Source organism: Paractinoplanes durhamensis, from assembly GCF_016862175.1.
Lineage (GTDB): Bacteria > Actinomycetota > Actinomycetes > Mycobacteriales > Micromonosporaceae > Actinoplanes > Actinoplanes durhamensis.
The window spans coordinates 57,672-114,307 of record NZ_BOML01000062.1 but is presented as its reverse complement, the minus strand read 5'-3'; the positions used below and the strand labels follow the sequence as shown (position 1 = coordinate 114,307).

Genomic DNA, 56,636 nt, shown 5'->3' with positions numbered 1-56,636 from the left:
CACCCGTTCCACCGGCGCCTGCACGCGGGCGAGTGCTCGCCGGCCGAGGTGCGCGGCTGGGTCGCCAACCGGTGGTACTACCAGAGCATCCTGGCCCGCAAGAACGCGGCGATCATCGCGAACTGCCCGGAGCCGGCCGTCCGCCGCCGCTGGCTCGACCGGGTCACCTTCCACGACGGTGCCCGCGACGGCGAGGGCGGCCAGGCCGACTGGCTGGTCCTCGCCGACGCGGTCGGGTTGGCCCGCGAGGAACTGCTCGACGAGCGGCACGTCGCCCGCGGCACCCGGTTCGCGGTCGACGGCTACCTGCACTTCTGCCTGCACCGGCCGTGGCTCGAGGCGGCGGCCGCCGCACTGACCGAGCTGTTCTCGCCGGAGCTGATGGCGGCCCGGGTGGTGGCCTGGCGCCGGCACTACGACTGGATCAAACCCGAGGGGTACGCCTACTTCGAGCACCGCATCCCGGTGGTGCGCGACGACGCCCGCTACACCCTCGACCTGGTGCTGACGCACTGCCGGACGGCCGACGAGCAGCAGGCCGCGCTGCGGGCGCTGGCGTTCAAGTGCGACGTGCTGAACGCGATGCTCGACGCCGTCGAACACCAGGGCGGCGTCGCGTGAGACCGGGGCTGGGCCGGGGCGTACGGCTGGTGCACGACCCGGTCCGGCAGGCCGACGCCCTGCTCTTCCCGGAGGGCAGCCTGATGCTGACCGGGCCGGCCCCGGACGTGGTGCGCGCCTGCGACGGGCACCGGGACGTCGACGACATCGTGGCGCTGCTGGCCCACACCTACGACGACGTCGACCGGGCCGACGTCGCCGAGCTGGTCGACGATCTGACCGCCCGGCGGTTGCTGGCCGACGGTGGACGCCCGGCCGTCGCGCAGACCTGCGCCGGTGCCCCGGGCGGGCCGGCGCCGCTACCGATCGGCCTGGTCGCGGAGCTGACCTACCGCTGCCCACTGCGCTGCGGCTACTGCTCCAACCCGGTGCAGATCGACCCGGTCCGCGACGAGCTGACCACGGGGGAGTGGCGGACCGTCCTCGACCAGGCCCGCGAACTCGGCGTCCTGCAGGTGCACTTCTCCGGCGGCGAGCCGGTCCTGCGCCCCGACCTCGCCGATCTCGTCGCGCACGCCCGCACGCTGGGCATGTACACCAACCTGATCACCAGCGGGGTCGGGCTGTCGCACGGCCGGCTCGACCGGCTCGGCGCGGCCGGCATCGACCACGTGCAGCTGTCCGTGCAGCACGCCGACACCCCGGCCGCGGACGCCATCGCCGGCCTGCGCGCCCACGAGCGGAAGATCGCGGCGGCCGGCCTGATCCGGCGGGCCGACCTGCCGCTGACCATCAACGTGGTGCTGCACGCCGCGAACGTGGACCGGCTCGCCGACATCGCCGCGTTCGCCGCCGATCTCGGCGCCGACCGGCTCGAGCTGGCGCACACCCAGTACTACGGCTGGGGCCTGCGCAACCGGGCCGCCCTGATGCCCACCGCCGATCAGGTGCGCCGGGCCGGCGTCGCCGCGGCCGGGGTGCACGAGCGGTACGGCCACGAGATGGAGATCGTCTACGTGGAGCCGGACCACTTCACCGGCCGCCCGAAGCCGTGCATGAACGGCTGGGGCGCCCGGCAGCTCGCGGTCACCCCGACCGGCGTCGTCCTGCCCTGCCTGGCCGCCCAGCAACTGCCCGGCCCGCCGGCCCCGACCGTGCGGCGGCAGCGGCTCGCCGACATCTGGTACCGCTCGGAACTGTTCGAGCGCTACCGCGGCACCGCCTGGATGCCGTCCCCGTGCCGCGATTGCGAGCTGCGCGAACTCGACTTCGGCGGCTGCCGCTGCCAGGCCTTCCAGCTGACCGGCGACGCCGCGGCCACCGACCCGGCCTGCTCGCTCTCGCCGCACCACGGGCTGCTCGAACCGGCCACCCGAACCCCGATGATCCCGCGGCGGTACGCGTGAGGGTCCGGGTGCTCGGCAGTGCCGCGGGCGGCGGAAGCCCACAGTGGAACTGCGCCTGCCCGGTCTGCCAGGACGCCCGCCGCACCGGCCGCCATCGGTCCCAGGACACCGTCGCGGTCAGCGGCGACGGCACGGCGTGGTACCTGCTCAACGCCGGCCCGGATATCCGCACCCAGATCCTCGGCACCCCGGAGCTGGCCCCCGGCCCGGGGTTGCGGGAGACCCCGCTACGCGGCGTACTGCTCACCACCGCCGAGCTCGACCACACGCTCGGCCTGCTCAGCCTGCGCGAGGCGGTCCGGCTGAGCGTCTACGCCACCCCGGCGGTGAGCGCGGCCCTCGAAACCGCCTTCCCCCTGCGCCCGATGCTCGCGTCCTACACCGAGCTGCACTGGAACGAGCTCACCGACCACCTCGTGCTGGACGGCGGCCTCGACGTCCGCCGGCTCACGGTCGGCGCGAAGCGGCCGCGCTACGCGGCCGGGGTCGCCGGCGACGACTGGGTGTCGGCGCTGCGTCTGACCGACACCCGGACCGGCGCGAGCTTCGTGCACGCCACCTGCCTGCCGGCGTGGACCGCGGCGTTCGACGGGTTCGTGGCCGGTGCCGGCGAGGTGCTGCTGGACGGCACCTTCGGCACCGACGACGAGCTGACCCGGACGACCGGCCGGCCGGGCAGCGCCCGCAGCATGGGCCATCTGCCCATCGTGGAGTCCCGGCCGCACACGGCCCGGCATCCCGGCACCCGATTCCGCTACGGGCACCTCAACAACACCAATCCGGCGGCGGGGGACGACGTGGTCGCCGATGGGTCGGAGCTCCTGGCCGACCGATAAAGGCCATGCATTGTCGTCCATCTCTTGACATCGCAGGTTTCGGTGCCGATAACTAACGTACTGGTTCGTACAAAGAACTGGAGGCCATCGTGGAACGCTGTCTGGTGGGCCTGATCGGCGCCGGCATCGGGACGTCGCTGAGTCCGGCGCTGCACGAGCGGGAGGCCGGCCGGCACGGCCTCCGCTACCTCTACCAGCTCGTCGACCTCGACCGGCTCGCCCCGGCCGCCCGCGACGTCGGCGACCTGGTCAGCGCGGCCCGGCGGCTCGGCTTCCGCGGCCTCAACATCACCCACCCGGTGAAGCAGGACGTGGTGCGGCACCTCGACGATCTCGCGCCGGAGGCGGCCGAGCTCGGCGCGGTCAACACCGTCGTCTTCGACCACGGCCGGGCGGTCGGGCACAACACCGACCGGTACGGCTTCGCGGCCGGCCTGGCCCGCCAGCTACCCGGCCTGCGCCTCGACCACGTGGTGCAGCTCGGCGCGGGCGGCGCGGGCCTGGCAGTGGCGTCCGCGCTGGCCGGCGCGGGCGCACGGCGGCTGTCGGTGGCCGACGTCGACCCCGGCCGGGCCGAGCGGCTGGCCCGCGCGATCGCCGGGCACCACCCGGTGACGGTCGAGGCGATCGCCCCGGAGGAGGTGCCGGCCCGGCTGGCCGACGCCGGCGGCCTGGTCAACGCGACCCCGATCGGGATGGAGGGCCATCCGGGCACCCCGATCGAGCCGGAGCACCTGCGGGCCGACCTCTGGGTCGCCGACGTGATCTACCGCCCGCTGGAGACGGCACTGATCCGGACCGCCCGGGCGCTGGGCTGCCGGGTGGCCGACGGCGGCGGGATGGTGGTCCACCAGGCCGCGGCGTCGTTCCAGCTCTTCACCGGATACGCGCCCGGCGAGGACCGGATGTACGCCGACTTCCTGGAGCTGGTCGGCGATGCCTAGCGTGTCAGTCGCCGGCCGGGACCGGGCTACGGGCCTCCCGCCAGCGCCGGAGCAGCTCGGGCACCTGGGCGTTGTGCTCGCCGAGCACGGGCGGCGGAGCGGGCGGGGTGAGCGGCTCGCCGTCGAAGAGCACCCCGCTCCCGCTCACCCGCAGCGTCCGGTCGCCGGCCGGGAACGGCACCTCGGCGATGAAACCCCGGCCGGCCACCTGGTCGATGTCGACGGCCTGAGCGACGGTCAGGATGCGGGCCGCCGGGACCCCGGCCGCGGACAGCATCCGCTCCCACTCCAGCGCCGGCCGCGCCCGCAGGGCCTCGGTCAGCTCCCGGTTGAGCTCCGGCCGGTGCGCCTTGCGCGCCTCCCGGTCGGCGAAGCGGGGATCGTCGATCAGCTCCGGGCGGCCGACCAGCCGGCACAGCGTCTCGTACTGCTCCTGGCGGTTCGCCGCGATGTTGAGCGGGCCGTCGGCGGTGTCGAAGGTGCCGGACGGGGCGGCGGTCGCGTTCTGGTCGCCCATCGGCTGCGGCTCGACCCCGCTCACCAGGTAGTTGGAGACCGCCCAGCCCATCGCCGACAGCGACGCCTCCAGCATGGACACGTCCAGGTAGCGGCCCTTGCCGTCGACCCGCCGGCCGGCCAGCGCGGCGGTGATCGCCAGCGCGGCGGACAGGCCGCCGACGGTGTCGGCGACCGGGAAGCCGACCCGCAGCGGCGCGGTCTCCGGGGTGCCGGTCACGCTCATCATCCCGGACAGGCCCTGGATGATCTGGTCGTAGGCGGGCGCCTGGCTCATCGGCCCGGTCTGGCCGAAACCGCTGATCGCGCAGTGCACGAGCCCGGGGTTGAGCCGGGCCAGCCGCTCGGCCGGGAAGCCGAGCCGGGCCAGCACGCCGGCCCGGTAGTTCTCGACCAGCACGTCGGCGTGCGTCGCGAGCTCCTCGAACGTGGCCCGGCCGTCGTCCGACTTCAGGTCCAGCTCGATCGACTTCTTGCCGGCGTTCTGGGCCAGGAAGGACGCGCCGAGCAACGACCGGTTCAGCTCCGGGTCCGGGCCCAGCCGCCGGGCGAGGTCGCCCCGGCCGGGCATCTCGATCTTGAGCACCTCGGCGCCGAGCAGCATCAGGTGATACGTGCAGTAGGGCCCGGCGAGGACGTTGGTGAGGTCGAGGACACGGATACCGTCGAGCGGCCGGTCGGGCATGCGCGGTTCTCCCTACGGGTGTGGTCAGAACGACGAGCCGAGCGGATGGTCGAAACCTCGCTCGTTCATCTGCGCCGCCGCGGTCAGCAGCGCCGCGGTGAACTCGGTGACGCGGTCGTCGGTGAACCGCACGGTCGGGCCGCTCAGCGTCAGCGCCGCGACCACGGTGCCGGAGCGGCCCAGGATCGGCACGGCCACCGCGGACAGGCCGGTCTCGCGCTCGCCGTGGCTCACCGCGTACCCCTGCTGGGTGGCCTCGTCGATCCACTCCCGGATGCGCCGCACGTGCCCCTCGCCCCACGGCGAGGAGCGGGCCACCCGCTCCAGCAGGCCGTCGGAGGCGTTGCGCAGCAACACCTTCGCCGAGGCGCCGGCCCACATCGGCAGCTCGTCGCCGACGTGCACGACGTGCCGCAGTGGTTGCGGGCTCTCCTGCTGGGCGATGCAGATCCGGACGATGTCGCGGGCCACGTAGACGTTGACCGTCTCCCGTTCGCGCGCGGCCAGCTCGCGCATCAGCCGCTGGGTCTCCGGCGGCAGCTCCCAGCCGCGCCGGGCGAGGTGCGCCCACCGCCAGAGCCCGGGCCCGGCCATGTAGCCGGAGTTGGTCGCCCACAGCAGGCCGCTCTGTTCGAGGGTCTGCACGATCCGGATGACCGTCGTCTTGGCCAGCCCGGTCGCCGCGACGATGTCCCGCACGGCGATCAACGGGCGGTCCTCGGTCAGCAGCGACAGGATGTCGAGCGCCCGCTGGATGCTGCGGACGCCCTGCCCCTCGGAGCTCTCGTCGCCGGCCGCCGGGTTACGCCTGGTCGCGGATGTCACCGTGGCTCACTTCCTCTGCAGTGCGGCCGAGATCGGCCATTGGTGTCTAGGACACCTGAATTCTGCCGCCCGCGCGATGACGTCATCGGCCCGTAACTTTTCGGCCCCGATCTATTGCCATCGGCTGATGGCCAACCGTACGTTACACCCGAGTCCGTACAGCGGTCCAGAAGACCAAATGTGGTCCACGTGACGGACTTTAGGAGGTGCAGATGCTCGCGGCCATCCTCAACACGCCACCGGGATCGGTGGTTTCGGCGCCCACCCTGCTCGGCGGCGTCTGGATCGGTGACGGGCCGTCGGACGACCGGGTCGGTCCGTTCACCCGCACGGTGGTCAGCCGGGCCCGGATCGCCGAGCCGGGCGACGCCCGGGCGGCGGCCGGGCATGCCACCGCGTTCGCCCGCACGGTCGCCCGCCTCGCGCCCGCCACCCGGGCCGCGATCCTCGACCGGGCCGCCGCGCTGGCCACCGAGCACCGCGACGCGATCGCCCGGCTGATCGCCCTCGAGCTGGGCAAACCCGTCAAGGACGGCCGCGGCGAGCTGGACCGGGTGGCCGACACGTTCGCGGTCTGCGCGGCCGAGGCCCGCCGGATCGGCGGCGACGTGCTCCCGGTCGCCGGCTGGGAACGCGGCATCGGCAACACCGCCCTCACCTACCGCGCGCCGGCCGGCGTCGCCCTCGCGATCACGCCGTTCAACGCCCCGGCCAACCTGCTCGCGCACAAGTTGGGCGCGTCGTTCGCGGCCGGCAACAGCACCATCGTGAAGGCACCCCCGCAGGCGCCCGCCGTCTCCGCCGCCGTGGTCGCGCTGCTGCTGGAAGCGGGCGCGCCGGTCGAGGCGGTGCAGCTGCTGCACGGCGGGGGCGAGGTCGGCGCCGAGCTCTGCGCGGCCCCCGAGGTCGCGGTCATCAGCTTCACCGGCAGCGCCGAGACCGGCGCCGCGGTGGCCCGGGCGGCCGGCGCCAAGCGGCTGGTCCTGGAGCTCGGCGGCAACGCCGCCACCATCGTCTGCGCCGACGCCGACCTCGCGGCCGCCGCCAAGGTGTGCGCCCGCACCGGCTATACCAACTCCGGGCAGAGCTGCATCTCGGTGCAGCGCGTCTACGTGCAGCGGGACAGCTTCGCGGCGTTCGTCGACCTGCTCACCGCCGAGGTGGCGGCGCTGCGGGTCGGTGACCCGCTCGACCCGGCCACCGACGTCGGCTCGATGGTCGACGACCGGGCCGCCGAGCGGGTGCTCGGCTGGGCCACCGAGGCGGCCGGCGCCGGCGCGCGGATCACCGTGGGCGGCGCGCGCGACGGCGCCACCCTCACCCCGACCGTGGTCGCCGACCCGCCCGCCGACGCCGCGGTGGTGACCAAGGAGGTCTTCGGGGCGCTGGTCAGCGTGCTGCCGTTCGACGACTTCGACACCGTCCTGGCGACCTGCAACGCGAGCCGGTTCGGCCTGCAGGCCGGGCTGTTCACCCGGGACATCGGCCGGATCCTGACCGCCTGGCGGGAGCTGGAGGTGGGCGGCCTGATCGTGAACGGCTCGTCCAACTTCCGGCTCGACCACGTGCCGTTCGGCGGGGTCAAGGACTCCGGGTTCGGCCGGGAGTCGCCGGCCCACATGATCGACGACTACACGGTCGTCAAGACGCTGATCCTGCGCGGAATGTCGATCTGGGGAGAGAACTGATGGCCACCGCCGCCGACGCGCTCGTCGCGCAGCTCACCGACTACGGCGTCGAATACGTCTTCGGCACCTGCGGGCACACCAACATCGCGCTGCTGGACGCCATCGGCCGCAGCGGCATCGAGTTCGTCATCGCCCGCCACGAGCAGACCGCCGCGCACGCCGCCGACGGTTACGCGCGGGCCACCGGCAAACCCGGCGTCCTGCTCATGCACGTCGGCCCGGGCATGATGAACGCGGTCACCGGGGTGGCCACCGCCGCGCTCGACTCGGTGCCGCTGGTCGCCATCGCCGGCGACATCCCGTCCTACCTGTACGGCCGGCACCCGCACCAAGAGGTCAACCTGCACGCCGACGCCGACCAGGCGGCCATCTACCGGCCGTTCGTGAAGCGGGCCTGGCAGGTGCAGCGGGTCGAGGATCTGCCCCGCTTCACCGAGCGGGCGTTCTGGACGGCGAGCTCGGGCCGGCCGGGCGCGGTGCTGCTCAACGTGCCGATGGACCTGTTCTCCCGGCCGCTGCCGGACGGCGTCCCGGCCTACCCGCTGCCGGCCGCCGTGACCCGTCCCGACCTGAGCGCCGCCGACGCCGACCGGATCGCGGCCGCGCTGGCCGGTGCCGAGCGGCCGCTGATCTACCTGGGCGGCGGACTCGGCGGCCCGGCCGGCCGGGCCGCGCTGCGCGAGCTGGCCGAGCACCTCGACATCCCGGTGGCGCACTCGCTGATGGCCAAGGGCGCGCTGCCCGACGACCACCCGCTGGTGCTCGGCATGACCGGGTTCTGGGGGCTGGAAGTCACCAACGCCTACGCCCGCGACGCCGACCTGGTGCTGGCCATCGGCACCCGGTTCGCCGAGACCGACGCGAGCTCGTGGAACCCCGACTACACCTGGCGTTTCCCGCCGTCGCGGCTGATCCAGATCGATATCGACCCGGCCGAGATCGGCCGCAACTACCCGGTCGAGCTCGGCGTGGTCGCCGACGCCGCGCTCGCGGTCACCGCGATCCGCGACCGGGTCCGCGGCCACGACCCGGTCGCCCGGCCCGAGCTGCGGGCCCGGATCGCCACCGCCCGCGGCGAGCTGTTCGCGGCCAGCGCCGAGCGGGGCCGCAGCGACCAGTTCCCGTTGCGGCCGGAGCGGATCCTGGCCGACGTGCGGGCCGGGCTGCCGCCGGACGCGGTGCTGGTCACCGACGTGGGCTGGAACAAGAACGGGGTGGCCCAGTGCTATCCGCTGCCCGCCGCGGGCCGGTTCATCACCCCCGGCGGCGCGTCCACCATGGGCTTCGGCCCGGCCGCCGCCCTCGGCGTGCAGCTCGCCCAGCCCGAGCGGGTGGTGGTGGCGCTGATCGGCGACGGCGGGATGAGCGCGCAGCTGCCGGCCGTGCCGATGGCGGTCGAGCGGGGTCTCCCGGTGATCTTCCTGGTGATGAACAACCGGGCCCACGGCACCATCTCCGACCTGCAGTCGACGTTCTTCGGCCGCAGCTACGGCTGCGACTTCACCGACCCGGACGGGCAGCCCTACAGCCCGGACTTCGCCGCCCTGGGCCGGGCCTGCGGTGCCGACGGATACCTGATCGGCGAACCGGGCGAGCTCACCGCCGCCCTCAAGACGGCCGTCGACCGCCGCCGCCCCGCGGTGATCGACGTTCCGATGGTCAACGAACCGGTGCCGACCCCCGGCCACTGGAACATCAAGGACATCTACCAGGGCGTCTTCGAGTAAGAGGCGCCGACTCAACCCTAGATCGAGGTGAGACGCACATGGTCCGACCCCGTGCCACCGCCATATCCGCCGTCGCCGTGCTCGCTCTGGTCGTCGCCGCCGGGTGCAGCGCACCCGGCGGCGACAAGAAGGAGTCCGGCTCGGACTCCGGGCCCATCAAGATCGCCCTGGTGGACGCGCAGAGCGGGCAGCTCAGCTCGCTCGGCGCGTGGGAACTCAAGGGCGCCAAGCTCGCCGTCACCGAGTGGAACGCGGCCGGCGGCATCAACGGCCGGCAGATCCAGCTGGACGTGTTCGACGACCAGGCCGACCCGACCACCGGCACCAACCTCGCGCGCAAGATCGACAGCGAGGGGTACATCGCGATGATCGGCACGGCCGAGAGCGCGGTGACCATCGCGATGGCGCCGACGCTGAAGACCGCCGAGATCCCCAACATCACGTCCGGGCAGTCCCCGGGCCTGGTCGCGGTCGGCAGCGAGTTCCTGTTCCTGAACGGCCCGACCAGCACCACCTACGACGAGACGCTGGCCAAATACATCGTCGACCAGCAGGGCATCAAGAGCATCGCGCTGATCACCAACAACGGCTCGTACGGCAAGGGCGAGCACGACGCCTTCACGAAGGCGCTCACCGCCCGTAGCGTCACGCCGGTCGCCGACCAGGTGGTCACCACCGACCAGAAGGACTTCAGTGCCGCGCTCACCTCGATCCGGCAGAAGAACCCGAAGCTGATCTTCCTGGGCGCCGAGGAGGTCGAGTCCGGACTGATCGTCAAGCAGGCCCGCGACCTCGGCATCACCGTCCCGTTCGCGGGTGCCGCGCCGCAGGGCACGCCGGTCTTCCTGGACACGGCCGGCGCCGCCGGCGCCGAGGGCACGATCGTCAGCTCGCCGTATCTGAGCAACGACATCAGCCCGGCGTCGAAGAAGTTCGCCGACGCCTACAAGGCCGCCTACAACGAGGACGCCGAGCTGCACGGGGCCAAGGCGTACGACGGCGCGCAGATCATGCTGACCGCGCTCAAGAACAGCAACGTGGCCACCGGCAAGCCGCTGGCCGACGCCATCCGCGCCACCAAGTACCAGGGCCTGCTCGGCGACTTCGCGTTCGACCAGACCGGCGTCGGGATCTTCGCCACCTCGATCGGCAAGATCCAGGGCGGCAAGCTCGTCGCGGCCGCAGGCTGATCCACCCGACCCCCGGTATCCCGGCGCCGCCACGGAGGCGCCGGGATACCGCCATCGAAGGAGAGGCCATGCAGGTCTTCTTTCAGACGATCATCGGCGGGATCAGTCTCGGTGCCGTCTACGCCCTGGTGGCGCTCGGTTTCTCGCTGGTCTACCGCACGATGGGCCTGGTCAACTTCGCGCACGGCAACGTCGTCACCGTCGGCGCCTACCTGGCCTCCACCTTCTACCTCACCACCAAGCTCCCGTTCGCGCTGGCCATGCTGGTGGCGATCGCGGTCACCGCGGCGATCGGCCTGGTCATCGAGCGGGTGCTCCGGCCGCTGGAGAACCGCGACTTCGACCTCATGCTGATCGGCACGATCGGCTTCGGCATCGTCCTCGACGCCCTGGTCATCATGATCTGGGGGGCCACCGGGCGGGCCGTCCCGTCGCCGGTGCCGGCCGCCCCGATCGAGCTGTTCGGGCTGCGGATCCGCACCTACGACCTGGTCGTGCTGGCCATCGCGGCGGTCGCCACGGTGCTGCTGGTGCTGTTCCTGTCGCGCACCAAACGCGGCGCGGCCATGCAGGCGGTGGCGATGGACCACGAGGCGGCCACCGCGGTCGGCATCCACGTCGGCCGCAGCAACGCGATCGCTTTCATGATCGGCGCGGGGCTGGCGGCGCTGGCCGGTGGGCTGGTCGGGCCGCTGCTCTACGTCAACCCGGCGCTCGGCGGGGCGCTCGGCATCAAGGGCTTCGCGGCGGCGATCCTCGGCGGGTTCGGCAGCATTCCCGGCGCGATCGTCGGCGGGCTGGCCATCGGGGTGCTCGACTCGTTCGCGGCCGGGCACTTCCAGGGTTACTCGGAGTTGGTCACCTTCCTGGTCTTCACCGTGATCATCATGATCCGGCCGACCGGGGTCTTCGGCGAGCGGACGGTGAATCGGGCATGAGATATCGCATCGCTACGCTCGCGATCATTGCGGTGGCGGCCTGGTTACTTCCGTACGGCCTTGATTCGTACGCAATCCATGTCGTGAATGTGATCTTGATCTTTGCGATCCTCGCCGTCGGCCTGGGCCTCTGCATGGGCGTGGGCGGGCAGGTCAACCTGGCCCAGGTGGCGTTCTTCGGCGTCGGCGCCTATGCCACCGCGATCCTCACCACCCGGGCCGGCTGGGGTTTCTGGGTCTCGGCGCTGCTCGCGATCGCCGCCACCATGGCGATCGGGCTGCTGGTCGGCACCCCGGCGCTGCGGGTGCAGTCGCACTACCTCGGCATCGTCACTCTCGGGCTGGCGCTGGCCTTCACCAACTGGGTCACCAACGCGCAGATCGCCGGCGGCGCCGAGGGCATCTCGGCGATCCCGGTGCCGACCCTGCCCGGCGTGGATCTGTCCAGTGAGTACCTCTACTACTACCTGGAGCTGATCGTCTTCGCGCTGGTCCTGGCGTTCGGCCTGTTCATCGTGCGGACCGCGCTCGGCCGGCGGATGCGGGCGATGCGCGACGACGCCCTCGCGGCCGGCGCCCTCGGGGCCGAGGTGCCGGTGCTGCGGATGACCGCGTTCCTGCTGGCCAGCGTGTACGGCGGGGTGGCCGGCGTGCTCTACGCGGGGCTGATCCGCTACGTGGCGCCGGAGTCGTTCTCGATCGCCAACATGTTCCTGCTGCTCGCCATGGTGATCATCGGCGGCCGGCAGAGCCTGATCGGCTGCGTGGTCGGCGCGGTCGGCCTCTACCTGGTCCGCGAGTGGCTGGTCGACCACCCCACGGTCGCCCAGCTCGCGTACGGCACGGTGGTCGTCCTGGTCGTGGTGTTCGCCCCGACCGGCCTGGCCGGGCTGCCCAAGCGGCTGCGCGCGGCGCTGGGCCGGGGCCGGGCCGGCAGCGCGGCCCGACTGCAGCCGTTCCGGCCGTACGAGACCCGTGCCGAGCCGGCCGGGCAGGGCGCGCCGATCCTCGAGGCCGACCGGATCAGCATGCACTTCCGCGGTCTCAAGGCCCTCGACGAGGTCTCGCTGTCGGTCACGGCCGGCGAGATCCGCGGCATCGTCGGCCCGAACGGCTCCGGCAAGACCACCCTGTTCAACGTGATCAGCGGGCTCTACCGGCCGACCCGGGGCCGGGTCCGGTTCCGCGGCCGGGACGCCACCGGGCTCGCGCCGTACCGGCTGGCCCGGGCCGGCATGTCGCGCACCTTCCAGAACCTCCGTCTCTTCGGCGACCTCACCGTCGAGGAGAACGTCCTGGTCGCGCTGGACCGCAGCGCCACTTGGCACAGCTGGCACTACCTGCTGCGACCGGTGCACGTCCTGCGCCGGGACCGCGACCTGCACCGGCGGGCCCGGGAATCGCTCGACCGGTACGGGCTCACCGAGTTCGCCGCCCTGCCGCCCAAATCCCTGCCCTACGGCATCCAGCGGCGGGTCGAGATCGCCCGGGCGATGGCCGCCGGCCCGGCCCTGCTGCTGCTCGACGAGCCGGCCGCCGGCCTCAACGGCGAGGAGGTCCGGCAGCTCAGCGAGATCGTCCGGTCCATCCGTGACAGCGGCGTCACGGTGATCGTGATCGAGCACAACATGGGTCTGGTGATGTCGCTGTGCGAACGGATCACCGTGCTGGCCGGCGGCCGGGTCATCGCCGAGGGGGAGCCGGCCGAGGTGGCCACGACCCCCGCGGTGATCGAGGCGTACCTCGGTGACTCGATGGAGGTGACTGGATGACCGCAATGTCCGAATCCGCGACCAAGACCGCGCAGGCACTCACCGTGGAGGGCCTGACCGTCCACTACGGCGGCGTCTGCGCGGTCCGCGACCTGAGCTTCGCCGTCCCGGCCGGCGAGGCGATCGGGGTGATCGGCGCCAACGGCGCCGGCAAGACGTCCACCCTCAAGGCGGTGATGGGGCTGGTCCCGCGCAAGGTCGGCACGCTGCGCTACGGCGACGTCGACCTGAGCCGCGTGCACGCCCGGGCCATGGTCCGGCACCGGATCGGCTACGTCCCGGAGGGCCGGCACGTCTTCGCCGGCCTGCCGGTGGAGAAGAACCTGCTGCTGGGCGCGTACGTCCGGAAGTGGAACGCGGAGACCCGGGCGACCCTGGCCGAGGTCTACGAGATGTTCCCGGTCCTCGGCGAGATGCGCGGCCGGCTGGCCGGGGCGCTCTCCGGCGGCCAGCAGCAGATGCTGGCGATCGGGCGGGCGCTGATGGCCCGCCCCCGCCTGTTGCTGCTGGACGAGCCGTCGATGGGGTTGTCGCCGAAGCTGGTCGAGGAGATCCTCGCGGTCCTGCTGCGGCTGCGCTCCGAAGGGCTCAGCCTGCTGCTGGTCGAGCAGAACGCCAAGCTGACCTTCGAGGCCACCAGCAGCTGCCTGGTGGTGGAGAACGGCGAGGTGGCGATGCGCGGCACGTCGGCCCAGCTCCGGCACGATCCGCAGGTGCGGCGCATCTACCTCGGGCTGTGACGTGCTGCTCGGCGAGCCGCTCCGGGTGGGCCGGCACGAGCTGCGCAACCGGGTGGTTAGCCCGCCGATGGAGCGCAACTACGGCACCGCCGACGGCCGGCTGACCGGCCTCTACACCGACTACCTGCGGGCCCGGGCAGCCGGCGGGGCGGCGCTGGTCTTCACCGAGGCGACCTTCGTGCGCGCCGACGGCCGGGGCCGTTCCCGGCAGCTCGGCGCGCACGGCGAACACGTGATCCCGGGCCTGCGGGCGCTGGCCGAGGCGGTGCACGCCGAGGGTGCCCTGCTCGGCGTGGAGCTCAACCACGCCGGCCGGGTGGCCGACCCGGCCGTCTCCGGCTTCCAGCCGGTGGCGCCGTCGCCGGTGCCGTTCCGCGGCCGCCGGCCGCGGGAACTCGGCACGGCGGAGATCGCCGAGATCGTAGCCGCGTTCGGGGCGGCGGCCCGCCGCTGCGCGCGAGCGGGGGTGGATGTGCTGGAGGTGCACGGCGCGCACGGCTACCTGATCCACCAGTTCCTGTCGCCACGCACCAATCGGCGCACCGACCGGTACGCCGATCCGGTGCTCTTCCTGGCCGAGGTGCTCGACCGGGTGCGCCGGGAGGCACCGGCCGCCACCGTGTTCCTGCGGCTGTCCGCGTTCGAAGGTGTGCCGGAAGGCCTCGGCGTCGAGGAGACGCTGGCGCTGACCGGGCGCCTGCCGCTGGACCTGGTCGACCTGCTCGACATCTCGGCCGGCTGCTACGAGGCCGGCGAGTGGATGGTCCAGCCGGGTGAGGTGCCGCACGGTGTGCTCGCGCCGTACGCCGCCCGCTTCCGCACCCTCGGCAAGCCGATCGGGGTGGCCGGCCGCATCACCACCGGCGCGGCCGCCGAGGAGGTTCTGCGGTCGGGGCCCGCCGACCTGGTGGCCGTCGGCCGTGGCCAGCACGCCGATCCGGAGTGGACGAAAACCGTCCTGGCCGGGAGCGATCCGCGCCCGTGTATCGGCTGCAACCAGGGCTGCATCGACGCGTTGCACACCCAGCAGCCGATCTGGTGCCTGGCCAACCCGGCCACCGGCCGCCCGGCCACGGCCGCCCGGCCCGGACCTCGCCGCACGGTCGTCGTGGTCGGCGCGGGGATAGCTGGGCTGGCGGCGGCCCGGGCGGCGGCGCTGGCCGGTGATGACGTCACGGTGCTGGAGGCCGAGGCGGTGATCGGCGGGGAGTGGCGGCTGGCCGCGAGCCTGCCGGCCAAGCCCGAGTTCGGCCGGCTGCTCGACTGGTATGCCGCCGAGATGGGCCGCCTCGCGGTGCGCGTCCGTCTCTCGACCCGCGCCGACGACGAGACGATCGCCGCGCTCGCCCCGGATGTCGTCGTCCTGGCCACCGGTGCGGCCGGGTTGCTGCCGCCCATCCCGGGCGCCACCGGGGACCGCGTCGTCGACCTGCGGGAATGGCTGCGCCACCCGCGGCCGGTCGCGGACGGCGAGGTGGTGACGGTGTGGGGTGCCGACCGGGCCGGGGTTGCCGTCGCCGATGCGGCCGCGACGGCCGGGCATCGGGTACTGCTTCTCGCCTCCGGCGGTGAGCTCGCGCCGGAGGCCGGCCCTCGTGAGAAGGTGCTGATGGTGCGGCGGCTGACCGAGAACCCGGCGGTGGAGATCCGGTTCGGCACGACACTGGAGGCGATCGACGGGGAGCGGCTGCTGCTCGGGCACGACGGCCGCCGCCGATGGCTGGTCAGTCCCGGGCCGGTCGTGGTGTCTCAGGGTACGTACGAACCGGTCCGTACACTCAACGCATTCGGATGACTGGAGTCGACGGCATGACATCGGAGGCCGCCACCCCCAGGGTTCGCGACGCGGAGCGGACCCGCGCCGAGATCATCGAGGTGGCCACGCACGAGTTCGCGGATCAGGGCTACGCCGGTGCGCGGGTCGACGAGATCGCGGCTAAGACCCGCACCACCAAGCGGATGATCTACTACTACTTCGGCGGCAAGGAGGGGCTCTACCTGACCGTGCTGGAGGGGGCCTACCGGCACATCCGCTCGCTGGAGCAGCAACTCGACGTCGACCATCTGGCGCCGGTGGACGCGCTGCGGAAGCTGGCCGAGCTGACCTTCGATCACCACGAGTCGCATCAGGATTTCGTCCGGCTGGTCGCCATCGAGAACATCCATTACGCCCAGCACCTGCTGAAGTCGGAGTCCCGCGAGGTGCTGGCCGCGCCCGCGTTGGAGGTGCTCACCCGCATCATGGAACGGGGCCGGGCCGCGGGCGTCTTCCGCGACGACCTGGACGCCCTCGACGTGCACATGATCATCAGCGCGTTCTGCGTGTTCCGCGGCGCCAACCGCTACACGTTCAAGGCGATCTTCGACCGCGACCTGCTCGACCCGGCCGGCCGCGATCACCTGCGCCGGATGATCGGCGACCTGGTGGTCGCCCACCTGACCGCGGTCTAGGAGACGCTTCGCAGATCACGGCGGTGATCACCGCAGCAAGCCGATAGCCCGTCCTGCCTGCGCGGCTCACCTCCCGCCACACCGCCTCCAACGACCGACCTCGACAACCACCGCTCATGATCCGTACGCCAGACCCGAGCCCCACCAGGCTTCCCGCCCCTTCGCTCTGCGCACATAGACGCGCTGCTCTGCTAGCCCGGGCGCGCCGTCGGGTCGCTCTGCGCACATAGACGCGCTGCTCTGCTCACCCGGGCGCGCAAAGTGCCGAGAAACACCTGGTCGGCGCCCATCCTGCGCCAGCGGCAACCCAGGCCCCGTGGGGGCTCGCCGGGCGTCGATGGTGCGGCGTGATGGCCGTTGGCCGCCGGCGAGGTCGGCACGGCATCGTCCGGCGTCAGGTCCGACGAGTTTCAGCCGGCCACCTTTTCCTTGATTCCGGGGTCTCGCATGGCGTCCGAGACACCGATTGCCAGGATGTCGGGCTCTGCGCTCGCGGCGAGGCCCCGACATCCTGGAAATGAGCGTGACCGTGCCTCGGGAAGATCTCTGCTCGCCCGGCTCAGCTGACCGGCACCGCCTCAGCACCGTGTGGCCCATCCGTGCGGCTGGGCATGGCCCGCTGATGCCGGATGCGGCCGCATCCGGGGCGGCCGCATCCGGCCGGGTCTACTCGCCGCGGATGCGGCCGATCGTGTCGCGGAACCACAGGGCGCTCTGTTTGGGCGTACGCGTCTGGGTCTCGTAATCGACGTGCACGATGCCGAACCGCTTCGCGTAACCCTCGGCCCACTCGAAGTTGTCCATGAGTGACCAGGCGAAGTAGCCCTGCACGTCGGCACCCTGCGCCCGCGCGTCGGCCACCGCCGAGATGTGCGCGGCCAGGTAGGCCGTCCGGTTGTCGTCGGTGACGTAGCCGTCGGAGTCAGCGAGATCCTCGAAGGCGGCGCCGTTCTCGGTGATCACCATCGGCAGGCCGGGGTAGTCCTGGTGCAGCCGGACCAGCAGCTTGGTGAAGCGCTCCGGGGTGATCGGCCAGTCCATCGCGGTGCGCGGAGTGTCCGGCAGGACCGCCCGCACGACCGGCTCGCCGGACGGCTCGTGGGTGTTGCCGTCCAGGTCGGTGCCGGCGAAGTCCTGTCCGAAGTAGAAGTTGACGCCGAGCACGTCGAACGGCTCCGAGATGATCTCCAGGTCGCCGTCCCGGACCGGGAAGGCCGAGCCGCGGGCGGCCAGGTCGTCGACCACGTCGGCGGGGTAGCGGCCGTGGCGCAGCGGGTCCAGGTAGATCCGCAGGCCCATGCCGTCGGCCCGGCGGGCGGCCTCCCGGTCGGCATCGGTGTCGGCGGCCGGGTCGGCGGTGCCCATGTTGAGCGTGATGCCGAGGGTGTGCGCCCCCGACGTCGACGCGGCACGCATCCGCTGGGTGGCCAGGCCGTGCCCGAGCAGCAGGTGGTGGACGGCGAAGAGCGAGTCGTCGAAGTTGCGCCGGCCCGGCGCGTGCACCCCGACGTGGTAGCCGAGCCAGGCCGAGCACCACGGCTCGTTGAGCGTGGTGAACGTGTCGACCCGGTCCTGCAGCTTGTCGAAGACGAGCATCGCGTAGTCGGCGAACCGGTAGGCGGTGTCCCGCACCGGCCAGCCACCGGCGTCCTCCAGCTCCTGCGGCAGGTCCCAGTGGTAGAGCGTCACCCACGGGTCGACCCCGGCGGCCAGCAGCTCGTCCACCAGCCGGTCGTAGAAGGCCAGGCCGGCGGCGTTCACCGGGCCGCGCCCGCCGGGCTGCACCCGCGGCCAGGACACCGAGAATCGATAGGCGTCCACGCCCAGGTTCTTGATCAGTTCCACGTCGGCCGGCATCCGGTGGTAGTGGTCGCAGGCCACGTCGCCGTGCTCACCGTTGTGCACGGCGCCCGGCTGACGACAGAACGTGTCCCAGATGGACGGTGTTCGCCCGTCCTCGCCCGCGGCGCCCTCGATCTGATAAGCCGAGGTCGCGACACCCCAGCGGAACGATGCGGGCAGCCCGGTGACGGGCGGGATGACGATGCTCGGTGCGGTGGTGGGATTCATGTCTCTCCAGGTGGGGATTGGAAGGAGGGCCGGTCCCTAGGGAAAAGGACCGGCCCCCCGCGCGTCATCCGACGGGCTGCTCGGCCGGATGCAGCCAGCACGCGACGGAACGGCCGGCTCCATCCGGGGTGTCCGGACGGCCGAGCACCGGGATGGCGCTGTTGCAGGGCTCGAAAGCCTTCGGGCAACGGGGATGGAAGGAACATCCCGCGGGCATGCCCGCGAGGTCCGGCGGGGAGCCGGGGATGCCGGCGAGCTCACGCTTGGGCCCACGCAGGGCCGGGAAAGAGCTCAACAGGCCTTTGGAGTACGGGTGGAGAGCGTCCCGATAAATGGTGGCCGCCGGCGCCTCCTCGACGATCCGGCCGCCGTACATGATCGCGATCCGGTTGGAGAACTCGACCAGCAGGGACAGGTCGTGGGTGATGAAGATTACCGAGAAGCCGAGCCGTTCGCGCAGCTCGATCAGCTGACCCAGGATCTGCCGCTGCATCACCACGTCGAGCGCGGTGGTCGGCTCGTCCATGATGACCACCTGCGGCTGCAGGATCAGCGCCATGCCGATCATGACGCGCTGCCGCATGCCGCCGGAGAGCTGATGCGGGTAGGCGTCCATCCGGTCGGCCGAGATGCCGACCAGCTTGAGCATCTCCCGGGCGCGGGCGCTGCGGCTGTGCTCGCTCATCTTCGGGTCGTGCGCCTTGAGCACGTCGGTGAGCTGGGTGGAGATCTTGTGCACCGGGTTGAGCGAGTTCATCGCGCCCTGGAACACGATCGCCGTCTCGGCCCACCGCCACGCGCGCAGCTGGCGGTCGGTCAGCCCGAGCACGTCGTAGGCCGGGCCCTGCTGCGGGTGGTAGACGACCTCGCCGCCGGTGATCACCCCGGGCGGGGCGAGCAGCCGGGTCATCCCGTACGCGAGGGTGGACTTGCCGGAGCCGCTCTCGCCGGCCAGGCCGAGCACCTCGCCCCGGTGCAGGGTCAGGTTGACGTCGCGGACCGCGTGCACGGCCCGATCGCCCAGGCCGTAGTCGACGTTGAGGTTGCGGATCTCCAGAACCGGTTCGGCCATCACTTGGCCTCTCTCATCACGGGCGTCGCGACGACCTTGGCGTGGGTGTGCGGCGTGGCCGAGTTGGACAGCACCGGGGTGAAGCCGATCCGCATGCGTACGGTCCCGCCGGACGCGGTCTTGAGCTTGGTCTTGCCGGCGCTGCGCAGCCGAGGGCTGACGAACTCGTCGATGCCGAAGTTGATCAGCGAGAGGGAGGTGCCGAGCAGCGCGATGGCCAGACCGGCCGGCACGAACCACCACCACGCGTCCTGGCCGAGCGCCTGCTGGCCCTGCGCCCAGAACAGGATCGTGCCCCAGTTCCAGCCGGAGTTGGAGACGACGCCGATGAAGGCGAGGGTGATCTCGGAGAGCACCGCGAAGATGACGGTGCCGACGAAACCGCTGGCGATGACCGCGGTCAGGTTGGGCATCAGCTCGAACACGATGATCCGCCAGGTGCGTTCGCCGCTGGCCCGGGAGGCCTCGACGAAGTCGCGCCGGCGCAGCGACAGGGTCTGCGCGCGCAGCACCCGGGCGTTCCACGACCACGAGGTGAGGCCGATGACCAGCGCGACCAGGGTGTCGCTGGCGTTGTTCAGCACCGAGGTGATGATGATCATCAGCGGGACGGCCGGGATGACCAGCACCACGTTGGTGAGCACCGACAGGCTGTCGTCCATCTTGCCGCCGAGGTAGCCGGCGGTGACGCCGATCAGCACCGACAGCGTGGTCGCGATCGCGCCGGCCAGGAAGCCGACCAGCATGACGCTGCGGGTGCCCTCCAGGATCTGGCTGAAGACGTCCTGGCCGAGATGGGTGGTGCCGAACCAGTGCGCGGCCGACGGGCCCTGCACCAGGTCGTTGCTGCGGGCGCTCGGGTCGTACGGCGCGATCCACGGCCCGATGATCGCGATCAGCACGTAGACGCCGAGGATGACCAGGCCGGTGGCCGCCTTCTTGTTGCGGACGAACAGGAACCGCTGCCGCTTGGCCCGGCTCGGCTTGGCCGCCTCGGGCTGTGCCATCGAGCCCTGCCCGGGGATGACCTGCTCGATGCTGGAGGTGGGGATCGTCATCGCTCAGCCCTCCTTGCGGGTGCGCGGGTCGAGGAGCAGGTAGGCGATGTCGGCCAGCAGGTTGGCCACCAACACCGAGATCGTGATGACCAGGAAGACGCCCTGCATCAGCGGGTAGTCCTTGGCGCCCAGCCCCTGCAGCAGGGTGTAGCCGAGCCCCGGGTAGGAGAAGACGATCTCCACCAGCAGGGTGCCGCCGACGATGAAGCCGAGGGCCAGCGCGAAGCCGGAGATGTTCGGCAGCAGCGCGTTGCGGGCGGCGTAGGAGACCGCGACCCGCCGCTCGGGCAGGCCCTTGGCGTGCGCGACGGTGATGTAGTCCTCGCTGGAGACGGTCACCATCATGTTGCGCATGCTCAGGATCCAGCCGCTGACCGACGAGATCAGGATGGTCAGCGCGGGCAGCAGGCTGTGCTTGATCGCGCTCGGGATGAAGTATTGATCCCAGGCCGGCACCAGGCCGGAGTCGAAGCCGCCGGACGACGGGAAGAAGCTGTCCGGCCCGGCCAGCAGGTAGATCGCGATGATGCCGAGCCAGAAGTAGGGCACCGACGAGAAGAACGTGGTGACCGGCAGCAGGCCGTCGACCCAGGAGCCGCGCCGCCAGCCGGCCAGCACACCGAGGCCGGTGCCGAGCAGGAAGCTGATCACCGTGGTGATGCCGACCAGCAGCAGCGTCCAGGGCAGCGCCTGCCCGATCACGGTGGAGACCGGGGTCGGGAAGAAGGTGAACGACAGGCCGAGGTCGCCGTGGAACAGCTGCTTCCAGTAGTCGATGTACTGGCTCCAGAGGCCCTCGTCCTTGTCGAGTCCGAAGAGGACGTAGAGCGACTGGATCGACTTGGTGCTGAGCTGCCCCTGATACTTCGTGATCAGCGACTGCACCGGGTCGCCCGGCACCATCCGCGGGATGAAGAAGTTGAGCGTGATCGCGGCCCACGCGGTGAACAGATAGAACGCGATGCGCTGCAGGAAGTACTTCACCGGGCACCTGCCTTGTCGTACAACCAGCACGCGGCCCAGTGGCCGGGCGCGTCGCCGATCTCGAGGGGGACCGGCAGGTCGGTGCTGCAGCGCGCCATCGCGGCCGGGCAGCGCGGGTGGAACCGGCAACCCGACGGCGGGTTGATCAGGCTCGGCGGTTCGCCGTTGCCGCGGTCCTCCTCCAGCGGGTCGACGTCGCCGGTGAGCCGGTCCGGGTCGGGCGCCGAGTCGATCAGCAGCCGGGTGTACGGGTGGGCCGGGGTCTGGGTGACGGTCTCGCTGTCGCCGCCCTCGACCATCCGGCCGGCGTACATCACCATCGTCTGGTCGGCGAAGTAGCGGGCCGACGCGATGTCGTGGGTGATGTAGAGGATCGCCAGGTCGAGGCGCTCCTTGAGGTCGCGCAGCAGGTTCAGCACACCGAGCCGGATCGAGACGTCCAGCATGGACACCGGCTCGTCGGCGAGCAGGGCCTCGGGCTGGGCGCCGAGCGCGCGGGCGATCGCCACCCGCTGGCGCTGGCCGCCGGAGAGCTCGTGCGGGAACTTGTCGAGGTAGCGCTCGGGCGGGGTGAGGCTGACCCGGGTGAGCAGCTCGGCCAGGGCCGCGTCGAGGTCGTCCCCGGCGTTGTGGTGGATCTTCAACGCGCGGGTCAGGTGGTAGCGGATCGTGTGCACCGGGTTCAGCGAGGCGAACGGATCCTGGAAGATCATCTGGACCCGGGCGGCGTAGGCGCGGAACGAACTGCCGCCCTTCACCCGGGTCGATTCGCCGTGCAGCTGGATGTCGCCGCCGGTACGCGGATAGAGCTGGGCCAGCAACCGGGCGACCGTCGACTTACCGGAGCCGGACTCACCGACGAGCGCGACGACCTGGCCGCGCCGGAGGGTGAGGTGCACATCGTCGACGGCGTGCACCGCCGAATGCTGCCTGCGGAAGAGATCACGCAGTCGCCGGCGGACGGGGAAGTGCTTGGTCAGGCCGATCGCCTCAAGCACCACCTCGCCGGCCGGGGCTTTGGCGTCCTGGATAGACGTCATGCCGGAATCCTTTGCGGGGGGTGATGCCGCTCCCCGCCCGAGGGCGGGGAGCGGCGGGGCAGCGATCAGGAGTTGGCGGCCTTGAGGTGCAGGACCACGTCGAGGGCGTACGGCTGGGTGGGCTGCATGCCCGCGTAGGCGTCCCCGTCGGACGGCCAGCCGGTCCAGTTCTTGGTGCTGTAGGCGCCACCGACGTTGTCGGAGCCGACCGGCAGCATCGGAACCTGCTCGACGAAGACCTTCTGGATCTGGTTCATCGCCGTGGTGCGGTCGGCGTCGCTGGTGGCGTTGGCGTACGCCTTGAGCGCCGCGGTCGCCTCCGGGCTCTTGAACCGGCCGAAGTTGCCCTGCTGAGCGGCGGTGCCGATCGGCTTGAGCAGGTCACCGTCCATGACGGTCTGGTAGATGTCGTACGGCGTCGCGCCGCCGTTCGTCCACCGCATCGTGGCCCCGAAGTCGCCCTTCTGGACGTTCTGGTCCCACTTGTCCTGGTTGGCCTTGTCGACCGTGGCCGCGATGCCGATCTCGGCCAGGTTGGTCTTGATGATCTCCAGCGTGGTCTGGTAGTCCGACCACGGCGCCGGGTCGGTCAGCGTGATCTTGACCGGCTTGCCGGACGGGTCGCTGAGCGTGGTGCCGTTCAGCTTGTAGCCCGCGCTCTGCAGCAGCGCCTTTGCGCCCGCCACATCGGGGGTGAGCTTCTTGTCCTTGTACTCCGGCGCGATGAACGCGTCGCCGGCGCCGTTGGGCAGGCCGGTCACGCTGTCGATCTGCGGGTGGAAGTAGCCGGCCTCGGCCTGGGTGAAGATGTCCGCCCGGTTGATCACCATGTTCATCGCCTGACGCAGCTTGGCGTCGTCGAACGGCTTGATCGTGGTGTTGATGTAGAGGCCGTGGATGCCGAGCACGCCGGGCGCCCAGATCTTGTGGTTGGCCGGGTCCTTGGAGACGAAGGTGGCCTGGTAGTTCGGGATGAAGACGAAGCTCCACTCCGATTCGCCGTTGGCCAGCGCCGTGGTCTGCGCGCTGTTGTCCGCGTAGGACGTGTAGCGCAACTCCTTGACCTTGGGCAGGTCCTGCCAGTAACCCTCGGTGCGCACGTTGAGGATGATTCCGGCCTGGGTGAACGACTTCAGCGTGTACGGACCCGAACCGATCGGGTTCTTGTTGATGTCGGTCGCCGGGTCGGCGATCTTCTCCCAGATGTGCTTGGGCACGATCGTGGTGCTCGCCATGATCTTGTTCTGGTTGACGAACTGCGGCGCCGTGAAGGTCACGTGCACGGTGCTGCCGTTGACCGTGATGTCACCGAACGGGATCGCGTTGGCGTTCAGCGCCTCATTGGTCTTGAGCAGGGTGAACGTGTACGCCACGTCGTCGGCGGTCACCTTCTGCCCGTCCGACCAGGTGGCGTTGTCCCGCATGGTGATGTCCGCCGACTTGTAGTCCGCGGCCCACTTGACCTCCTTGGCCAGCCACGGCTTGGCCGGCTCGGCCGGCTTGACCGGGTTCCACATGGTCAGCGGCTCGTAGATCATCCACTTGTAGCCGAGCGCGTTGGCCGAGGAGGTGCCGGCGAACGGGTTGTGGTTCTCGGTCTGCGTGCCGTTCGGCATGCCGATCCGCAGGTAGTCGACCGACGCCTTGTTGGCGTTGTTGCTGTTGGCGTTGGGCGAGTCGCCACACGCCGCGAGACCGCCGGTGGCGAGTGCCCCCGCCAGGACGGTGGCGAACAGGGTCCTTCTCTTCATCGAAGTGCTCCCGAGAAGTGTGTTGGGTGAGAGGGGTGCCCGGGAGGGCGTGCGCCATCGCGGCGCCGGCCAGGAACAGCCGACTCCGTGCTGAGCGCGTGTTTCGGTAACCGATCACCAAAGATCGGGGGTGCTTACCGGGTTTGGGATCTATTCAGTGGGTGCGACGGTCGAGCCGCGGGTGACGAAGCTCGCCGGGATAACGGTCGGGCGGTTGGGCAAGGGTGTGCCCTCGAAGTGGGCCAGGAGCGTGCGTGCCGCCGCCTCGCCCATCTCGCGCAGCGGTTGATGCACGGTGCTGAGCGGCGGCTGGGTGTGGGCCGCCGTCGGGATGTCGTCGAAGCCGACCACCGCCACGTCCTGCGGGATGCGGCGGCCGGCGTCCATCAGCGCCTGCATGGCGCCGAGCGCGGACAGGTCGTTGTGGGCGAAGACCGCGTCGAACTCCACGCCGGAGTCGAGCGCGGTCTGCACGGCCTCGGCGCCGCACGCCACGGTGAAGTCGCCGAGCCAGGTGCGCTCGGCCGGGATCGGCAGGCCCGCGTCGGCGAAGACCGCGGCGAAACCGGCGTTGCGCTGGAGGGTGCATCCGAAGCGCTCCGGGCCGGTGATCACCAGCGGGCTGCGCCGGCCGATCCGCAGCAGATGACGGGCCGCCGCGCCGGCACCGTCGTGATTGGTGGTGCCGACGCTCGGGATCTCGCCCGAGGTCTGGTCGCGGTCGTCGATCAGCACCACCGGCAGGCCGCGGCGGTGCAGGGTGGCGATGTAGTCGAGAGTGCCCTCGGGTTCGATGACCAGGAGACCGTCGAAAGACTTGGCGGACACCTGGGCGCCGAACTGCCGCATCGACTCCTCGCCGCGGTTGCAGGTGAAGAGCAGCAGGCCGTAGCGCTCGGTCTCGAGCACGTCGACCGCGCCCTGGATGACCTCGCCGATCCACGGCCAGGTCAGCGACGGCACCAGCATGCCCACCACCCGGGTGCGGCCGCGGGCGAGCCCGACCGCGCGGGAACTGGGCACGTAACCGAGCTCCTCGATCACGGCCCGGACCCGGGCCGCGGTCGATTCGTCCAGCTCACCCTTGCCGTTGAGCACCCGGGACACGGTCGTCTTGCTGACCTTCGCCCGGGCCGCCACGTCGGCGATGGTGATCGGCACTGGTCCTCCTGTGTTCATACCCGCGATTGTCTCCGGAGAGGGGAGATCGTGTTGCGGGGGTATTGCGGAACCGGTTTCGGGACCGGTTCCGGCAGTTAACGCCAGTGGTCCCCGTCACGTCAATGAGAAAGAAACTTTATTTGTGTATCGCTACGGTAACCGCGCCGAAATCATCCCGATTTATGCGGCTGGGAGCGCTACCAAATGGGGTAGGACAATGCCCAAAGGGGCATCGATGATGAGCCCCGCGTACGGCTCGCCGCGAGTCACTCCACGATTGACGATCGCCACCCGGATGCCGAGCTTCGCGGCCCGCAGCACGAACCGCCGGCCCGACATCACGGTCAGCGAGGAACCGAGAACCAGCAGCGTGCGTGCGCTTTCCACGAGCTCGAAGCTGCGCGCGACCCGGTCGGCCGGCACCGTCTCGCCGAAGTAGACGACATCCGGCTTGAGCAGTCCGCCGCAATCGGTGCAATCCACCACGGTGAATCCGTCGAGCGATTCGTCGGCCAGCTCGGCGTCGCCGTCCGCGTTGAACGCCAGCGCCACCCCGGTGAACGCCGGATTGGCCGCGTCGAGCCGCTCGCCCAGGACCTCGCGCGGGGTCAGCTCGCCGCAGGCCAGGCAGGCGATCCGGGCCAGGTTGCCGTGCAGCTCGACCACGCCGGTCGCGCCGGCCGCCTGGTGCAGCCCGTCCACGTTCTGGGTGATGATCCCGCCGACCACACCCTGGTGCTGCAGGCTCGCCACCGCGGCGTGACCCTCGTTGGGGCGGGCGTCACCGATCGTGCGCCACCCGAGATGACTACGCGCCCAGTACCGCCGGCGGGCGATCGGATCTCCGGTGAACGTTTGGTATGTCATCGGGGTGCTGCGCCGCGCCGACCCGGACGGGCCGCGATAGTCCGGAATCCCGGAATCGGTGCTCAAGCCCGCGCCGCTGAGCACCACCACGTCACCGTCGGCGATCCACTCGCCCAGGAGCGCCACCTGCTCCACCACCTGAAGGTCCACCCCTCCATGGTCCCTCGTCGGTGGAACACACCCGAAATGCCCGCAACGAGTGGGAGCCGTGCACGTTGTGGGCGGAAACGGTAAGTTGATCCGCGTGACAGCTGTGGCGCGTGTGCTACCCCGACACTGGGACGGCCGTCGCCTGCTGCGCTTCCTCACCGGCCTCGCGATGCTCGCGCTCGCGTTCACCACGCCGGCTCCGGCGGCGCCGGCGACGCCGATCCCCGTGACGTCGGTTGCGCAATCCGCCGAAACCCCCGCTTCGGTTCCGCCGGGCGAGTCGGCGACAGCTGTTTCTGAGGTACGGGTGGTGGCCGCGCCCCGACCGGCCGAGATCCTCGCGATCACCGGCCTGGGGCTGCTGGTCGTCCTGATCGGCGCCGCGCCGCGCATCCGCGGCGAGCGCGCGCCCCCGGCGATCTGACTCGGCAACACCGCCGAGCTCGGCCGCAACCTGCTGTGAACCCCCGTTTCCGGCCGGTGCCATTGCGGTAGGCGCCACTCCCGTCGCGTACGCACGAAAGCGCGGAAGAACGCCGCGTGCCGGAAGGCGCGCCACGCAGCGCAATCCCCCCACGAAAGCTCGCGTCTCTCAGTGAGGTGTTCCGTGGAAACCGCCATGCACAGCTTCCTCGTCTCCGTCCCGCAGGCCGCCGCACTCTGGGTGGTCATGCTCGGCGGCGTGCTTCTCGCCGCCGCCGCGATCGCCCGCGTGCAGCAGCCCAAGCCGCCGGCCGCCGAAGTCCGCGCCGATGAGCTCCGCTACGCCTCGGAGATCGCGGTGGCCGCCGATCGGGCCGCCGCGACCGCCGCCCGCCGCCGGGCCGAGTGGACCACCGCGCAGGAGCGGCTGGACGCCACCTGGCTGGCCTTCGACGCGGCCGACCGGACCGCCCGGCAGGCCGCCCAGGCCTGCGCCTATCCGTTGATCAGCAAGCGCCGCAAGCCCGGCGAGAACGTCGAGCGGGAGCGTTATCTCCATCACGCCGCCAGCGAGGCGTGCCGCAACCGGGAGATTTCCATCGCGCAGCTGAACGACGTCTTCGCGCACCGCGGCTGGAACGCGCGGCTGCACCCGGTGGTGCAGGAGTCGCTGCTGCGGCAGGCGGTCCGGGAGCACCGCTTCGACGAGTACCGCAAGGCCATGGCCGCCGAGCGGGACGCCTGGCAGGAGGCCGAATCGGCGGCCGAGGCGCTGCGCAGCCTGCGGGTCGAGGCGTCGTCCGCGGTCACCCGGGCGGGGGCTCGGCAACCGGTCGCCGATGAACAATGGTGGGCCGATCAATGGACCACCGCCGAGCTTCCGGCGGCGGCCTGAAAGTCCGGTGTGGAGGGGCCCGCATTCCTCCGCGAGTGTCGGACCGGGCAGGTACGGTAACCGGATCGGGACGACCGCCGCACCTTCGACGGTTAGGGGGCCAGCGTGACGCAGACTCCGGCGGGTTCCAATCTGCCCGTGGTCCGGATGCATCGGGCTGCACGGGTGGAGGACGCTCTTCACGAGGTCGTCGAGCGCCGGTTGCGCAACCGGGGCTGGCAGCCGGTGATCACGGCGTATACGGGCTATGGCGCGCCCGGCTGGGCCCGGGTGATGGCCCGGGTGGTGCTCACCCGCGGCAACGGCGCGGGCCGGCGCCTGGAGAAGGTGCGCGGCTGGCGCAGCTTCATGAGCTCACCGGTCAGCAAGGCGGTGGTGCGCATCCAGATCGGCGACACGGTCACCGAGACCCGCACCGACCGCAGTGGTTACGTCGACTGCCGGGTCAAGGGCGACCTCGAGCCCGGCTGGGCCAAGGCCCGGCTCGCCATCGAGGGCGCGGCCACCGTGGAGGCGCCGATCCGGGTGGTCGACCCGGCCTGCAAGTTCGGCCTGATCTCCGACATCGACGACACGGTGATGGTCACCGCGCTGCCGCGCCCGTTGCTGGCCGCGTGGAACACGTTCGTCCTCGACGAGCACGCCCGGATGGCGGTGCCCGGCATGGCGGTGCTCTACGAGCGGCTGATCAACGCGAATGCGGGCGCGCCGGTGTTCTACCTGTCGACCGGCGCGTGGAATGTCGCACCGACGCTCAGCCGGTTCCTGTCCCGGCACCTCTACCCGGCGGGCCCGCTGCTGCTCACCGACTGGGGGCCGACCCCCGACCGCTGGTTCCGCAGCGGTCAGGAGCACAAGCGCAACACCCTGCGCCGGCTGGCCGGCGAGTTCCCGCACGTGCGGTGGCTGCTGATCGGCGACGACGGCCAGCACGACCAGGAGATCTACTCGGAGTTCGCGCATGCCCACCCGGAAAACGTGGCGGCCGTGGCGATCCGCCGCCTGTCACCCACCCAGGCGGTGCTGGCCGGTGCGATCCCCGGGCCGGCCGGGACCCCGGAGGCGGTCGGCTCCGGGGGCAAGACGTGGTTCTCCGCCCCCGACGGGGCCGGGCTATGGTCGCTACTCCGCGACACCGACGTCGTCTGAGAGGGTGGCCACCTCGGCCACTCGCTCATGCAGACGTTGCCTGACCTCGTCCGGGCTGTAGGCCCGGCGCTTCCGCTCCGACCGGGCCACCACCACACCGGTGGCCGCAACCCCTGCTAATCCGGCCAAGCCCACTACTTTCCACCAACGCATCATCCGAGGATAGACACGTGGATGCCGCTATCAGCCTGGACCAGGCGATCGATCTGACGCGCACGGGTGACATCTGGATCTTCCGGGGCCGTTCCGGCCCCGACCGGGCGATCCAGACGCTGACCAACAGCCCGGTCAACCACGTCGGCATGTCGCTGGTCATCGAGGACATGCCGCCGCTCATGTGGCACGCCGAGCTCGGCAAGTCGCTGCCCGACCTGTGGTCGGGCACCTTCCAGCGCGGCGTCCAGCTGCACGATCTGCGGGACGCGGTGACCGTCTGGGCGCAACGCTACGGCCAGCGCGGCTGGCTGCGGCAGCTCGAGCCGTCCGCCTCGCGCCCGATGGAGGACAAGGCGCTCAAGACGGTGGCCCGGCTGGACGGCACGCCGTTCCCGTCGTCGGCGCAGCTGGCCTGGCGGTGGGCGCGCGGCCGGGTGCCGCAGATCCGGCCCCGGCGATGGCGGCGCGGTTCGGTCGCCGACGCCGCCCTGGAGACGGCCTACTGCGCCGAGGTGGTCGCCGTGACGTACGAGGACATGGGTCTGCTGCCGCGCCGGCACAACCCCAGTTGGTATGACCCGGGCCGCTTCTGGAGCGGCGACGACCTCGACCTCTGCGCCGGCTACACGCTGGGCGAGGAGATCGAGGTCGACGTTCCGGCTACGTAGACGTCAGCGGCTGCCACTCCGGCGGCCGCCGACCCGGCTCGACGAGGAGAAGGCAGCCGCGCTGCCGCTCCCGCCGGAGGCCTGACCGGTGCGCGCCGGTGCGGCGGCCCGGCGGCCACGGTTGCCGCCGCCGCCCGAGGCGCTGGGCCGGGCCGCGACCGGCGAGGACTCGCTGGTGTGCACCGCGGCCGAACCGGCGCCGCGGCCACGACCGCGACCCCGGGCGGGCTGGCCGCTGCTCTGGCCGGCGGTGCGCTGCTTCGGCTGGCGCGCCGAAGGCTGGCCGGACGACTGGCCGGACGCGGACCGCCGGGGCGAGGACTGGCCTCCGCCGGCCGTGCGGGCCACCGGGGCCGGCGCCGCGGGCTCGATGAAGCGCCGCTCGCCCGGGGCCAGCTCGGCCAGCAGCGGGTCGCCGGGGCGAGTGCGGCTGGTGGTCGGGCGGACGCCGGCCTTGCGGGTCAGGTCGCGGACCTCGGCCTGCTGGTCGTCGGTCATCAGGGTGACCACGGTGCCCTGGTTGCCGGCCCGGGCCGTGCGGCCGGAACGGTGCAGGTAGGCCTTGTGCTCGACCGGCGGGTCGGCGTGGATCACCAGGGCGACGTCGTCGACGTGGATGCCGCGGGCGGCGATGTCGGTGGCGACCAGGGTCTCGGCGCTGCCGTCGGAGAACGCCGCCATGTTGCGGTTACGAGCGTTCTGCGCGAGGTTGCCGTGCAGCTCGACGGCCGGCACCCCGGCCGCGATCAGCTGCTTGGTCAGCACCTTGGCGCGCCGCTTGGTGCGGGTGAAGACCACCGAGCGGCCGGGCGCGGAGAGCAGGTCGACGAGAACGCCGAACCGGTCGTCGCCGCGCACGTGCAGCACGTGGTGGGTCATCTCGACCGGCGCCTCGGCGGCCGAGTCGACGGCGTGCGTGACCGGCTTGCGCATGAAGCGCTTGACCAGCACGTCGACCCCGTTGTCCAGGGTCGCCGAGAACAGCAGGCGCTGGCCGTCGCGCGGGGTCTGCTCGAGCAGGCGGCGCACCACCGGCAGGAAGCCCAGGTCGGCCATGTGGTCGGCCTCGTCGAGCACGGTCACCTCGACCGCGTCCAGCGACGCGTGGCCGTTACGCAGGTGGTCGTCGAGCCGGCCCGGGCAGGCGACCAGCACGTCGACGCCGGCGGCGAGGCCCTTGATCTGCGGGTTGGCGCCGACGCCGCCGAAGACGACGAGCGTGCGCAGCTTCAGCACGGCGGCGAGCGGCGCCAGGGCGGCATCGATCTGGGTCGCCAGCTCGCGCGTGGGCGCCAGGATGAGCGCCCGCGGCTTGCCGGGGCGCCGGGGCCGCCCGGAGGCGGCGAGGCGGGCCAGGACCGGCAGCGCGAACGCATACGTCTTGCCGGAGCCGGTGCGGCCGCGGCCGAGGACATCCCGGCCGGCCAGCGAATCCGGCAGCGTGGCCGCCTGAATGGGGAACGGGGTGGTGATGCCGAGGCCGGCGAGCGCCTGCGTCAGGGCGGCGGGCACGCCGAGCTCGGTAAAGGTCAACATGTAGCGGGAACTCCAATTGGTCGGGGATACCCCAGTGAGGCGTGACCTGCGCGGGTAGCGCGGCTGATGGATGGTCGCGAACAAGCCTCAGCGATCAAGCATACGGCGGTTCCGGGAAGCAACCGTGCTGCACCCGTACGAGAACCGGTTAGCACTCAGCCGGCCTCACCGTTCTCCTCAGTGCCCAGGACACCCCCAACCTGGGCGTTCCCGCGAGGAGATCCCCCCACTATGAGCGGTGCCCCCGTCTTCGAACGCCGTCGTGGAGACATCGTCCAGGAACACATGCCGCTCGTCGGCCACCTGGTCCGCGAGATGCTCGCCCGCGTTCCGGCGCACGTCAACCGTGACGACCTGATGTCCGCCGGCTACGCCGCCCTGGTGCATGCGGCCCGTGGCTTCGACGCCGAGCGGGGCGTCCCGTTCGCCCGGTTCGCCGCGGCCCGGGTGCGGGGCGCGCTGCTCGACGAGCTTCGTGGCCTGGACTGGGCCAGCCGCTCGGTGCGGCAGCGGGCCCGGCGTACCGACACGGCGCGTCAGGAGCTGACCGCCGAGCTGGGCCGCACCCCGACGATCCAGGAGGTCGCGGCGCGGTTGGGTGTGACGGTCGAGGAGATCGAGAACGCCGACGACGACGTGCACCGCGCGGTGGTGTTCAGCCTGCAGGGCTTCGCCACCGCCGCGGCCGACGACATGGTCACCGAGCCGAGTGCCGGCCCGGAGGAGATGCTGATCCGCCGGGAGAAGCTCGGTTACCTCAAGCACGCGGTGGACGCGCTGCCGGAGCGGCTGCGCGCTGTGGTGCAGGGCTACTTCTTCGAGGAACGCCCGATGGCCCGCATCGCTGAGGAGCTGGGGGTCACCGAGTCACGCGTGTCACAGCTGCGGGCCGAGGCCCTGGGCCTGCTGCGGGACGGCCTCAACACGCACCTCGACCCGTCCCTGGCGGCGGACAGCCCGGCGAAGGAGGGCTGTGTGGCCCGCCGCCGCACCGCCTACTACGAGCAGATCGCGGTACGCGGCACGCTGCACACCCGGCTGGCGATGACCAGCCCCGACGGCCTGCCGGTGGCCGCCTGAACTCCTGCACGTCATGACGGTGCCCGCCGCGGTTCGTGGCGGGCACCGTGTTCTTCGTTACCCGGCGCAGGTGCCCGCCTTCTTCTGGGCGGCGATCGCCTTGGCCGCCCCCAGCTTGTAGAGCGCGAGGCCCTCCTTGGCCGGCTCCAGCTTCCAGGCGTTGTTCTCGTACACCATCGTGTACGACTGGGCCGCGACGAGCTGCTTGGCGATCACGATCGCCTTGTCCTGGCCCTCCATCCGGGCGCTGGTGAGCTGGATCGCCAGGCCCTTGCGGGAGCAGGCCTGGTTCAGCTTGATGTAGTCGTCCTTGCTGATCGACTGCTTGCCGGCCGACGTGTACATGTCCCAGGCGCCGCCGAAGTCCCCGCCGGCGAACCGGTCGAAGACGGTCTGGGCGGCCACCTTGGCGCCCTCGACGGTCTTGGGCTCGGGACCACCGGCCGCAGCCGCGGCCGCGTTACCGGCCGGCTCCTCGTCGCTGGTGCAGGCGGTGACGAGGGTGAGGGCGGCGGCCGCGATGAGGGCGACCGCGCTGAGACGACGGATCGGGTGGTTGGGGTTCATGCCGGGACTAATTCCGATCGACCGGTGCGCGTAACGGCTCGCCGGAGAGGTTGACGGATTGCTGACACTTCCGTTACCTCTGGGAGCACGCCGGTCGATGGGCTAATCTGGGCGATTGTCGAGCAACAAAAAAGGCGCCTCAAAAGGCGCCACGCGAGGAATGATAACACAAAGGGGAGTGGCATTGTCAAGCTTCGCCGGGGACGACCTCCGTTCCGAGCAGGCGTACCTCACCACCCTCTACGACCGGCTGGACAGCCTGCGTGACCAGGCCGACCAGCGACTCAAGGCGGTTCTGCTGGAGTCCGGCGGCACCCCGCAGGGCCGTGCCAATCGGGAAGCCAACCGCGGCTATTACGCCGATCAGCTGGCGCAGATGAATGCGGTGGAAAACGGTCTCTGTTTCGGCCGGCTCGATTTTGCCGCGGATGCGCCGCGCTACATCGGCCGGCTCGGCCTGTCCGCCCCCGATCACGACCAGGACCCGCTGCTGATCGACTGGCGGGCCCCGGCGTCGCGCGCCTTCTACCTGGCCACCGCGGTCTCGCCGGACGGCGTGACGCGGCGCCGGCACCTGCGCACCAAGGGCCGCACCCTGACCGCCATCGACGATGAGGTGCTCGACATCCAGGCCGGCCGGGCCGGCGGCCGGGAGGACGTGACCGGCGAGGCCGCGCTGCTGTCGGCGCTGACCGCCGAGCGGACCGGCCGGATGCGCGACATCGTCGAGACGATCCAGGCCGAGCAGGACGAGATCATCCGGGCCGGGCTCAACGGCGTCACGGTCGTGCAGGGTGGGCCGGGCACCGGCAAGACCGCCGTCGCACTGCACCGGGCGGCCTATCTGCTCTACACCTACCGCGCTCAGCTGACCAAGCAGGGCGTGCTGATCCTCGGGCCGAACGCTACGTTCCTGCGCTACATCTCACAGGTGCTGCCGTCGCTGGCCGAGACCGGTGTGCTGCTGGCCACGCTCGGTGACATGTTCCCGGGCGTGCGTGCGCGGGCGGTGGAGCGGCCGGCCGTCGCCGCGGTGAAGGGCCGGCTGGCGATGCTCGACGTGCTGGCCCGGGCGGTGACCGACCGGCAGACCGTGCCGGACGACTTCGTCGAGGTCGACCACGACGGCTATCCGCTGCGCATCGAGCGGACCGTGCTGGAGGACGCCCGGGCCGCGGCCCGCCGCACCGGCCGCCCGCACAACGTGGCCCGGGCGGTCTTCGTGACCGAGGCGATCCACGCCCTGTCCCTGCAGATCGCCGAGCGGATCGGCGCCGACCCGCTCGGCGGCGACAACCTGCTCTCCGCGGCCGACCTGGCCGAGACCCGTCGCGAGCTGCGCGAGGACGTCGACGTGCAGCAGGCGCTGTTCGACTTCTGGCCGGTGCTGACCCCGCGCCAGGTGCTGCGTGACCTGCTCGGTGACGCCGATCGCCTGGCGTCGGCGGGCGGCGACCCGCTGCTGCTGCGCGCGTACGACGCCCGCTGGGCCCCGGCCGACGTGCCGCTGCTCGACGAGCTGGCCGAGCTGCTCGGCATCGACGAGACGCTGAAGAAGCGGCAGGCCGCGGCGGAACGGCGCGAGGCGATCGAATACGCCGAGGGTGTCCTCGAGATCGTCGAGGGCTCCCGGTCGCTCGACTTCGAGGACCAGGAGGAGGAGATCCTCTCCGCGATCGACGTGGTCGACGCGAGCGCGTTCGTCGAGCGGCACGAGGTGATCGACACCCGCACCGCCGCCGAGCGGGCCGCCGCCGACCGCTCCTGGGTCTTCGGGCACGTGATCGTCGACGAGGCGCAGGAGTTGTCGCCGATGGCCTGGCGGCTGCTGATGCGCCGCTGCCCGAGCCGCTCGATGACGGTGGTCGGGGACGTCGCGCAGACCTCCGAGCTGGCCGGCACCACCGGCTGGGAGCAGGTCTTCGAGCCGTACGTGGCGCAGCGCTGGAACCTGGTCGAGCTGACCGTCAACTACCGCACGCCGGCCGAGGTGATGGCGGTGGCGGCCGACGTGCTGGCCGCGGTCGATCCGGCGCTGCAGCCGCCGCGGTCGGTGCGATCCGCCGGCGTGCCACCGTGGGCGCTGCGGGTGCCGCGGGTCGCGCTTCCGGCCGAGACCATTGCGGCGGTCCGCGTGGAGGCGGCCGAGGTGGGCGACGGCCGGGTCGGGGTGCTGGTGCCCGAGGCGCTGCAGGAGGAGCTCGGCCGGCATCTGGTCGAGGGGATTCCCGGGGCGGCCGTCGGCGAGCAGCCCGACCTGCTCAACCAGGTGGTGCTGATGACCGTGCGGCAGGCCAAGGGCCTGGAGTTCGACGCGGTGGTGGTGGTCGAGCCGGACGAGATCATCGCGGAGAGCCCGCGCGGCCTGTCCGACCTCTACGTGGCGGTCACCCGGGCCACCCGCCGGCTCGGCGTCCTGCACAGCGGCGACCTGCCGAAGGTGCTGGCCGCGCTGGCCTGATCTTTTTACGACGAAGGGCCCGGCCGATTGGCCGGGCCCTTCTTTCACGTCGTAGGTCAGGCGGCGACGGTCGCGCGCGGGGCGCGGCCGTACGTGGTGTGGCCGTGCGCGTTGGTCATCGCGAGGCGGCTGTTCATCGAGGTGTTGCTGGCGATGTTGGCGTAGTAGTTGGCACGGCGGCGGGCGGTGATGCTCTCCGGGTTGTCCGGCACCGGGGCCATCTCCGGGTTGAGGTGCGTGTTCATGCCGTCCTTGAGCAGCGACAGCGCCTCGGCGCGCAGCTGGCTGATCCGGCTCTCGGTCACGCCGAGGTCGTCGGCGATGTCGGCCATCGGCCGCTCGTTGAGGAAGTACTCGGTGATGACGACCTGCAGGCGCTCCGGCAGCGAGCTGATCGCGTGGTGCAGGTAGCCGATCTGCTCGCGGCGCAGCAGCATGTCCTCCGGGCCCGGGGTCTTCTCGGTGACCAGGTCGTCGGCGCTGCTGGTGGTGAAGCCCTGCAGCGACAGCACGGTCGCGCGCTGCACGTCGGTGTCGGTGCGCTTCAGGTCGTTGGTGGTGGTGCCGAGCGCCTGGGCCAGCTCGTCGGCGGTCGGCGTGCGGCCGAGCGTCGTGGTCAGCTGCGAGCGGGTGGTGTCGGTGGCGCGGGCCTTGGTGCGCACCGAGCGGGTGGCCCAGTCGAGCGAGCGCAGCTCGTCCAGGATGGCGCCGCGGATGCGGGTGCTGGCGAAGCGGTGGAACGGGATGCCGCGGTCCGGGTCCCAGCCGCGGGCCGCGGTCACCAGGGCGTGCAGGCCGGCGCTGGTGAGGTCGTCCCGGTGGATGTGGTTGGGAATGCGGGTGAGCATGTCACGCACCAGGTGGCCGACGAGCGGCATGTGGGTGCGGATCAGCTCCTCCTGCTCGGCGGCGGAGAGCACCGTAGCGGCGGGCGCGAGGTCGGCAGCGTTCGTCACGATGGTGGTCATGTAAGTTCCCCCGTTTTTGTTGGTCGGGCGGCCCGCTTGCGCAGGCTTCCCGGCTGACAGGAGGAAACTTTGGTGGAGCTGGGGTACTACTTTCGGTCACGTCCAGGTGCGTAACGGTTGCTGTGTTTGCGGCCTTGCGCCGGGTGGGCACGCTGGTCCCATGGACCTCTCCGACACCGGCACCCTCGTGAATGTCATCGCCGGCATCGCCGTCGCGCTGGGCGTGGTGGGGGTGGTGATTCCGGTGATTCCCGGGTTGCTGCTGGGCTGGCTCGGGGTGCTGACCTGGGCGCTGCTCGGCGACGCGTCCGGCACCGTCAAGTGGCTGGTGCTGATCGCGGCGACCCTGGTGGCCACGCTCGGCGCACTGGTGAAATACCTGGTCCCGGGCCGGCGGCTGAAGAGCGCCGGCATCCCCAACACGGCGCTGCTGGCCGGCGGCGCGCTCGGCCTGGTCGGATTCTTCGTGATCCCGGTGGTGGGCCTGATCCTCGGCTTCGTGCTCGGCGTCTTCCTGGTCGAGCAGCACCGACTCGGGCCGGGTCAGGCCTGGCCGTCGACCAAGAAGGCGCTCGGCGCGGCCGGCATGGCCATGCTCATCGAGTTCACCGCAGCGCTGGGCGTCGCGGTGGTGTGGGTGTTCGGCCTCATCCTCGCGTGAACCGGCGAGCCCGGACCGACCGGCGGCGCCGCTGGGTGAGCAGGAGCAGCAGCGGAGTGCCGGCCAGCACGATCGCGACCCCGCCCGCCGCCATCACGGTCCTCGCGCCCGGGCCGGGGGAGTGCACCGCCGGGGCGGCCTGCTTGGTGGTGGTGGTGGTGGTGGTCGACTCGGTCTTGCCCGCGGCCGCGGTGGCGGCGTTGCGGGCGGCCACGTCGTCCGGGCTGACCAGCTTGCCGACCGAGGCGTCGGCGGGCAGCGCGAAGCCCCAGTCGAGCAGCGCGGCGCCCTGCTGCCAGCCGCGCTGCGGGTGGGCCTCGGCGCCGAGCAGGGTCACCACCAGGCGGCGGCCGTTGCGCTGGGCCGCCCCCACGTAGCTGTGCCGGGCGACCGTGGTGAAGCCGGTCTTGCCGCCCATCGCCCCCGGGTAGTTGTAGATCAGCTTGTTCTCGTTCTGGATCTGGAAGCCCTTCTGCTTCACCTGTGGCTGGGCCGGCATCTGGGTGGCCTTGGTGAGCACGTACTTCCGGAAATCGGCGTTCGCGAAGTCCTTGCGGGCGATCAGCGCCAGGTCGTAGGAGCTGGTGAACTGCCCCTTGCCGTCGAGGCCGCTGGGGGTCACCGCGTGCGTCTGGAACGCGCCGAGCCGCTGCGCCTCGGCGTTCATCGCGGCCACCGTCTTCGCCACCCCGTCCGCGCCGCCGCCACCGGCCAGCCGGGCCAGGGCGTTGGCCGCGTCGTTGCCGGAGTTGAGCAGCAGGCCCAGCCAGAGCGTGGCGATCTGATATTTCCCGCCCACCACCAGGCCGACCGCCGAGCTGTTGACCTCGATGTCCAGGTCGCTGCGGACCACCGTCATGGACTGCTTCGGGTCGAGCTTGTCCAGCACGGTCGCCGCCAGCAGCGTCTTCTGCACGCTGGCCGGGGTCTGGTAGACGTGCGGCCCGCAGCCGCCCAGCACCTCGCCGGTGTCCAGGTCGGCGACGATCCAGGTGGTGGCGGTGACCGCGGGCGGCTGCTTCGCCCCGGCCGGGATGATCAGGCCGTGGGTGGCGAGGGCGTCCCCGCCGACCGCGCTGTTCACCGGGTCGTCGGCCGGCGGCACCGGCCGGGCCGGGATGCCGGCCGGCTTGGCCACCTTCGGCCTGGGGCAGGGGATTTCGGCGGCCGAGGCCGGTGCGGCCGGCAGCACGGCGACGGAGGCCGTGAGCAGGACGACGGAGAGGAATGCCGGGGGGCGGATCAAGGCCAGGAGACTCCCGCGTCGAGTCGCTGATCAAGCAACTGGGCCAGGGGCACGGTCTCGCCGTCGCCGCCGCCCGCGCCGACGATCAGCCGGGGGATGCTCGGGGACAACTCGGCGCCGGTGAAGCGGGCGCGCAGCGAGGCCGGGACGGTCAGAACGTAATACTCGCCGTGCTCGCCGACGGCGACCGAGCGGTTGGACTTCAGAAACCAGCCCTTGGCCTTCGTCCGGTAGGTCGCGCGGCCGTCGAAGCTGCGGGCGGTGAGGGGATGTGGCGGCAGGCCGCGCTCGGCGGCCCGGCGGACGAAACCGGTGAGCAGCTCGGCCGCCTGACGGGCTTCGGCCTCCCGGCTCGCGGCCTGCGCGGCGGCGTGCCCGGCGATCGCTTGCCGGCGCTGTTCGTGCCACGCCGTCCGCTCGTCCATGCCGACGACCCTAGGTGATCCAGAGCCCGCGCTGCCACCCGATGAGTGAGGCTTGTTCGCGACGGTGGAGCTCACCTGCATCGACCTGCGGAGATGCAGCTCGAGGTAGGTCGCGAACAAGCCTCATTCTCGCCGTTTCCTGTGAATATGGGCTCGCCATTTGAATTATGGGCCGCCTTGAGCAGGAAAGAATGCTAATTCTGGCCCGATGAGTTGCGCGAGATGCCAGTTTCGAGCAACACTGGGCGCGGTTGATCGGATTGACTCGGGAGTCATTATGGCGCGTCAGGTTATCACTACTCTGATCGACGATCTGGATGGAAAGAAGGCTGACCGCACCGTTGAGTTCAGCCTGGACGGCATTAGCTACACGATCGACCTTTCCGAGACCAATGCCGGGAAGCTGCGTAAGGCACTCGATCCCTACATCAGTGCGGGCACCCGCCTCGGCCGCGGTCCGGGCCGGATCAACGGGCGCCGGGGCCTGCCCAGCCGCACCGCGGGTTCCCGCGACGAGAACCGCCTGATCCGCGAGTGGGCCCAGGCGAACGGCCACCAGATTTCCGAGCGCGGCCGCATTCCGCAGTCGGTGACCGACGCCTACCGGGCGGCGCACTGATTTTTTAGTTTCCCCGCAGCGTAGGTAGCACCTCGGCGACAGATTCGAGGACTTTTTCGTCGCCGGCGTACCAGCTGGATGCCCGCGGCCAATGGGTGATGGCGTCGGTGAAGCCGAGCCCTGCCGCGCGGCCGATCGCGTCGGTGAAGGCGTCCACGCTGGTCATCGAATAGAGCGGGGCCGAGTCGAGGTTCAGATAGCGCGGGATCGCATCCGGCGCCCGGCCGGCGGCGGCCATCGCCTCGGAGAATCGGCCGGCGATCTCGGCCACCTGCCGCCACCACGAGTCGAGATCGTCGACGGCCTGCGGCCCGGTGGTCACCCAGCCGTCGCCGTGCCGGGCGGCCAGCCGCAGCGCGCGCGGCCCGTTGGCGGCCACCACGAACGGCGGGCGCGGCTGCTGGACCGGCCCGGGGATGCTGCGCGCGTCGATCGCGGTGTAGAACGTCCCGCGGTGCGTGGTGGCCGGGTTGGTGAGGATCGTGCCGAGCAGGTCGAGGAACTCGGTGAACCGGTCCACCCGCTTGCCCGGGGTCAGCTCCGGCTCGCCGAGCACGGCCGAGTCGAAACCGATGCCGCCGGCGCCCAGCCCGAGCAGCAGCCGGCCGCCGGAGATGTCGTCGAGCGCGGTGATCTCCCGCGCGAAGTGCACCGGATGCCGGAAGTTGGGTGACGCCACGTAGGTGCCCAGCCGGATCCGGCTGGTCACCCCGGCCGCCGCGGTCAGGGTCGGCACCGCGTCGAACCACGGCCCGTCCACCAGATCACGCCAGCCCAGGTGGTCGTACGTCCAGGCGTGGTCGAAGCCGAACTCCTCGGCGCGCTGCCACCGCGATGCGGCGACGGACCAGCGCTGGTCGGGGAGGATAACGATGCCGATGCGCATGACGGCACGCTATCTCAGGCGGTGCGCAGATCGCCGTCCGCATCGGCCCGGTCGGCGCCGGCCACCGCGGCGAATGCCTCGAGGGCGTGCACCAGCCCCTGCCGGTCGTCGGCGGGCATCCGCTCCAGCACCTGGGCGAGGGCGGCCCGCCGCCGCCGGCGCAGGTCGTCCAGCAACCGGCGGGCGGCCGGGGTCAGCAGCAGCCGCACCTCGCGGCGGTCCCGCGGGTCGGGCACCCGGCGCAGCATGCCGGTCGCCTCGAGCCGGTCGCAGAGCCGGCTCGCCGACGACGGCACCACCTCGAGGGCCTCGGCCAGCCGGCTCATGTTGGTATGCCGGTTGCCCGCGACGATCGTGAGGACCCGTAACTGGGCCGGCGGAACCGTGGGCGAACCGGCGACGCTCCCGTCGAGCACGGACACGAGGGACTCGACCGCCGATTCGACAGCCGCGGCGACGTCGGTGACCCGGTCGTCCATGTTGTGTCCCTGTTCTGCAGGTGCTCTTGTGCCCGATGCCGACATGCCACTACCCGTGCGGCGTGCGAATCATTCCGTTTGCCGCAGCCAATCCAAGCAGACAATCACGGCGTCGTCGTCCGGGTCGATCCCCGCGTGGTAGTCGCGCAGGCCACGCAGCACCGTGCCGACCGCCTCGGCCGGGCGCTGCATCCTGGTCCGGCGCACGGCGGTGAGCAGGGAGGACGTGCCGTAGGCGACGCGCCCGCCGGGAGCCGCCGCATGCACACCGTCACTGACCACGAGCAGTCGGTCAGCCGGTTCGAGCCCGAATTTCTGGATCTCGTACCGGGTGTCGCCGAACATGCCGAGCGGGAGCTGCTGCTCCAGCGAGACCGTCCGGAGGTCGCCGTTGTGCGCGATCATGGCGCGCGGCGAGCCGGCGTCGACCGCCTCGACCGTGCCGTCGGTCAGGCAGACCTCGAGCAGCAGGGTGGCCACGTGCGCATTGCCGCCGTGCCGCGAGTAGATCGCGTCGGAGGCCAGCTCGGCCTGCTCGACGATGTTGGCGCCGGAGCGGCGGGCGTTGCGCATGGCGTTGACCGCCGTCGCGGTCAGCAGGGCGGCCTCGATCCCGTCACCCTGCCCGTTGAGCACGGTGAGGGTGAGCAGGTCGCCGGTGACCGCCCAGTCGTAGTGGTCGCCGTAGACGGCGTAGGCCGGTTCGAGCGCACCGGCCAGCCGGAACCGCTCGCCGTCGAGCGAGCGCCCGGGCAGCAGATCCCATTGCAGCTCGGCGGCCATCGTGAGGCGCTGCCGGCGGCGGGCCTGGTGGTAGCGGTCGGTGTCCCGGTCGGCGGTGCGCACGGCCATCGCGAGCTCGCCGGCGATGCTGCACAGCTCGGCGGTGAGCTCCGGGGCCGGCCGGCCGGGGACCTGGACCCGCAGCACGCCGAGCCGGTCACCCCACACCGTCATCGGCAGGAGCAGCCGGGTGGTGCCGTCCGGCCGGGGGTCGAGGACCGGTTGCTGGCTGCCGAAGCAGCGCTGCTCGAGGGGGCCGCCGTCGGCGCTCTCCGGGTCGAGCACGGGTCGCAGTGTGGACAGGCTCAGATCACCGAGCAGCACCTCGATGCCGTCGGCGGCATATCGGGCGCGCAGATGCTCGGCGGTGACCTCGGGAAGGCGATCGGGCGGCGCTGCGCGAAGCAACGCGCCGACCGATGCCGGGCCGTCGGGCACTCGATCTCCTTTCACGGTCAGCAATAGTTGCCAGACAGCAAGCATGATAGGTGCTTGGTCCGGCCGGGGGGCAGGGCGGGTCTAGGCGAACGACTTCTCGAAATGGATCAGGCTGCCGTGCCGGGGTGCGGACTGCATCCGGACGTTCTCGGCAAGTGCCCTGATCAGGAAAAGGCCGCGGCCGCGCTCAGCGTCCTCGCCGGGTGCGTCGATCGTCTCGGGGTCGAAACCGTCCCCGTGGTCACGGACGTCGATCGCACAGTGGTTGTCGGCCACCTCGACGTGCACCTCGAAGCTCTCCGCGCCGGTCGCGTGATCGATCACGTTGGCGCACGCCTCGGTGATCGCGATCTCCAGATCGGCGCCGGCGTCCTGGTTCAGGTCCAGGTCGGCGAGGGCGCAACGCAGCAGCCGGCGCACGGCCGGCACGCTGCCGGACTCGCGGGGAAGATCTAGCCGGACTGTCATACGCATGGCTTAGGTGTGCCCGGACCGTGGCCCACCTAATCACGCACGCCCTCATCCAGCCGCCCCTGGAAAACGTGTTATCCATGGACAGCTCGCGCGTCCCCCTATGGTCGGCCGCCGAAACAGTGGCCGGGACGACCGAGGAGAGGCAGGAACATGGCGGACCAACCCGACATCGCGACCGTCGTTGCGGCCCGTGCCGGCGACCCGGCCGCGGTCGACCGGCTCGTCGCGGGGTACCTGCCGCTGGTCTACACGATCGTCGGCCGCGCCCTGGAGGGGCACGCGGACGTCGACGACGTGGTGCAGGAGGTCATGCTGCGGGTCCTGCGCAACCTGGGCGACCTGCGCGAGCCCGAGTCGTTCCGGTCCTGGCTGGTGGCGATCACGGTGCGCCAGGTGCGCGAGCGGTACCGCTCCCGGCGCGGCGCGCCCGAGGCGCTGCTGCACGAGGACGTCCGCGACCCGGGCGCCGACTTCACCGACCTGGCCATCACCCGCCTCGAGCTCTCCGGGCAGCGCCGGGAGACCGCCGAGGCGACCCGCTGGCTCGACGAGGACAGCCGGGAGTTGCTGTCGCTGTGGTGGCTGGAGGCCTCCGGCGAGCTGACCCGGGACGAGATCGTCGAGGCCACCGAGGTGACCCGGCAGCACGCGGCGGTGCGGATCCAGCGGATGAAGGGCCAGCTCGAGACGGCCCGGGCAGTCGTGCGGGCGCTGGCCGCCCAGCCGCCGTGTGCCGAGCTGCGGCTGGTCACCGTGCCGTGGGACGGCACTCCGAGCGCGCTGTGGCGCAAGCGCATCGCCCGGCACACCCGTGACTGCTCCTACTGCTCGCCGGCCTGGCACAACCTGGTCGCGGCCGAGCGGCTGCTGGCCGGGATGGCGCTCGTGCCGATCCCGGCGGCGATGGGCGGCAAGCTGGCGATCGGCGGCGGCAGCGTGGTGGCGGCCAAGACGGCGACCGGCAGCGGCGCCCACCTGGCTGCCAAGATCGGGTTCAGCGTCTCGCAGAAGGTGCTGACCGCCGCGCTGGCCACCACCGCGGTCGCCGGCACCGCCGCGGCCGTGGTGGTCTACCGGGCCGACCCGCCGCCGGCGACCCCCACCGCGGCCGTCCTGGCCACCCAGTCGGCGGCCCCACGGCGTACCCCCAGCGCAACGCCGGCCACGACGTCGCCGTCGCCGTCCCTCTCGCCGTCACCGTCGAAGACCTCGAAGAAGCCCGTCGTGATCGCCGCCAAGGCGAGCAGGAAGAAGGGCGTCGGGGTCTGGGAGTTCAGTGGGGTCAAGGGCGCTCTCGCCGACGTCGGCGCCGGTTGGTATTACAACTGGGCGGCCAACAACGACAGCATGCCCGGCCCGTCCGGCGTCGAGTTCGTGCCGATGATCTGGGGCAAGGCCAACGCCACCGACACCACCATCGCGCAGGCCAAGAAGGAGAGCGACGGCGAGCTGCTCGGCTTCAACGAGCCGGACATGTCCGGGCAGGCCAACATGAGCGTCGAGGACGCCCTGGCCGCGTGGCCCAAGCTGCAGGCGACCGGCCTGCGGCTGGGATCCCCGGCGGTGGCGTACGGCGGGGACACCGCCGGCGGGTGGCTCGACCGCTTCATGAGCGGGGCGAAGGACAAGGGCTACCAGGTCGATTTCATCACCCTGCACTGGTACGGGAGTGACTTCAGCGACGCGGCGGTCGAGCAGTTCCTGGGGTACGTCGATGCCGTGCACCAGCGCTACGACAAGCCGATCTGGATCACCGAGTACGGCCTGATGAACTTCTCCGGCTCGCCGAAGTACCCGTCCGACGCGCAGAAGGTCGCCTTCATCACGGGCAGCACCAAGGGCATGCAGAGCCGGTCGTTCGTCGAGCGGTACGCGTGGTTCGGACTGCCGGCGGTGGGCGACAGCGTCGACTTCGGGCTGTACAAGGACGGGGATTCTCCGACGGCGGCAGGGCAGGCCTACAAAGCCGCGGGTTAGATTCGAACCATGATTCGGTTCGGGTACAAGGCGTCGGCGGAGCAGTTCGCCCCGGCGGAACTCTTGAAATATGGCGTGCTGGCCGAGGAGCTGGGCTTCGACTCGGTCTTCACGTCCGACCACCTGCAGCCGTGGCGGCACGACGACGGGCACGCCCCGGCCGCCCTGCCGTGGCTCGGCGCCCTCGCCGCCCGCACCGAGCGGGTGCTGATCGGCACCAGCGTGCTCACCCCGACGTTCCGCTACCACCCGGCGGTGGTGGCCCAGGCGTTCGCGACGCTCGGGCTGCTGGCGCCGGGCCGGGTGGTGCTCGGCGTCGGCTCCGGCGAGTCGCTCAATGAGGTGCCGCTGGGCATCCCGTGGCCGGACGGCAAGGAGCGGTTCGCCCGGCTCAAGGAGGCCGTATTGCTCATCCAGAAGCTCTGGCGTGAGGACCGGGTGACCAGCGAGGGCCAGTTCTACCGGGTCGAGAACGCCACCATCTACGACAAGCCCGAGACGCCGGTTCCGATCTACATCGGCGCGTCCGGGCCGGCCGCGACCCGGCTGGCCGGCCGGATCTCCGACGGTTTCATCACCACCAGCGGCAAGGGCGCCGAGCTCTACACCGAGACGCTGCTGCCGGCCGTCCGCGAGGGCGCCGAGAAGGCCGGTCGCAAGATCGACGACCTGGACCTGCTGATCGAGGTCAAGGTGTCGTTCGACGAGGATCTCGCGCAGGCGCAGAACAACACGCACTATTGGGGCGCGCTGGCCCTCACCCCGGACGAGAAGACCGGCGTCGAGGACCCGATCGAGATGCAGCGGCTGTCCGACGCGCTGCCGGTCGAGCGCACGATGACCCGCTGGATCTGCTCGTCCGACCCGGAGGAGCACGCGCTGCGGATCACCGACTACCTGGACATGGGCTTCAAGCACCTGGTCTTCCACGCGCCGGGGCCGGACCAGGAGCGCTTCCTGCGCCTCTACTCGGAGCAGATCCTGCCGCGACTGCGCGAGCGCGTGGCTTAGTTCTCCCGCGGGACCGGGCGCAGCCGCCCGGGCCGGGTCCGCGGACCGCCGGTGCCCTCACCGTTGATCACCCGCAGGTCGGGGCGCTGGCGGTACACCTCCATCCGGCGGCGCTTCTCGCCCACCTCGCGCGGCTGCGGCTTCATCGCCTTGGTCGGCGGCTGGAACAGCGGCGCCTCGATCATCCGCGGATTGACGTCCGGCCGGCCGGGGTGGCCGGAACGCCAGCTGTGCGACTTGCCGTTCCCGGTGGGCCGGGTCGACGTCGACGTGTGCGCCTGCGCGTTCTCGCCGGCCCGCCACAGGTCGCGGCCGGGCGTCGGCCGGCGGCGCGGCGGGCCCCACAGCGGCTCGCCGGTCGGCTGCCGGTTCGACATCGGCCAGGTCGGCCGCACCGGCACGGTGGTCGCCTCGGGGTCCACCGCCGGGGCGGTGTGCCGGCCCTTACGCAGCTTGAACTCGACCGCGATCACCCGGATCCAGTGCCGCAGGCCGGCCCGCTCGGCCCGGCTCATCCGCGGGTACGCCACGCTGCCCACCTCGGTCACCCGCATGCCGCGGGCCTCCGGGCGCAGCGCGAGCAGCGGCTGGATCTCCGGACCGTCACCCCACGCGCTCGCGTGCCGGGCGGACGGGTCGGGCAGGTCGAGGCGGTCGATGGCGTCCCTCCAAAAGGCGGCGTACCCGAAACCGGGGTCGGTGCGATCGGTGCCGAACAACGTGTTCACGATCCAGATCAGCACCAGGTTGGTGCCGCGCCGAAAACGGCCGCCGGTCAGATCCCGGCCGCCGGGGCGGTAGCGGGAGCCGACCGCCACGTCGGCGCCCTCGGTCAGGGCCGCGATGTAGCGGGGGATCTCGCCCGGGTCGGTGGAGCCGTCGCCGTTCAGCGTCACCACGACGTCGCCGCTGCTGGCGGCGACCCCGCTGGCCAGGGCATTTCCGGAGCCGGTCCGGCCGGGACGGATCACCAGCGCGTCCGGCCGGGCGGAGCGGACCAGCGCGGCGGTCTCGGCGGCCGGGCCGTCGCTGACCACGATCACCTCATCGACGACCGGCAATCCACGAAGCATCAGCGGCAGGCCCCCGGGGTCGCGCACCGGAATCACGACACTTACGGAGGGTGACGGGCGTCGGTAACGGCTCGTCGCTGGAGTGAGCGGCGAAGGAGGCATGGCGGTGCTCCTTACATGGACTGCTGATCTTCGAAGCTACCGGTCGGCGATGAACCCGCAACTCAGCGGAACGGTGGAGGCGGGGCCGCCCCGGGGACCGAACCGGACTCCGGCAATGCGGTAACGGAGCGTGTTCGGCGGTCGCGCGGCTACCCTCCGTACAAAATCAGGGGGTTGGGGGTAGGGTTTTATTTGTTGCGGATCAATCCCTGGTGACTGCTTTTGCGGAGGGAATTCGGCTGTGAAACTTGGCCTCCACATCTCGAACTTCACCTGGCCCGACGGCGCGCCCCGGCTCGCCACGGTGCTCGCCGATGTCGCCTCGGCGGCCGACGAGGCCGGCTTCGAGCGGATCAGCGTGATGGACCACGTCTGGCAGATCGGGGTCAACGGACCACCCGAGATGGACATGCTCGAGGCCTACACCGCGCTCGGTTTCCTCGCCGCCCACACGAAGACGGCGAAGCTGCTCACCCTGGTCACCGGCGTTTCCTACCGCGACCCGGGCCTGCTCGCCAAGGCCGTCACCACGCTCGACGTGCTCTCCGGCGGCCGCGCCATCCTCGGCATCGGCGCCGCCTGGAACTCCGAGGAGTCGAAGGGCCTCGGCCTGTTCTTCCCCTCGACGAAGGAGCGGTTCGAACGGCTCGAGGAGACGCTGCAGATCTGCCGGCGGATGTTCGACGGCGACGAGACCGCGTTCGAGGGCAAGCACTACCAGCTCGGCCGGCTGCTCAACGTGCCGAAGCCGCTGGCCGAGGGGCGCCTGCCGATCCTGATCGGCGGCGGCGGGGAGAAGAAGACGCTGCTGCTGGTCGCGAAGTACGCCGACGCCACCAACCTCTTCCCCGGCCCCGACGTGCAGCACAAGCTCGACGTGCTCAAGGCGCACTGCGACACGGTCGGCCGCGACTACGACGAGATCGAGAAGACCGTCATGTACCGCTTCGACCTCGAGGCGCAGACCGTCGGCCAGATCGTCGAGGACCTCGGCCGGCTGGCCGCGATGGGCTTCACGGTCGGGCACGGCGGCCTGCGCAACGTCTACGACACCAACCAGCTGGAGATCTTCCGGAAGGAGATCATCCCAGCGGTCGAGGCCCTATGACCATCCGGGCGGTCGTCTTCGACCTCGACGGGGTCATCATCGACTCGGAAGAGGTCTGGGAAGAGGTTCGCCGCGGCTATGTCGCGGAGTTCGGGCGCTCGTTCCGGCCCGACACCCAGGACCGGATGATGGGCATGAGCACCGGCGAGTGGTCCACCCACCTGGCCGAGGAGGTCGGGGTGCCGCGCACCCCGGCCCAGGTCGCCGACGACGTGCTCGGCCGGATGGCTTCTCGTTACCGTGACGATCTGCCGCTCATTCCGGGCTCGGTCGACGCGGTGCGCCGGATCGGCGCGCGGTTCCCGATCGCGCTGGCCAGCTCGTCGGCCCGCATCCTGATCGACCAGGTGCTGGCCACCGCCGGGCTGACCGACGCGTTCCCGGTGACGCTCTCCACCGAGGAGGTGCCCCGGGGCAAGCCGTTCCCGGACGTCTACCTGGCCGCGGCCGAGAAGCTCGGCCTCGACCCGGCGGTGTGCGCGGCGGTGGAGGACTCCAGCAACGGGCTGCGCTCGGCCGGGGCGGCCGGGCTCGCGGTGATCGCCGTCCCGCACGGCGTCTACCCGCCCGCCGCCGACGCGCTGGCGATGGCGAGCCTCGTGGTGCCGAGTTTGGGCGAGCTGAGCGTGGAAGCTATCGATAGGCTCCGCTGATGGGGGTCTATACGTCTGCCGTGGGCACGGAATTGCATTACGAGCTGCGCGGGAGCGGGCCCCTGCTCATCTGCCATCCCGGCGGACCCGGCCGGCCGGCGTCCTATCTGGACGATCTCGGCGGGATCGGGCACACCCTGGTCCTGCTCGACCCGCGCGGCACCGGCGCGTCGGAGCCCGCGTCGTCGTATGCGTTCACCGACCTCGCCGACGACCTCGAGCTGCTGCGGATGCACCTGGGCGCCGAGCGGATCGCCGTGCTCGGGCACTCGGCGGGGGCCTGGCCGGTGCTGGCCTACGCGGCCAAGCGCCCGGACCGGGTGTCCCGCCTGGTGCTGCTCACCCCGTCCCGTAAGCCGATCCCGCAGGGTGGCGACGAGCCCAGCCAGGACGTGCTGGTGAAGCGCTGGTTCGCGGCCGAGCCGTGGTATGCGTCGGCGAAGGTGGCGTGGGACGCCGAGGATTTCCCGGCGGCCGCACCGCTGATCTACGCCGCCGACACCCCGGCGGTGCGGGCCCATGCGGCCCGGCCGGAGATCACCACCGACTACGCGGCGGATTTCTGGTCGGCCGAGCTCGACCCGGGCGACCTGGCCGCGGTCGGGGTGCCGGTGACCATCATGGCCGGCGACCGGGACGTGGTGACCGGCCTGGCCGCCCCGCACGTGCTGGCCGACTGGCTGCCGAACGCGGCGATCTGCTGGCTGCCGGACGCCGGCCACTTCCCCTGGGTCACCCACCCCGACCTGACCCGGACGGCCATCGACGAGGTCCTGGCCGGCTGATCACCGGGCCTTTACCGGCGCCGGGTAGTCGGGCAGGTCGAGGCCGGTGCTGCGGTCGCCGGCGATCTTGAAGGTCAGGTCGAGGAACCACTTCTTGTTGTTGATCCAGTTGCGCGCCCGGATGCCCCGGCCGGTCTTCGGTGCCAGGAACATGCCGGTGGTGTCGCCGCCCTTCTGGGTGCCCCGGGCGAATTTGCCGATCCGCTTCTCGTAGGCGGGGAAGGCCACCCGGTGGTCGCCGCCGGCCGCGGCCAGCTCGCCGGCCAGCACGTAGGCCGAGACGAGCGCCGTGCCGTTGCCCTGGCCGCCGATGGTGGCGCCGCAGGCCGCGTCACCGACCAGCGCGACCCGGCCCGTGGACCAGACCGGGTTGTCGACCCGGCAGATCTGGTCGAACCAGAAGTCGGTCGCCGAGCTCATGCCTTCCAGCAGGCGCGGGGCCAGCCAGGTCATGCCGGCGTAGCGCTCGCGCAGGATGCCCTCGATCTGGCCGCGGTCGTGCCGGTCGTAGCTGAGCTTGGCCGAGCGGAACACCCCGAACACCGCGGCCCGGGCCGGGTCGTGCCGGGCGCCGGCGACGCTGAGCATCCGGCCGGGCAGGTTGTGCAGCCGGCTGTCCTTGCCGACGCCCCACTCGTTCGGCACGTCCCAGCCGGCCACGTAGTAGCCGAGGTGCTTCACGAACTGCTCCTCGGGGCCGAATGCCAGCCGGCGCACCCCGGAGTGCACGCCGTCGGCGCCGATCACCAGGTCGAAGCGGCGCTGCCGGCCGCTCGCGAACGTCACCTCGACGCCGCCCGCGGTCTCGGTCATCGCGGCGATCCGGTCGCCGAACAGGTATTCGGTGCGGTCGCCGGCCGCCTCGCACAGGATCTGGGCCAGGTCGCCGCGGAGCACCTCGAGGTCGCCGCCGGCCAACCCGGCCGGCCACTCCATCAGCTTCTCGCCGCCGGCGCCGACGAACCGCATCGCGTTGCCGCCGGTCTGCACCGCGCGCAGGGCCGGCAGCACGCCCATCTTGTCGAGCACGCCCATGTGCAGCGGGCCGCGGAAGTCGACCGCGTTGCCGCCGGTGCGCAGGGCCGGGGCCACCTCGACGATGGTCGGCCGGAAGCCGTGGCGACCGAGCCAGTAGGCCAGGGCGGGACCGGCGATGCTAGCGCCCGAGATCAGGATGTCCATAACTGTGTCCTCCGTAAGCAGTTATTTCTGTGTACGGTAGACGCAGTTACCGAGGAGGGCAAGATGTTTCTCTGGGACGAGCGGCCGAAGCCGACCCGCGGCCCCAAGCCGGCCCTGACGCTGGAGCAGATCGCCGACGCCGGGATCGCCATCGCCGACGTGGAGGGCCTGGCCGCGGTCTCGATGCAGCGGGTCGCGGCCGACCTGGGCTACACAAAGATGTCCCTATATCGCTATTTGCCGGGCAAGGCCGAGCTGGTCGCGGCGATGCTGGAGCGGGGGATCGGCTCGCCGCCCGATTTGTCCGACGGGCCATGGCGGGAAGCGCTGACCCGCTGGGCCGATGCCCTCTTGTCGCGATATTTTGGGCATCAGTGGGCGCTGGAAGCCTCGACCGGCGACCGCCCGATCGGACCCAACGAACTGGGCTGGATGGAGAGTGCCCTGAGCGCCCTCCCGCCCGGGCTGACCGGCGCCGAGCGGATGGACATGATCGCCACCATCGCCGGCCACGTGCGAGCCCTGGCCGGCCAGCGCGGCGGCGAAAGTCAGATGACCGGCGCCATGACGCTGGTGCTGCGCGAGCACGCGCAACGCTTCCCGGCAGTGGTCGCGGCCCTCACCGACACGGCCAAGACCGGCGGCGCCGACCAGGCGTTCACGTTCGGCCTCGACCGCATCCTGGACGGGCTGGAGATGCTGCTGAGACAGCGGGTGTGAAAGAGATTCGGTAGGGGTATCCGAGGCCGACTTCGCGCCGACTTCTTCCTCTCCGGCCGCTCGATGCAGGCCTTCGGCCTGCTGATGCTTCTGTGGCTGCGTCTGAGCCCGCCGGAGCCGCCTGCTGAGGCCCCGGAGAAGCCGCGAAGTCGGACAATTTGCCCGACTGATTGACGGGACGGTGTCGACCGGGTGCGATCGGGTTGCACAGGTTCCTCATATGTTCGAGTGCTGGGCCTGACCGTCCGATACACACGGCATGGAACCCCTCGCAGCAGTCAGCTTCGCCACCACCGGGAGCAGTAGGGCCCCCGGGTGGCAGGCACAGGTGAGAATTGACTACGTCATCAACAAGGTCGCGCAGACCCACCGCGGGCAATCCGAGGATCAGGTCCTGCAGGCGATTCACGACCAGCTCCGAGCCGTCGGAGTGGTGCCCAACGGACGGAAGATGGCCGAGTACGCGACGGCGATCTCCGCACTTCCGCAAATTCCACCCAACAACCGATGAGCAAGTAGTGGCCCGGTCCGTGGAGCTCTCGGACCGGGCCACGCCCGCTTTTCAGGAGAACCGCAGGATCCGGTCGTCGCCGTCGGCCGGGTCGCCCCGGCCGTCCCGGTTGGAGGTGGTCAGCCACAGCGCACCGTCCGGCGCGACCGCCACCGTGCGGAGCCGGCCGTACTCGCCGGTCAACGCGGCCTTCGGTGCGCCGCCGCCGAGCGGCACCGTCCACAACCGCTGCCCTTTGAGCGCTGCCACGTAGAGCGTGTCGCCGGCGATGGCCGCCCCCGACGGCGACGCGTCGTCGGTCTTCCACTGCACGATCGGGTCGACGAAGCGCGCGTCGCCGGCCTCGCCCTCGACCGTCGGCCAGCCGTAGTTCTTCCCCGGCTCGATGACGTTGACCTCGTCCCAGGTGTCCTGGCCGAACTCGATGCCGTACATCTTCTTGTCCGCGTCCCAGGCCATGCCCTGCACGTTGCGATGACCCATGCTCCACACCGGCGAGCCCGCGGCCGGGTTGCCCGGGGCCGGCCTGCCGTCGGTGGTCAGCCGCAGGATCTTGCCGTTGACGTCCTTCGGGTCCTGGGACTGCTCGCCGTCGCTGGCGTCGCCGGTGCCGACGTAGAGCATGCCGTCCGGCCCGAACGCGATCCGGCCGCCGTTGTGCCGGCTGCCCTTGGTGATCCCGTCGAAGATCACCTGCGGGCTCTTGTCGTCGAGCGTGAACTTCACGATCCGGTTGTCGTTCGAGCCGGTGAAGTAGGCGTACACCAGCTTGTTCTCGCGGTAAGAAGGATCCACCGCGAGGCCGAGCAGGCCGCCCTCGCCGCCGGAGTCGACGCCGGGCATCTGATAGACCTTTTTCGGGTCGCCGCCGCCGACCGGGATCTGCAGGATGTCGCCCTTGTCGCGTTCGCCGACGAGGGCGCTGCCGTCCGGCAGGAAGGCCAGCCCCCACGGCACGTCGAGGCCGGTCACCAGGGTCTGCGGCTTCGACAGGTCCGGAGCTTTCGCCGCGGCGGTGGCGGACGCGACGGCCGGCGCCGACGGCAGCGTGGCCTCGGCGCGTGGCGTGGACTGAGCCGGCTCTCCCGACGAACACGCGGTCAGCATCGCGGCGCCGGCGGTGGCGAAGAGAAGTCGGGTTCGCATCGCCCAACGGTGCCACGCTCCGGCGAACTTCACCCGTTTCCGAGAACCGCGATCAAGATCCGTTCCAAGATGGGGCCGCGCGGTGCGGCGGCCGTGCAGGGCGGAGAACAACGCGGTGCGAGCTTTGGCGCGACCCTTGCGGGCCGCGATCGTCACGGCCATGACCCTGCTTATGTACGCCGTGAGCCCGGCCCAGGCGCAGCCGTTGCCGTCCCCCACCATCGCGTGGAAGGTGTGCCCGGAGAACGCCAAGGTCCAGTGCGGGACGATGAAGGTGCCGGTCGACTGGGCCAACCCGGCCGGCCCGGCCACCACCCTCACCATCGCCCGCCGCCCGGCCACCGACCCGGCGCACCGGATCGGCGCCCTGCTGGTCAACCCGGGTGGCCCGGGTGGGTCCGCCGTGGACTTCACGTTCGACGCGACCGGTTTCTTCGGCGAGCAGGTGCGCAAGCAGTTCGACATCGTCGGGATGGACCCGCGCGGCGTCGGCCGCAGCAGCCCGGTGCTCTGCTCGCAGGACCTGGTCGACGAGAAGCCGTCGCCGCTGGTCGAGACGCCGACGCAGTACGCCGCCCTGATGGACTACAACCGCCGGCTGGCCGCCGACTGCGCCTCCCGCACCGGCCCGGTGTTCGCGCACGTCGACACGGCCAGCGTGGTCCGCGACGTGGACGCGGTCCGGGTCGCCCTCGGCGAGGAGAAGATCAGCTTCTACGGCGCGTCCTACGGTTCGCTGATCGGCGAGCAGTACGCCGAGAGTTTCCCGGCCCGGCTGCGCGCGCTGGTGCTGGACGGGGTGATGGACCACAGCGCCAACATCGGGGTGTTCCTGGTGCAGGAGACCGACGCCGCGCAGGACTCGTTCCGCGAGTTCGTGGCGTGGTGCGCCCGGGACACCCGGTGCGTGCTGCGCGGCCAGAACATCTACCAGCTGTGGGCCGGCCTGATGGCCCGGGCTCGGGCCGGGACGCTGCAGAATCCCACCGACCCGCCGGAGAAGCTCACCCCGGCCGGGCTGTCGGCGGCCGCGTTCGCCGCGTTCTACGAGCCGCAGTGGTATTCGTTCGCCTACTACCTGAAGGACGCGGCCGGGCTCAAACCGAAGGTGCGCCGGCCCGACCCGGTGCAGGTGGACATCGTCGACCACAGCTTCCCGGCGGTGATCTGCTCGGACTGGCACATGCCGATCAACGGCTTCCCCGATCTTCATCGCCGGCTGACGATCCTGGCCGGCCGGGCCCCGCAGATGCTCGCCTCGCCGCTCGCCCTGGCCGCCACGGTCGGCTGCCTGGGCTGGCCGAACTTCCCGCCGAACCCGCAGCACCGGTTCGTCGCGCCGCCCGGCCTGCCGCCGGTGCTGCTGATCGGGTCCCGGCACGACCCGGCCACCGCCTACGCCTGGGCGCAGCGGATGACCCAGCAGTTCGGCCCGGCCGGCAACCTGCTCACCTACGAGGGCTGGGGGCACGTCGTCTACAACCGCAGCCCCTGCGTCGCGGCCAACGCCGACAAATACCTGATCAGCCTGGTCCGGCCGGCCGCCGGGGCGACCTGCCCGCCGGTCGAGCCGCAGCCGTTCGGAGTCGGCTGAGTCACTGAACTTTTTTCAACGTGGCCAGGGCGGCAGCGCCAGGCGCCGGTCAACGGCACCGGAACCGCTGGCCGTAGGCCAGGTTGAAAAAGGTTCACTCTGGCAATTTCCGGGCCGCGGGGTATCGTTAGCCAGGCTAACTACCTGCTGCGATAACCCCGGGAGGTGCCGTTGAGTCGCCGCGCGCCCAAGGCGTCCATCGACCCGGATGCCCGCAAGAGCTGGCTGCGTCGCGCGCTGCCGCTCGTCAAGGCCCACCGCGGGCTGCTGATCACCTCGCTCGTGCTGTCCTTCGCCGGCCTCATCGTCCAGGTGCAGATCCCCAACCTGGTCCGGATCGGCATCGACCGGACGATCGTCGACCGCACCGGCCACCTCTCCTACTACGTCTGGGCCATCGTCGGGCTCGCCCTTCTCCAAGGCCTGATCAACTATTTGGCCCGGCTTTATCTGCTGCGTACGGCCTACGAGCTCGAATACGACCTGCGCAACATCGTCTACGCCCATCTCGTCCGGATGCCGTTCGGCTTCTACGACAAGGTGCAGTCCGGCGAACTGATGTCCCGCTCCGGCTCCGACATCCGGGCCGTGCAGATGTACCTGTCGTTCGGGCCGTCCATCCTCGTGCAGTGCCTGATCGCGGTGGTCGCGTTCGGGCTGATGCTCTCGATCAACGTGCCGCTCGCGATCGTGGCGATGGCGACCATGCCGATCATCGGGATCCTCGGCGTCAGCATGCGCAAGGCGATCTTCCCGGTCTCGTGGCTGATCCAGGCCCGGCTCGCCCAGCTGGCCACCGTGGTCGACGAGAACATCCAGGGGGTACGCATCGTCAAGGCGTTCGCGGCCGAGGGGCGGCAGTTGCGGACCCTCGCCGAGAGCGCCGACCGGATCCGCTGGGCCTACCGGCAGGACGCCCGGATCCGCAGCCGCTGGAACCCGCTGCTGGACAACCTGCCCCGGCTCGGCCTCGCCCTGGTGCTGCTGATCGGCGGAATCATGGTGATCGACGGGCACACCACCATCGGCACGATCGTCGCCTTCAACTCGTACGTCCTGATGCTGCAGCCGCCGTTCCGCCTGCTCGGCATGATGATCATGATGGGCCAGCGGGCCTCGGCGTCCGCGCGCCGGATCTACGAGATCCTGGACACCCCCTCCGACGTCGTGGACGACCCTGAACCGGTCGAACCGTCGCTGCGCGGCGACCTTGCGTTCGTGGACGTCGGTTTCGCGTACCCCAATGGCACGGTTGCCCTTGATCATTTGGACCTTTCGCTGCGAGCCGGGGAAACCGTGGCCGTCGTCGGCGGCACCGGGTCGGGGAAGTCGACGCTGGGCCGGCTGGCCGCCCGGTTCTACGACGTCACCGCGGGCAGCGTGACCATCGACGGGATCGACGTGCGGAAGATCGAGCTGTCGTCGCTGCGCTCGCAGGTCGGGATCGTGCCGGACGAGCCGTTCCTGTTCTCGCTGTCGATCCACGACAACATCGCCTACGGCCGGCCGGACGCCACCCGCGCGGAGGTGATCGACGCGGCGACGGCGGCCGGGGCGGACGAGTTCGTGGCGAACCTGCCGGACGGCTACGACACCGTGGTGGGGGAGCGCGGCTACACGCTCTCCGGCGGGCAGCGGCAGCGGATCGCGATCGCCCGGGCGCTGCTGATGAACCCGCCGATCCTGGTGCTCGACGACGCGACCAGCGCCATCGACGTGACCGTCGAGCAGCGCATCCACGGCGCGCTGAAGGACCGCATGCAGGGCCGGACCACCCTGATCGTGGCCCACCGCCTGTCCACCATCAGCCTCGCCGATCGGGTGGTGCTGATGGAGGCCGGCCGGGTCATCGCGGACGGGACGCACGCGTCGTTGCTGGCCGCCGAGCCACGCTATGCGGCGGTGCTCGCCTCCTTGTCCACCACCGACGAAGAGGTGCCGGCATGAGCGAGCGTAGCGAGCGAATCGGCAAGCTCAGTGCGGAATTTGCTCTTGGCAGCTCGGAGCGTAGCGAGGAGCTGGCATGAGTATGTTCGGTGGTGGCTTCGGTGGATTCCGGGCCGGCGGGCAGTCCGTCGTGGGGGCGGCCGGGCGCAACGGCAATGGGCTGCCGTTCGCCGGAATTCCCGCAGATCTCGCCGCCGGTGTCGGGAAACTTGAAGCCGCCGAACCCGACCATGGCGACCCGGGTGTCAGCTTCGACCCGGTGGCCGACTCCGGTGGGCGGATCTCGCTCGGCCGGCTGCTGATCGGGCGGCCCGGGCTGCTCGTCGCCGCCGGCCTCGCCATCCTGGTCGAGACGCTGCTGCTGCAGGCCGGGCCCTATCTCGTCCAGGTCGGCATCGACCACGGCATCGCCGACCGCAACCTGCGGGTTCTGGTGATCGCGACCGTCTGCTTCGTCGCGGCGGTGCTGCTCACCGGGCTG

At 71.2% G+C, this 56,636-nt stretch carries 52 protein-coding genes (2 of these 52 cut by a window edge); 30 read left to right on the top strand and 22 right to left on the bottom strand.

The genetic code is table 11. From position 1 onward, the window contains the following. The 4 genes from pqqC to Adu01nite_RS38815 all read left to right on the top strand — a co-directional run. Positions 1–621, top strand: the 3' portion of a protein-coding gene (pqqC, locus tag Adu01nite_RS38830) for a pyrroloquinoline-quinone synthase PqqC (protein WP_239133032.1). 75 nt of this gene lie to the left of the window's left edge; only the last 621 of its 696 coding nucleotides appear in the window; the start codon falls outside the window, past its left edge; its stop codon occupies positions 619–621. Continuing rightward, on the top strand, positions 618–1,967 hold the full coding sequence (gene pqqE, locus Adu01nite_RS38825) for a pyrroloquinoline quinone biosynthesis protein PqqE (RefSeq protein ID WP_203734326.1): 1,350 nt from the start codon (positions 618–620) through the stop codon (positions 1,965–1,967). Before pqqC ends, pqqE begins: the two co-directional genes overlap by 4 nt. Further along, the gene (gene pqqB, locus Adu01nite_RS38820) at positions 1,964–2,803 is read left to right on the top strand and encodes a pyrroloquinoline quinone biosynthesis protein PqqB (RefSeq protein ID WP_203734325.1); all 840 of its coding nucleotides are present in this window, start codon (positions 1,964–1,966) and stop codon (positions 2,801–2,803) included. The genes pqqE and pqqB overlap by 4 nt, the downstream gene beginning before the upstream one ends. Before the next feature lie 89 nt (positions 2,804–2,892). Continuing rightward, entirely contained in the window at positions 2,893–3,747 is an 855-nt protein-coding gene (locus Adu01nite_RS38815) for a shikimate dehydrogenase (RefSeq protein ID WP_203734324.1), read from the top strand. A gap of 4 nt (positions 3,748–3,751) precedes the next feature. On the opposite strand, the gene Adu01nite_RS38810 is transcribed toward Adu01nite_RS38815, so the two are convergent. Together Adu01nite_RS38810 and Adu01nite_RS38805 are read right to left on the bottom strand one after the other, a co-directional pair. Beyond that, complete coding sequence (locus Adu01nite_RS38810; protein WP_203734323.1) at positions 3,752–4,948, bottom strand: CaiB/BaiF CoA transferase family protein; 1,197 nt, start codon at positions 4,946–4,948, stop codon at positions 3,752–3,754. A gap of 24 nt (positions 4,949–4,972) precedes the next feature. Beyond that, positions 4,973–5,773 carry an IclR family transcriptional regulator gene (locus tag Adu01nite_RS38805; protein WP_203734322.1) on the bottom strand — a complete coding sequence of 267 codons (801 nt, stop codon included), beginning with the start codon at positions 5,771–5,773 and terminating at the stop codon, positions 4,973–4,975. Positions 5,774–5,985: 212 nt separating this feature from the next. Here Adu01nite_RS38805 and Adu01nite_RS38800 point away from each other — a divergent pair, with 212 nt between their 5' ends. The 8 genes from Adu01nite_RS38800 to Adu01nite_RS38765 all read left to right on the top strand — a co-directional run bounded on the left by Adu01nite_RS38800 (position 5,986) and on the right by Adu01nite_RS38765 (position 16,279). After that, positions 5,986–7,461 (top strand): aldehyde dehydrogenase family protein, encoded by a 1,476-nt coding sequence (locus Adu01nite_RS38800; protein ID WP_203734321.1) that lies wholly within the window; start codon positions 5,986–5,988, stop codon positions 7,459–7,461. Then, positions 7,461–9,188, top strand: coding sequence for a thiamine pyrophosphate-binding protein (locus tag Adu01nite_RS38795; RefSeq protein ID WP_203734320.1), 1,728 nt, complete (start codon positions 7,461–7,463; stop codon positions 9,186–9,188). The genes Adu01nite_RS38800 and Adu01nite_RS38795 overlap by 1 nt, the downstream gene beginning before the upstream one ends. Before the next feature lie 38 nt (positions 9,189–9,226). Beyond that, complete coding sequence (locus tag Adu01nite_RS38790; RefSeq protein ID WP_203734319.1) at positions 9,227–10,378, top strand: ABC transporter substrate-binding protein; 1,152 nt, start codon at positions 9,227–9,229, stop codon at positions 10,376–10,378. Positions 10,379–10,446: 68 nt separating this feature from the next. After that, entirely contained in the window at positions 10,447–11,316 is an 870-nt protein-coding gene (locus tag Adu01nite_RS38785) for a branched-chain amino acid ABC transporter permease (protein ID WP_203734318.1), read from the top strand. Positions 11,317–11,399: 83 nt separating this feature from the next. Then, positions 11,400–13,088 (top strand): branched-chain amino acid ABC transporter ATP-binding protein/permease, encoded by a 1,689-nt coding sequence (locus Adu01nite_RS38780; RefSeq protein ID WP_203734317.1) that lies wholly within the window; start codon positions 11,400–11,402, stop codon positions 13,086–13,088. Beyond that, a complete protein-coding gene (locus tag Adu01nite_RS38775; RefSeq protein WP_203734316.1) occupies positions 13,085–13,828 on the top strand; it encodes an ABC transporter ATP-binding protein in 744 nt (247 codons plus the stop codon). Before Adu01nite_RS38780 ends, Adu01nite_RS38775 begins: the two co-directional genes overlap by 4 nt. A 1-nt stretch (position 13,829) precedes the next feature. Next, the gene (locus tag Adu01nite_RS38770; protein WP_203734315.1) at positions 13,830–15,623 is read left to right on the top strand and encodes an NADH:flavin oxidoreductase; all 1,794 of its coding nucleotides are present in this window, start codon (positions 13,830–13,832) and stop codon (positions 15,621–15,623) included. 14 nt (positions 15,624–15,637) lie between these two features. Beyond that, complete coding sequence (locus Adu01nite_RS38765) at positions 15,638–16,279, top strand: TetR/AcrR family transcriptional regulator (protein WP_203734314.1); 642 nt, start codon at positions 15,638–15,640, stop codon at positions 16,277–16,279. A gap of 666 nt (positions 16,280–16,945) precedes the next feature. Here the strand turns inward: Adu01nite_RS38765 and Adu01nite_RS38760 are convergent. The 8 genes from Adu01nite_RS38760 to Adu01nite_RS38725 form a co-directional block, all read right to left on the bottom strand. Then, a complete protein-coding gene (locus Adu01nite_RS38760) occupies positions 16,946–18,349 on the bottom strand; it encodes a GH1 family beta-glucosidase (protein ID WP_203734313.1) in 1,404 nt (467 codons plus the stop codon). Between the two features lie 64 nt (positions 18,350–18,413). Next, complete coding sequence (locus tag Adu01nite_RS38755) at positions 18,414–19,421, bottom strand: ABC transporter ATP-binding protein (protein ID WP_203734312.1); 1,008 nt, start codon at positions 19,419–19,421, stop codon at positions 18,414–18,416. Continuing rightward, positions 19,421–20,479 (bottom strand): ABC transporter permease, encoded by a 1,059-nt coding sequence (locus tag Adu01nite_RS38750; protein ID WP_203734311.1) that lies wholly within the window; start codon positions 20,477–20,479, stop codon positions 19,421–19,423. The genes Adu01nite_RS38755 and Adu01nite_RS38750 overlap by 1 nt, the downstream gene beginning before the upstream one ends. A gap of 3 nt (positions 20,480–20,482) precedes the next feature. After that, positions 20,483–21,463 carry an ABC transporter permease gene (locus Adu01nite_RS38745; protein ID WP_203734310.1) on the bottom strand — a complete coding sequence of 327 codons (981 nt, stop codon included), beginning with the start codon at positions 21,461–21,463 and terminating at the stop codon, positions 20,483–20,485. Next, positions 21,460–22,503, bottom strand: coding sequence for an ABC transporter ATP-binding protein (locus Adu01nite_RS38740; protein ID WP_203734309.1), 1,044 nt, complete (start codon positions 22,501–22,503; stop codon positions 21,460–21,462). Before Adu01nite_RS38740 ends, Adu01nite_RS38745 begins: the two co-directional genes overlap by 4 nt. Positions 22,504–22,568: 65 nt before the next feature. Then, on the bottom strand, positions 22,569–24,254 hold the full coding sequence (locus Adu01nite_RS38735; RefSeq protein WP_203734308.1) for an ABC transporter substrate-binding protein: 1,686 nt from the start codon (positions 24,252–24,254) through the stop codon (positions 22,569–22,571). Positions 24,255–24,404: 150 nt separating this feature from the next. Continuing rightward, positions 24,405–25,415: a LacI family DNA-binding transcriptional regulator gene (locus Adu01nite_RS38730; RefSeq protein ID WP_203734307.1), complete on the bottom strand. Its 1,011-nt coding sequence runs from the start codon at positions 25,413–25,415 to the stop codon at positions 24,405–24,407. Between the two features lie 180 nt (positions 25,416–25,595). Then, positions 25,596–26,432 (bottom strand): NAD-dependent protein deacetylase, encoded by an 837-nt coding sequence (locus Adu01nite_RS38725; RefSeq protein ID WP_203734306.1) that lies wholly within the window; start codon positions 26,430–26,432, stop codon positions 25,596–25,598. Between the two features lie 94 nt (positions 26,433–26,526). Here Adu01nite_RS38725 and Adu01nite_RS38720 point away from each other — a divergent pair, with 94 nt between their 5' ends. The 4 genes from Adu01nite_RS38720 to Adu01nite_RS38705 all read left to right on the top strand — a co-directional run bounded on the left by Adu01nite_RS38720 (position 26,527) and on the right by Adu01nite_RS38705 (position 29,723). Beyond that, positions 26,527–26,856 carry a hypothetical protein gene (locus tag Adu01nite_RS38720; protein ID WP_203734305.1) on the top strand — a complete coding sequence of 110 codons (330 nt, stop codon included), beginning with the start codon at positions 26,527–26,529 and terminating at the stop codon, positions 26,854–26,856. Between the two features lie 183 nt (positions 26,857–27,039). Then, the gene (locus Adu01nite_RS38715) at positions 27,040–27,750 is read left to right on the top strand and encodes a hypothetical protein (protein ID WP_203734304.1); all 711 of its coding nucleotides are present in this window, start codon (positions 27,040–27,042) and stop codon (positions 27,748–27,750) included. A 147-nt stretch (positions 27,751–27,897) separates the two neighbouring features. Next, entirely contained in the window at positions 27,898–28,899 is a 1,002-nt protein-coding gene (locus Adu01nite_RS38710) for an App1 family protein phosphatidate phosphatase (protein ID WP_203734339.1), read from the top strand. Between the two features lie 170 nt (positions 28,900–29,069). Beyond that, complete coding sequence (locus tag Adu01nite_RS38705) at positions 29,070–29,723, top strand: hypothetical protein (RefSeq protein ID WP_203734303.1); 654 nt, start codon at positions 29,070–29,072, stop codon at positions 29,721–29,723. Between the two features lie 3 nt (positions 29,724–29,726). Here Adu01nite_RS38705 and Adu01nite_RS38700 read toward each other — a convergent pair whose 3' ends face one another. Then, positions 29,727–31,259: a DEAD/DEAH box helicase gene (locus Adu01nite_RS38700; protein WP_203734302.1), complete on the bottom strand. Its 1,533-nt coding sequence runs from the start codon at positions 31,257–31,259 to the stop codon at positions 29,727–29,729. 231 nt (positions 31,260–31,490) lie between these two features. Here Adu01nite_RS38700 and Adu01nite_RS38695 point away from each other — a divergent pair, with 231 nt between their 5' ends. Then, positions 31,491–32,339: a sigma-70 family RNA polymerase sigma factor gene (locus Adu01nite_RS38695; protein ID WP_203734301.1), complete on the top strand. Its 849-nt coding sequence runs from the start codon at positions 31,491–31,493 to the stop codon at positions 32,337–32,339. 57 nt (positions 32,340–32,396) lie between these two features. Here Adu01nite_RS38695 and Adu01nite_RS38690 read toward each other — a convergent pair whose 3' ends face one another. Then, a complete protein-coding gene (locus Adu01nite_RS38690) occupies positions 32,397–32,906 on the bottom strand; it encodes a hypothetical protein (RefSeq protein WP_203734300.1) in 510 nt (169 codons plus the stop codon). A 160-nt stretch (positions 32,907–33,066) separates the two neighbouring features. On the opposite strand from Adu01nite_RS38690, the gene Adu01nite_RS38685 reads away from it, so the two are divergent. After that, the gene (locus Adu01nite_RS38685; RefSeq protein WP_203734299.1) at positions 33,067–35,367 is read left to right on the top strand and encodes a HelD family protein; all 2,301 of its coding nucleotides are present in this window, start codon (positions 33,067–33,069) and stop codon (positions 35,365–35,367) included. 56 nt (positions 35,368–35,423) lie between these two features. Here the strand turns inward: Adu01nite_RS38685 and Adu01nite_RS38680 are convergent, their stop codons facing one another. Continuing rightward, entirely contained in the window at positions 35,424–36,335 is a 912-nt protein-coding gene (locus Adu01nite_RS38680) for a sigma-70 family RNA polymerase sigma factor (protein ID WP_203734298.1), read from the bottom strand. A gap of 160 nt (positions 36,336–36,495) precedes the next feature. Between Adu01nite_RS38680 and Adu01nite_RS38675 the strand changes: the two genes are divergently transcribed. Further along, positions 36,496–36,996: a DUF456 domain-containing protein gene (locus Adu01nite_RS38675; protein WP_203734297.1), complete on the top strand. Its 501-nt coding sequence runs from the start codon at positions 36,496–36,498 to the stop codon at positions 36,994–36,996. Here Adu01nite_RS38675 and Adu01nite_RS38670 read toward each other — a convergent pair. Further along, positions 36,983–38,242 carry a D-alanyl-D-alanine carboxypeptidase family protein gene (locus tag Adu01nite_RS38670; protein ID WP_203734296.1) on the bottom strand — a complete coding sequence of 420 codons (1,260 nt, stop codon included), beginning with the start codon at positions 38,240–38,242 and terminating at the stop codon, positions 36,983–36,985. The genes Adu01nite_RS38675 and Adu01nite_RS38670 overlap by 14 nt on opposite strands. Beyond that, positions 38,239–38,667, bottom strand: coding sequence for a hypothetical protein (locus Adu01nite_RS38665; protein ID WP_203734295.1), 429 nt, complete (start codon positions 38,665–38,667; stop codon positions 38,239–38,241). Before Adu01nite_RS38665 ends, Adu01nite_RS38670 begins: the two co-directional genes overlap by 4 nt. Positions 38,668–38,944: 277 nt before the next feature. Here Adu01nite_RS38665 and Adu01nite_RS38660 point away from each other — a divergent pair, with 277 nt between their 5' ends. After that, positions 38,945–39,286 carry a histone-like nucleoid-structuring protein Lsr2 gene (locus Adu01nite_RS38660; RefSeq protein WP_203734294.1) on the top strand — a complete coding sequence of 114 codons (342 nt, stop codon included), beginning with the start codon at positions 38,945–38,947 and terminating at the stop codon, positions 39,284–39,286. Between the two features lie 4 nt (positions 39,287–39,290). Here Adu01nite_RS38660 and Adu01nite_RS38655 read toward each other — a convergent pair whose 3' ends face one another. The 4 genes from Adu01nite_RS38655 to Adu01nite_RS38640 all read right to left on the bottom strand — a co-directional run bounded on the left by Adu01nite_RS38655 (position 39,291) and on the right by Adu01nite_RS38640 (position 42,340). Further along, the gene (locus Adu01nite_RS38655) at positions 39,291–40,172 is read right to left on the bottom strand and encodes an LLM class flavin-dependent oxidoreductase (RefSeq protein WP_203734293.1); all 882 of its coding nucleotides are present in this window, start codon (positions 40,170–40,172) and stop codon (positions 39,291–39,293) included. 14 nt (positions 40,173–40,186) lie between these two features. Next, complete coding sequence (locus Adu01nite_RS38650; RefSeq protein WP_203734292.1) at positions 40,187–40,651, bottom strand: MarR family transcriptional regulator; 465 nt, start codon at positions 40,649–40,651, stop codon at positions 40,187–40,189. A gap of 69 nt (positions 40,652–40,720) precedes the next feature. Beyond that, the gene (locus tag Adu01nite_RS38645; protein WP_203734291.1) at positions 40,721–41,872 is read right to left on the bottom strand and encodes a PP2C family protein-serine/threonine phosphatase; all 1,152 of its coding nucleotides are present in this window, start codon (positions 41,870–41,872) and stop codon (positions 40,721–40,723) included. A gap of 81 nt (positions 41,873–41,953) precedes the next feature. After that, positions 41,954–42,340: an ATP-binding protein gene (locus tag Adu01nite_RS38640; RefSeq protein WP_239133031.1), complete on the bottom strand. Its 387-nt coding sequence runs from the start codon at positions 42,338–42,340 to the stop codon at positions 41,954–41,956. A 156-nt stretch (positions 42,341–42,496) separates the two neighbouring features. Between Adu01nite_RS38640 and Adu01nite_RS38635 the strand changes: the two genes are divergently transcribed. Both Adu01nite_RS38635 and fgd read left to right on the top strand, forming a co-directional pair. Then, the gene (locus Adu01nite_RS38635) at positions 42,497–44,323 is read left to right on the top strand and encodes a sigma-70 family RNA polymerase sigma factor (protein ID WP_203734289.1); all 1,827 of its coding nucleotides are present in this window, start codon (positions 42,497–42,499) and stop codon (positions 44,321–44,323) included. 9 nt (positions 44,324–44,332) lie between these two features. Then, a complete protein-coding gene (fgd, locus tag Adu01nite_RS38630; protein WP_203734288.1) occupies positions 44,333–45,334 on the top strand; it encodes a glucose-6-phosphate dehydrogenase (coenzyme-F420) in 1,002 nt (333 codons plus the stop codon). Here fgd and Adu01nite_RS38625 read toward each other — a convergent pair. Further along, positions 45,331–46,434: a glycosyltransferase family 2 protein gene (locus Adu01nite_RS38625; protein WP_203734287.1), complete on the bottom strand. Its 1,104-nt coding sequence runs from the start codon at positions 46,432–46,434 to the stop codon at positions 45,331–45,333. The genes fgd and Adu01nite_RS38625 overlap by 4 nt on opposite strands. A 316-nt stretch (positions 46,435–46,750) precedes the next feature. On the opposite strand from Adu01nite_RS38625, the gene Adu01nite_RS38620 reads away from it, so the two are divergent. The 3 genes from Adu01nite_RS38620 to Adu01nite_RS38610 are packed head-to-tail and all read left to right on the top strand — an operon-like array spanning position 46,751 to position 49,055. Further along, the gene (locus Adu01nite_RS38620) at positions 46,751–47,617 is read left to right on the top strand and encodes an LLM class F420-dependent oxidoreductase (RefSeq protein ID WP_203734286.1); all 867 of its coding nucleotides are present in this window, start codon (positions 46,751–46,753) and stop codon (positions 47,615–47,617) included. Next, complete coding sequence (locus tag Adu01nite_RS38615) at positions 47,614–48,270, top strand: HAD family hydrolase (RefSeq protein ID WP_203734285.1); 657 nt, start codon at positions 47,614–47,616, stop codon at positions 48,268–48,270. The genes Adu01nite_RS38620 and Adu01nite_RS38615 overlap by 4 nt, the downstream gene beginning before the upstream one ends. 20 nt (positions 48,271–48,290) lie before the next feature. Then, positions 48,291–49,055, top strand: coding sequence for an alpha/beta fold hydrolase (locus tag Adu01nite_RS38610; RefSeq protein WP_203734284.1), 765 nt, complete (start codon positions 48,291–48,293; stop codon positions 49,053–49,055). On the opposite strand, the gene Adu01nite_RS38605 is transcribed toward Adu01nite_RS38610, so the two are convergent. Then, on the bottom strand, positions 49,056–50,237 hold the full coding sequence (locus Adu01nite_RS38605) for an FAD-dependent monooxygenase (protein WP_203734283.1): 1,182 nt from the start codon (positions 50,235–50,237) through the stop codon (positions 49,056–49,058). Between the two features lie 63 nt (positions 50,238–50,300). Between Adu01nite_RS38605 and Adu01nite_RS38600 the strand changes: the two genes are divergently transcribed. Both Adu01nite_RS38600 and Adu01nite_RS38595 read left to right on the top strand, forming a co-directional pair. Beyond that, positions 50,301–50,957: a TetR/AcrR family transcriptional regulator gene (locus Adu01nite_RS38600; protein WP_203734282.1), complete on the top strand. Its 657-nt coding sequence runs from the start codon at positions 50,301–50,303 to the stop codon at positions 50,955–50,957. A 328-nt stretch (positions 50,958–51,285) separates the two neighbouring features. Further along, entirely contained in the window at positions 51,286–51,468 is a 183-nt protein-coding gene (locus tag Adu01nite_RS38595) for a hypothetical protein (RefSeq protein WP_203734281.1), read from the top strand. 51 nt (positions 51,469–51,519) lie between these two features. Here the strand turns inward: Adu01nite_RS38595 and Adu01nite_RS38590 are convergent, their stop codons facing one another. Beyond that, on the bottom strand, positions 51,520–52,614 hold the full coding sequence (locus Adu01nite_RS38590; protein ID WP_203734280.1) for a PQQ-dependent sugar dehydrogenase: 1,095 nt from the start codon (positions 52,612–52,614) through the stop codon (positions 51,520–51,522). Positions 52,615–52,774: 160 nt separating this feature from the next. On the opposite strand from Adu01nite_RS38590, the gene Adu01nite_RS38585 reads away from it, so the two are divergent. The 3 genes from Adu01nite_RS38585 to Adu01nite_RS38575 all read left to right on the top strand — a co-directional run. After that, complete coding sequence (locus Adu01nite_RS38585; RefSeq protein WP_239133030.1) at positions 52,775–54,208, top strand: alpha/beta hydrolase; 1,434 nt, start codon at positions 52,775–52,777, stop codon at positions 54,206–54,208. 165 nt (positions 54,209–54,373) lie between these two features. After that, on the top strand, positions 54,374–56,155 hold the full coding sequence (locus Adu01nite_RS38580; protein WP_344520294.1) for an ABC transporter ATP-binding protein: 1,782 nt from the start codon (positions 54,374–54,376) through the stop codon (positions 56,153–56,155). Between the two features lie 76 nt (positions 56,156–56,231). Further along, positions 56,232–56,636, top strand: partial view of an ABC transporter ATP-binding protein gene (locus Adu01nite_RS38575; RefSeq protein WP_203734278.1) — the 5' end (the start) only. Its footprint extends 1,527 nt past the window's final position; the window shows 405 of its 1,932 coding nt (coding positions 1–405); its start codon is at positions 56,232–56,234; the stop codon falls past the right edge of the window.

Excerpts from the sequence above, each read along its gene's own strand:
- Adu01nite_RS38655 (WP_203734293.1), bottom strand. The coding sequence starts at position 40,172 with ATGCGCATCGGCATCGTTATCCTCCCCGACCAGCGCTGGTCCGTCGCC.
- Adu01nite_RS38615 (WP_203734285.1), top strand. The coding sequence starts at position 47,614 with ATGACCATCCGGGCGGTCGTCTTCGACCTCGACGGGGTCATCATCGAC.
- Adu01nite_RS38740 (WP_203734309.1), bottom strand. The coding sequence starts at position 22,503 with ATGACGTCTATCCAGGACGCCAAAGCCCCGGCCGGCGAGGTGGTGCTT.
- Adu01nite_RS38650 (WP_203734292.1), bottom strand. The coding sequence starts at position 40,651 with ATGGACGACCGGGTCACCGACGTCGCCGCGGCTGTCGAATCGGCGGTC.
- fgd (WP_203734288.1), top strand. The coding sequence starts at position 44,333 with ATGATTCGGTTCGGGTACAAGGCGTCGGCGGAGCAGTTCGCCCCGGCG.
- Adu01nite_RS38700 (WP_203734302.1), bottom strand. The coding sequence starts at position 31,259 with ATGTTGACCTTTACCGAGCTCGGCGTGCCCGCCGCCCTGACGCAGGCG.
- Adu01nite_RS38800 (WP_203734321.1), top strand. The coding sequence starts at position 5,986 with ATGCTCGCGGCCATCCTCAACACGCCACCGGGATCGGTGGTTTCGGCG.
- Adu01nite_RS38785 (WP_203734318.1), top strand. The coding sequence starts at position 10,447 with ATGCAGGTCTTCTTTCAGACGATCATCGGCGGGATCAGTCTCGGTGCC.
- Adu01nite_RS38810 (WP_203734323.1), bottom strand. The coding sequence starts at position 4,948 with ATGCCCGACCGGCCGCTCGACGGTATCCGTGTCCTCGACCTCACCAAC.
- Adu01nite_RS38690 (WP_203734300.1), bottom strand. The coding sequence starts at position 32,906 with ATGAACCCCAACCACCCGATCCGTCGTCTCAGCGCGGTCGCCCTCATC.
- Adu01nite_RS38750 (WP_203734311.1), bottom strand. The coding sequence starts at position 20,479 with ATGACGATCCCCACCTCCAGCATCGAGCAGGTCATCCCCGGGCAGGGC.
- Adu01nite_RS38695 (WP_203734301.1), top strand. The coding sequence starts at position 31,491 with ATGAGCGGTGCCCCCGTCTTCGAACGCCGTCGTGGAGACATCGTCCAG.
- Adu01nite_RS38640 (WP_239133031.1), bottom strand. The coding sequence starts at position 42,340 with ATGACAGTCCGGCTAGATCTTCCCCGCGAGTCCGGCAGCGTGCCGGCC.
- Adu01nite_RS38795 (WP_203734320.1), top strand. The coding sequence starts at position 7,461 with ATGGCCACCGCCGCCGACGCGCTCGTCGCGCAGCTCACCGACTACGGC.
- Adu01nite_RS38585 (WP_239133030.1), top strand. The coding sequence starts at position 52,775 with ATGACCCTGCTTATGTACGCCGTGAGCCCGGCCCAGGCGCAGCCGTTG.
- Adu01nite_RS38635 (WP_203734289.1), top strand. The coding sequence starts at position 42,497 with ATGGCGGACCAACCCGACATCGCGACCGTCGTTGCGGCCCGTGCCGGC.
- Adu01nite_RS38590 (WP_203734280.1), bottom strand. The coding sequence starts at position 52,614 with ATGCGAACCCGACTTCTCTTCGCCACCGCCGGCGCCGCGATGCTGACC.
- Adu01nite_RS38790 (WP_203734319.1), top strand. The coding sequence starts at position 9,227 with ATGGTCCGACCCCGTGCCACCGCCATATCCGCCGTCGCCGTGCTCGCT.
- Adu01nite_RS38710 (WP_203734339.1), top strand. The coding sequence starts at position 27,898 with ATGCATCGGGCTGCACGGGTGGAGGACGCTCTTCACGAGGTCGTCGAG.
- Adu01nite_RS38665 (WP_203734295.1), bottom strand. The coding sequence starts at position 38,667 with ATGGACGAGCGGACGGCGTGGCACGAACAGCGCCGGCAAGCGATCGCC.
- Adu01nite_RS38680 (WP_203734298.1), bottom strand. The coding sequence starts at position 36,335 with ATGACCACCATCGTGACGAACGCTGCCGACCTCGCGCCCGCCGCTACG.
- Adu01nite_RS38605 (WP_203734283.1), bottom strand. The coding sequence starts at position 50,237 with ATGGACATCCTGATCTCGGGCGCTAGCATCGCCGGTCCCGCCCTGGCC.
- Adu01nite_RS38600 (WP_203734282.1), top strand. The coding sequence starts at position 50,301 with ATGTTTCTCTGGGACGAGCGGCCGAAGCCGACCCGCGGCCCCAAGCCG.
- Adu01nite_RS38765 (WP_203734314.1), top strand. The coding sequence starts at position 15,638 with ATGACATCGGAGGCCGCCACCCCCAGGGTTCGCGACGCGGAGCGGACC.
- Adu01nite_RS38775 (WP_203734316.1), top strand. The coding sequence starts at position 13,085 with ATGACCGCAATGTCCGAATCCGCGACCAAGACCGCGCAGGCACTCACC.
- Adu01nite_RS38760 (WP_203734313.1), bottom strand. The coding sequence starts at position 18,349 with ATGAATCCCACCACCGCACCGAGCATCGTCATCCCGCCCGTCACCGGG.
- Adu01nite_RS38735 (WP_203734308.1), bottom strand. The coding sequence starts at position 24,254 with ATGAAGAGAAGGACCCTGTTCGCCACCGTCCTGGCGGGGGCACTCGCC.
- Adu01nite_RS38675 (WP_203734297.1), top strand. The coding sequence starts at position 36,496 with ATGGACCTCTCCGACACCGGCACCCTCGTGAATGTCATCGCCGGCATC.
- Adu01nite_RS38685 (WP_203734299.1), top strand. The coding sequence starts at position 33,067 with ATGATAACACAAAGGGGAGTGGCATTGTCAAGCTTCGCCGGGGACGAC.
- Adu01nite_RS38755 (WP_203734312.1), bottom strand. The coding sequence starts at position 19,421 with ATGGCCGAACCGGTTCTGGAGATCCGCAACCTCAACGTCGACTACGGC.
- Adu01nite_RS38660 (WP_203734294.1), top strand. The coding sequence starts at position 38,945 with ATGGCGCGTCAGGTTATCACTACTCTGATCGACGATCTGGATGGAAAG.